This window comes from Glutamicibacter uratoxydans (assembly GCF_050753455.1).
Lineage (GTDB): Bacteria > Actinomycetota > Actinomycetes > Actinomycetales > Micrococcaceae > Glutamicibacter > Glutamicibacter uratoxydans_A.
The window spans coordinates 2,352,962-2,410,632 of the sequence record NZ_CP192736.1; the positions used below are offsets into that span (position 1 = coordinate 2,352,962).

Genomic DNA, 57,671 nt, shown 5'->3' on the forward strand with positions numbered 1-57,671 from the left:
GCGTTCGGCGAGCGTGGTTCCAGCGGCGTCATCAAAGACAGCCACTGAGGTGTTCGCGGAGGTGTCGATCACTAGGTAATTACTCATGCTCGGTCTCCAGAGCGTCGATTCGTTCAAGTGCTTCGTTGATCTTCTGAAGGGTCAGGTTCCAGCGTTCTTCGCTCCAAGCCGGCCCTATTCCGGCTAAGCGCATGGTCCGGCGCTCATCCCCCTCATCCTCATCATCGAATTCCCAGGAGGCCGCGGTGTGGTTCGCTGGCAGGCTGGCGCGTTCCAACTCGATTTCGAGACGTGAGTCGGCAAGGTGTTCCACCTTGTCCTTGCCCCATTCCACCACGGTGACCGACTCTGCTGCGGTGGATTCCAAATCTAGGGTGTCGACTTCGTGCGGGTCGGCCAATCGGTAGGCGTCCACATGCACGAGTGCGGGACCGCCAATTTCGCTCGGGTGGATCCGGGAGAGCACAAAGGTCGGGGAGATGATCCCCGCACGTACGTGCATCCCTTCACCCAGTCCTTGGGTGAAGGTGGTCTTCCCTGCCCCCAACTGGCCGGTGAGGATGAGTAGGTCTCCGCCGCGCAGCTGTTCCCCGAGGGCGTGACCTACGGCTTGAGTTTGAGCGACCGAGGAGAGTTGAAGCTGGATACTGCGCTCACTCACCGTTAGTGTCTTCTTCCTCAAGGGCGGACTCTCCCCAGCTGCCTTCGAGGTAGACCCGGGGAACGCGCGGTGAGATGCGGGTGACCACCTCGTAGTTGATCGTTCCTGCGGCGTTCGCCCATTCGGTCACCGAGGGGCCTTCCTCACCGAAAATAATTGCGGTAGCCCCCAAGAAATGCTCGGGATCAATATCAGGGCCGAGATCAACCACGCACTGGTCCATGGCGATGCGGCCACGGACCGGGTAGTCCTTGCCGTGAATAGTCACCGGGGCTCCGGTGGCGATGCGGGGTAACCCGTCGGCGTACCCCAGAGGGATCAAGCCGAGGTAAGTCTGCTCGCTGGTGCGGTAGTTCAGGCCGTAGGAGACGCCCTGATCCTTATTGACCTTCTTGACGTTCGCTACCCGGGCTTGCAAGGTCATGGCCGGGCGTAACCCAAAGCTATCTGGCTCGTCACCTTCGAAAGGGCTTAGTCCATAGAGTCCTAGGCCAAGGCGCACCATGTCATGATGAGCATCCGGGCGGGAGAGGATGGCCGGGGTGTTAGCAATGTGGCGGACTTCCAGTCCGAAACCGGCAGCTTCGACCTTGCTGATCGCCAGATCGAAGGCTTCAAGTTGTTCATCGGTTTCCACGCGTTGTGGTTCATCGGCCACGGCCAAATGGGAGAAGACTCCTACAACTCGCAGCAGGCCTTCGCTTTGGTAGTCCTTGGCCTGTTCAAGCAGTTCATCCAGCGCGTCTAGGGTGGCCCCATTACGTCCTAGGCCGGTGTCGAGTTTGAGGTGAATGCGGGCCGGGGTTTCGACCTTGCGGGCTGCGGCGGCGATGCACCCCAGTTCCCCGAGCGAAGAAACACCCAGATCAATATCCGCGGCAATCGCATCTTCAAAGGGGGTATCGGTGGTGTGCAGCCAGGCCAGCATCGGGGATTCAATGCCGCGTTCGCGCAGTGCCAATGCTTCGGAGACGTGTGCGCAACCGATCCAGCGAACACCGGCTTCCAAAGCCGCGCGAGCCACCCGGTAAGCGCCATGACCGTAGCCGTCGGCTTTGACCACAGCCATCACCTTGGCCGGGGCGACCAGCTCGGTCACCTGTCGCACATTATTTCGAATGGCTGAGAGGTCGATCAGGGCCCGTCGCTCCCAGGGATTGTGAGCCACTCCAGGTGCTTCGAGATTCCGCTGCTGTTCCACTTCATAATTCACATCTGCCATCTTCCCACTTTTTCACTTTTCATGCGTAGGCGAGCCGATACGTCACGGGGCGGGTCGCTCACCAAATACCTGGTGAACAACCCGCCCCGGGCGGAGGGTGGATGGAAATAAATCTTATTTAGCGCAGTTTGGCGAGCTCATCGCGAATTTGAGTGAGCAGCTCAATCTGTGGATCGGCTTCAGGCTCTTCTTCGACGATCCCACGGCGACGAGCCACGGCCTCATTGACCTTGTTCATCGGCATGACAACGACGAAGTACACGGCGGCAGCAATCAACAGGAAGTTAACCAACGCGGTGAGGAACACCCCGATCTGGATCAAGTTACCGTTGATATTGATGACCAAGAAGTCGTCAAAGCTCGGTGCACCGACCAGAGCTGAAATCAATGGCATGAGCACGCTGTCTACCAATGCGGTGACAACGGCCCCGAACGCGGCACCGATAACGACGGCAACGGCCAGATCAACCACATTGCCTTTTAAAATGAATTCGCGGAATCCCTTAATCATGGCTTGATCATACACAGCAATAACAATGAAAAGGGCACAGTATTGAGTAGGAATTCCAGTTTTTCTACTAAGAGACCGCGCCAATAGGGAACCACTGAATCTTAAGGCTTTCGATTAGGCCGTGAATCCCACCGATGCGTCACCCACGCTTCTCGGATCAGCCTACGGATCACAATAATGCTGTTCGCCAGGCTGATCATGGCATCAATGACCTTCGCTTTGCGTTCGGTGCAGATCGCTAATTTCTTGAACCCACGGTTATGCCACGAGTTCGTACGTTCCACGACCCAACGGACCCCGGCCTGCAAAGGTTCGCCCTTGGTACTGATCTCCCAATCGCACCCTAACTCGGTGAGCAGGTCCCGAGTCTTGCGGCTGTCGTAGCCGGCATCCAAATGGACTTTGATCCGTTCTGGCAGCTGGTAACCGAAACGGGAAAGTCGTTCCAGCGTCGGGCGCAGCAGCGGGGAATCATGCCGGTTGGCGCCGGCGATGACGCATCCTACCGGGATGCCTTTTCCATCGGTCATCACGGAGCGTTTGGTGCCTTGCTTGCCCCGGTCTACCGGGGATTTGCCGGAAGCTTCACCGCCGCAGGGCGCTTTGACCAGGCAACCGTCGATGACCAGGTTCTCCAGATCCAGTCCGACGATCCGGTCGTAGGACTCAAGGCAGATCTGTTCCAGATCGCTGAAGATGCCGGCGGTGATCCATTCATCTCGGCGGCGTCGGATGGTGGTCGCCGAGCAGGTGGTGTCGCTGATCTTCTCGTAGGCTGCGCCCAGGACGAGGATTTGGATGAGCTTGTCGAAGACGATCCGGTCGCCGATTCTGGGCTTGTGGCAGCCCAACGGGTGGGTGCTATGGCGTTCGGGGAGCAATGCCTCGAATTGGTGCCAGAGGGGGTCAATGATGGAAGATGGTAGGGCAGGCACGTGACTTCCTGTGTCAAACGTTTTCTTGGTCGAAATATGTTTAACACTGTCCGTGCCTGCTTTACTGCTTAATGACGTGCCTGACTTGGTTAATTACGCTGGCATTAATACTTATCCTGGGTGGGGGGTCACCTATTGGCGCGATCTCTAAACCACACCCGTGGTTCATATTGAGATCAAATTTTACGCAGCAACATCCGGTTCACCGAATGATCTCCACTCTTACGCAGGACCAACTGAGCGCGGCCCCGGGTTGGTAGAACGTTCTCGCGCAGATTCGGTTCGTTGATCCGATCCCAAATTCCCTTGGCGGTCTCCCGGGCTTCGCTATCGCTGAGCTGCGCGTAGCGGTGGAAGTAGCTGGCAGGGTTGGAGAATGCACCCGAACGCAGCTTCATGAAGCGCTGGATGTACCACTCTTCAATGTCGCTGGTGCGGGCATCGACGTAAACGGAGAAGTCGAAGAAGTCACTGAGCGCCAGGCCCACGGTTCCATCGGAGCGGATCCGTGCCGGTTGCAGAACGTTGAGCCCTTCGACAATGAGAACTTGTGGTGAGCGAATCACATTGCGTTCACCGGGCAGGATGTCGTACGTCAGGTGCGAATAGATCGGGGCGCTGACTTCGGGGGCTCCAGATTTCACGGCTGAGACAAAACGCAGCAAGGCGCGGCGGTCATAGGATTCGGGGAACCCTTTGCGCTCCATTAGCCCGCGGCGGGTGAGTTCTTCGTTGGGATACAGGAATCCGTCGGTGGTGATCAGTTGAACGTCAGGTGTTTGCGGCCAGCGGCGTAGCATTTCGCGCAATACACGGGCGGTGGTGGATTTACCGACAGCAACTGAACCGGCTACCCCGATCACGAACGGGGTTTGCCGCGTCTGCTCACCCAAAAAAGTGGTGGTGGCCTGATGTGTTGCCCCGGCCCCACGCACGTATAAATAGAGCAACCGGCTCAAAGGTAGGTACACATCACGAACTTCGTTGAGGTCCAACCCGTCGCCAAGACCACGCAACCGGACAATGTCTTCTTCATTGAGCGGCTGCTCCATCCGGTTCGAGAGTCTCGCCCAAGTTTGTCGGTCTAATTCGACATACGGGGAGATCGAAATGTCTTGAAGCTTCGTTGGTTCCACGAAAGAAAATTGTGCCAAGGATTGCTCCCACACCCAAACCTAAGACCATTCGGTGACTCAAGACACAATTTTTTCTGGTTTCCACACCGAAAATTTTCTGTCTGCAATGCACCATAGCCGGTAGTCTTTTTGGCATGTGCGGAATTGTTGGATATGTAGGTACAGCGACCAAAGCTGGCAATCATGGTGCGATCGAGGTTCTCATCGAGGGTCTGCGCCGACTCGAATACCGAGGATATGACTCGGCCGGTGTGGCGGTAGTAGCCGACGGTGCGATCCATGCCCGGAAGAAGGCTGGCAAGTTAGCCAACCTCGAAAATGAGATCGCCGAGGACCCCTTACCCGGCTCATTCACCGGTATCGGTCACACCCGTTGGGCCACACACGGTGGACCGAGCGATGTTAACGCCCACCCCCATCTAGCCGATAACGGAAATCTCGCCGTCATCCACAACGGCATTATCGAAAACTTTGCCGAAATCAAGGCACTACTGGTGAAGGACGGGTTCGAGTTCCTTTCCGAAACCGACACCGAAGTCGCTGCCGCGCTTTTAGGTAAGACCTATCGTGAGCAGGAAACCAAGGACCTCACCGAAGCACTGCGGTCCACCGTAAACCAGCTAGAGGGTGCTTTTACCCTGCTGGCCACCCACAAGGATCACCCGGGCGTGGTGGTGGCAGCCCGCCGCAACTCGCCACTGGTGTTGGGCTTGGGCGAAGGCGAGAACTTCCTCGGTTCGGACGTTTCGGGATTTATCGACTTCACCCGTCGCGCCGTGGAACTGGGTCAGGACCAGATCGTGACCATTACCCCGGATACTCATTCGATTATCGGTTTTGACGGCAACGCCGCCGAGGGCAAAGAGTTCACCGTGGATTGGGATGCGGCGAGCGCCGAAAAGGGCGGTTTCCCTTCCTTTATGGAAAAGGAAATCTATGATCAGCCCGCCGCGGTGGCTGACACCCTGCTGGGTCGCTCCGATGCCGAAGGCCGGATGACTCTGGATGAGCTGCGCATCGATGCAGAGGAGCTGGCCAGTGTAAGCAAGATCGTGGTGTTGGCCTGCGGTACCAGCGCCTACGCCGGTTCGGTTGCTAAGTACGCGATTGAAAAGTGGTGCCGAATCCCGGTAGAGGTCGAGCTCTCCCACGAGTTCCGTTACCGCGAACCGATTGTGGATGCGCAGACGCTGATCGTGTCGATCTCGCAGTCTGGTGAAACCATGGACACGCTGATGGCCGTGCGTTATGCCAAGGAACAGGGCGCGAAGACCTTGTCGATCTGTAACACTAACGGCTCCACCATCCCCCGTGAGTCCGATGCGGTGCTTTACACTCACGCCGGCCCGGAAATCGCGGTGGCTTCCACCAAGGCCTTCCTGGCACAGATCACCGCCACCTACATTCTGGGTCTTTACTTGGCTCAGTTGCGCGGGAACTTGTTCACCGGTCAGATCAAGGACATCATGGCTGACCTGGGTAAGATTCCGGCCAAGATTCAAGACATTCTGGACCGCTCGGATTCCATCCGCGAATTGGCTCGCTCCATGTCCGAGGCATCCTCGGTGCTGTTCCTGGGACGCCACGTGGGCTACCCGGTGGCCATGGAAGGTGCGCTGAAGCTGAAGGAAATCGCCTACATCCACGCCGAAGGATTTGCTGCCGGCGAGTTGAAGCACGGCCCGATCGCACTGATCGATGACGGTCAGCCGGTATTCGTGGTGGTTCCATCTCCACGTGGCCGCGATTCGCTGCACTCAAAGGTGGTGTCGAACATTCAGGAAGTCCGTGCACGCGGTGCCAAGACCCTGGTGATCGCCGAAGATGGCGATGAAGCGGTTCAGGCCTACGGCGAGTTCGTCTTCTACGTGCCAGAAACCCCCACCCTGCTGATGCCGCTGCTGGCCACCGTGCCACTGCAGCTATTCGCGTGCGAACTGGCTACCGCCAAGGGCTATGACGTGGATCAGCCACGTAACCTAGCCAAGTCGGTCACCGTGGAATAAGAATTCCTGCTCCACCACGGTCGGTACCTTCTGTTGAAGGTACCGACCGTTTTTTATGTCTGGAACTAATCGCTTAGGCTGGAAATCATGATCGCAGGAATAGGTGTCGACATCGTTGACGTTCCCCGCTTTGGGCGCCAACTAGAGCGCACCCCAGCTCTTCACACCCGGCTATTCACCGAACACGAACGGGATCTACCGTTGCGCTCCCTGGCAGCACGTTTCGCCGCGAAAGAAGCCATTGCTAAAGCCTTGGGCGCTCCGGCCGGCATGAATTGGCAGGACTGTTCGATCATTAAGGACGCCGCCGGGGATCCGCAGGTGCATGTCACCGGTACCGTGGCAGCCACCGCGGCGCTGAAGGGAATTACTTGCTGGCACCTGTCACTATCTCACGATGGGGATATGGCCATCGCCATGGTAGTAGCCGAGCGCTAGAGCGCTAACTTCATCTCGTCGAGTAATTCGTGTCCGGTAGCGACACGTTGGGCCTTATTCCGCACACTACCCAGTTAGGGTGAGTATTCTGAAGCTATGATCCCCGTCTACAGTGTTGCTCAAGTCCGTGCAGTCGAGTCGAGTGAGATTGCCCGCCATGGTTCTACCCCGCTCATGCTGCAGGCAGCGAAGGCCGTGAGTGACGTAGCCAGTGACATGCTTCGGGATGCTCAGAGCAGCGTGGTGGGTCTGATCGGTCCAGGCAATAACGGTGGGGATGGGCTCTTCGCCCTAGCAAACCTCACGGCACAGGGGTATTCGACCACGGCTGTACTGATGCAAACGCAGGTTCATCATGAAGCTTTGCAGGCTTATCGTGAGGCTGGTGGCACCGTCACTAGCTTCGGTGATTCCGCCTCACTTTTCGGTTCGGCCGACTTGATCATTGATGCCATCTACGGAATTGGCTACCGCTTAGGGGCCGAGCTGCCAGCGCTCCCCCGCGGTGCTCGGGTGCTTGCTGTGGATGTCCCCTCAGGGCTGGATGCGGTAACCGGTATCGCGGATGATCGAGCACTTCCAGCCGAACGCACGGTGACTTTCGGAGCCCTGAAAACTGGTTTGGTCACCGTGGACGGTCCGCTGCTGACCGGCCAGCTCGACGTGGTCACTCTAGATTTTGATTTTTCCGCACAGAGCCCAAACTTTCACTTGGTGGATGGCGATACTGCCACCGAGTTATTGGATCGTCACCGTTCCTGGCGGGATGCCGGACGGCACAAATACCAGCGCGGAGTATTGGGTTTGATCGCTGGCTCGGAAAAGTACCCGGGTGCAGCACAACTCACCGCGCGCTCCGCGGTCGAGGCCGGAGTGGGTCTGCTTCGCACCTACGTCCCCGAAGCCATTGGCGGCTATCTGGCTCACAGCGTGCCGGAGGCGGTACCGCTGACCGATACGCAGGTGGCCGAGGCACTCTCTCAGGCTCGTCGGCACCTGCATGGGCGGGGCGCAAAGATTTCGGCGTGGGCCATTGGCCCCGGGATCGATTCCTCACATCAGCCCTCCGCGGTGATCGCCAAGGTGTTCACCTCTCGGCAACCGGCGGTGATCGATGCCAGCGGTCTAGAAATCGTTCCCACCGGCCCCAGCGAGCAGCCGCGGGTATTGACACCGCATGCCAAGGAGCTACGGATGCTGCTTGGGCGGGCCGGGATTACCGTGACCGCCCAGGAAATTGCCGAGGAACCTCAAAAGTGGACGCGGTGGGCGGCGCTGGCCTATAACGCGGTGGTGATGCTCAAGGGTCCCACCACCTACATTGTTGAGCCGGGCGGCCGCACCCTAATTGTCTGCAACGCGGTGCCGCAGCTGGCCACCGCTGGCAGCGGGGATGTGCTCACCGGGATTCTTGGCACGCTGCTCAGCGACTCATCACTCACGGGGGTGCAGGGTACTGCTGCGGTCACTAACCAGCGGTTACTGGAACTCAGTGCCTGTGCCGCGGTAATCCACGGCGAGCTTGGACGTGTCGTGGCAGAGAACTCCACGGTGAGCGCTTCACGCCTTGTAGCCCATGTCCCCGAAGTGATGTCCAGCTTCGGGTTCTAGAACTCGAAAGCCTAAGCTCTAGCGTCTGCTGGGGACTAGATGTACCAGCTCCCAGTTAGGTCGTTGGCTCGCTGCCTCGTGAAAGATGCGCGGGCCAAGAGGCTGCTTCTTTCGTGTTCGGTCTGGCCATGTGCAAACTCACGTGCGCGGGTTGAGGCAATACGCGGCCACCTAAGCGGACAGGCTTGTGTCTGATCGGTCGCTAGGTCTCCGGTTTCGCCCAAAATACGTGGTGCAACCGCAGCAAAGCCATTCGGTGACGTGGCGCATCGGGTTCTACCTGTATTGGGCGCACCGCTTCGTTGTGAAGCTGATCGCTCGACTCGTCGACCATCCGATCCGCGGAGTACGCAAACGGGGCCATCCGCTGGGTGGATGAAACTCATGAACAGGAACTGTTCTGGGCGGTTCGCGGCGGAGCCACCCAGGTAGGCATCGCCACCGAGTTGGAATTCCAGGCCACCGAGCTTGGCACGGTCACGGGTAACGCACGAATCCTGCATCAGCAGATCACCTATGTGAGCCAAGATCTGGCCAGTTTCACCAGCCAGTGGGGTCAGTGGATGCGTGAGGCGCCGCAGCAGATGGAAAGTTTTCTGATGATTCAGGCACTGGGCGACGGGCAGCACGCTATCCAGGCACGGAACGTGTGGGCCGGGGACGACGTGGTGGCGGCTCGACCCACGCTGCAGGCCGCGCTTGAAATCGCTCAGGTCTATGATGAGCAAACACAGGCGGTGTCCTACCCACTGATCGTTCCCACACCTAATTCGCCGCATGTCGGGCAGCAGCGCATTGTGATGCGTGATGTGTTCGTGGATCGGGCCGATGAGCAGTTGGGCGCCGCGCTGACCGAATCACTGCGGCAGCGTGGGACATTATTGGGTGAGCTGCGGGGGCTGGGCGGTGCGCTGGCTGAGGTCTCCAGCGACGCCACCGCATGGGGCAACCGGCATCAAGAGGTGCTAGCGGGGACCTGGATTCATCCATTGTCGCTGGCCGAGCAGGACGCGTCCTTCGCTGCGATCGGGACCTTGGGTACCGGAGCTTACGGTGCTTACTCCTCCGATACCCGCAGCGAGGCAGCGGCACTAGCCTGGCCAGGTAACACCGGACGCAAGCTCAGCAATATTGCCGAGCGAGTGGACCCGCAGCTGCTCTTTGATCGCGGGTTAACGCTACGCCGCCCTTAGAGGTATCCCGTCCCTCCGCCTGAGGCTGACCTAGGTCTGCGCGCCCGGAACCTGCAGGATTCCTAAAGTCCGGGTGTCTAAATCAGGGCTGGGTACCTCGAACCGTTCCCCCGGTCCGGTGATCTTCCAGCCAGCTTCCCGCCACAAAGATCGGCTCAACACGTTACGTCCATCGATGAGTTGTTGTTGTCTCACCAGCGGAGCGAGATCATGGGGTTCAAGTACCCGGAACTCATCCCATTCGGTGAGCAGCAGCACCACGTCAGCCTCGGCGGCCGCTTCGCGCCAGGAACCCACGTAGTTCAGGCGAGGGAAGCGTCGGCGAGCGTTCTCGTTGCCCTGTGGATCATAGACCGAAACATCCGCGCCGGAGTTGTACAGCCTAACCGCAATATCTAGGGCTGGTGAATCACGCACGTCATCGCTGTTGGGTTTGAAGGTCACCCCGAGCACACAGACCTTTTTACCTTCCACCGAATAATCCAGCATGGTTTCGGTCAGGGAGACCACCCGGTCGCGACGGCGAAGGTTAATTTGATCGACTTCGGCCAAGAATCCCATGGTGTGGCTCAGTCCCAGTTCTGAGACCCTGGCCTGCAACGCACGGATGTCCTTGGGCAAGCAGCCTCCGCCGAAGCCAACGCCAGCGTTGAGGAAACGGCGTCCGATCCGGTCGTCGTAGCCGATCGCGTCGGCCAGGGTGGCGATATCCCCACCTACGGTCTCGGTGACCTCCGCGAAGGCGTTAATGAAGGAGATCTTGGTGGCCAAGAACGCGTTGGCAGCTACCTTTACCAGTTCGGAGGTCTCCAGATCGGTCACGACTTCCGGAGTCTTACGAGCCAGAATGCTGGCGTATACCTGGCGGATCAGGGCTAAGTCTTCGTCGTTTTGGACCCCATAGACCAGCCGGTCAGGGGTGAGTGTGTCCTTGACCGCGAAGCCTTCGCGGAGGAACTCGGGGTTCCACGCTAAGGAAATCTTCGAGCCGGGCAGTGCTTTCTCGGCGATCCGTTCGCTCAGCCGGCGGGCGGTACCCACCGGGACCGTGGATTTTCCGACAATCAAGGCCTGACCGGTGATATGTTCCAGCAGGCTATCCACCGAGCCATCCACGTAGCTCATATCCGCGGAGGTGGAGTCGGTGCGCTGTGGAGTGCCCACGGTAATGAAGTGAATGTCCGCCGCCTGAGCGACTTCGGCATAAGAGTCGGTGAAACGTAGCTGCCCACTGGCCACATGCTTCTTCAACAGTTCGGGTAAACCCGGTTCATGGAAGGGCAGGATGCCTTCAGCGAGGGCCTCAAGTTTTTCTCGATCCACGTCCAAGCCGATCACCTGGAAACCGAGTTCGGCCATACAAGCCGCATGGGTGGCACCCAGATAACCGGTGCCGATGACGCTAACGCGTAGGCTCACGCAGTACTCCCGACTAGATATTAAACTCAACAATTGTGAGTGTACGACTCACCCCCGGCCGCCACCTATCTGACGGGGCGGTCCGGGGGTGAATACTTCACGAACTTTCAGGTGTTTCTCAGAGGGCCAGATACTCCGAGACCTTGGTGGCCAGCAATTCGGCCTCGGCCTGCGCCTGTTCCTGAGTGGCGGCTTCCACCATCACACGCACTACTGGTTCGGTACCCGAGGGGCGCAGGAGCACCCGTCCGGTGGAACCCAAACGTTCTTCGGATTCAGAAATCGCCAGCTGGAGCGGCTCGCACTCGGGCGCTGCGGCCTTATCCACGCCGCGCACATTGATCAATACCTGAGGCAGCACGGTGAGCACCGCAGCCAATTCCTTCAGCGACTTGCCAGTGGCCCTCACTCGGGCGGCCAGCTGCAGGCCGGTCAGCACACCGTCGCCGGTGGTGGCGTGGTCGGCGAAGATCACGTGGCCGGATTGTTCACCGCCCAAGGAATAGCCGTTGGCGTTCATGGATTCCAGGACGTAACGGTCCCCCACCCCGGTCTGGGTGACGGTGATCCCGTTGGCTTCCATGGCCAGAGTTAGGCCCAGGTTGCTCATCACCGTGGCAACGAGGGTGTCATCTTTCAGTTTGCCTTGGTCCTTCAGGGCCAGGGCCATAATCGCCATGATCTGGTCCCCGTCCACGACATTACCTTCGTGGTCTACCGCTAGGCAGCGGTCGGCATCCCCGTCATGGGCAATTCCCAAATCAGCGTGATTAGCCAGCACTGCGGCTTGCAGTTGCTCGAGATGAGTGGAGCCGTAACCATCATTAATATTAACCCCATCGGGTTCTGCACCAATGACGATCACTTCGGCGCCAGCGGCGTTGAATACCTCTGGGGAGCAGCCCGAGGCGGCACCGTGGGCACAGTCCAGTACAACTTTGAGCCCGTCTAGACGGTTGGGCAGAGTCTGCAAAAGGTGAATGATGTAGCGGTCTTCGGCATCGGCGAAGCGTGAGACGCGACCTACCGCGCCACCGGTGGGCCGTGGTGGATCCATCTGCAGGCAGGCCTCAATGGCGTCCTCCAGTGCATCATCCAGTTTCTTGCCACCGCGGGCTAAGAACTTAATGCCATTATCCGGGGCAGCGTTGTGCGAGGCGGAAATCATCACACCAAAGTCCGCACCGAGATCCCCGACGAGGAACGCTGCGGCCGGGGTGGGCAGGGTGCCAGCGTCCTTGACGTCAACACCAGATGCCGCGAGTCCTGCCTCAATTGCCGCAGAGAGGAAGTCACCGCTAATTCGCGGATCCTTCGCCACTACAGCTACTGGGCGACGACCGTCCTCGGACTGACTGAGCCCCAGCACCACCGAGGCAGCCTGCGACAGACGCATCGCCAGCTCCGGTGTCAATAATTCATTTGCTTTTCCACGGACCCCATCGGTCCCAAATAACCTTGCCATCACCCACTATCATAAATGGTCAGTGTAGGAATCCGGGCGCAATTGCACGCGAAGTCCCGATGCGATCGGCAAAAGACGTTCACGTATCGCACCAATGGTGGGTGAAGTGTTGAAAAGAGTGTGATAAATGGGACAAACCCCACACCCGTATGTACGGGTATGGGGTTTGTGTGAAGCGGTAAAGCTTAGCGCTTCGAGAACTGCGAGGCCTTGCGAGCCTTCTTCAGACCAGCCTTCTTGCGCTCGATAACGCGAGCGTCGCGGGTCAGGTAACCGGCCTTCTTCAGAGCTGGACGGTTAGCGTCGCGATCGATCTCGTTCAGTGCACGAGCGATGCCCAGACGCAGTGCACCGGCCTGACCGGAGTCACCGCCGCCGTGGATGCGTGCGAAAACGTCGTAAGCACCTTCCAGGCCCAAGACCTTGAATGGCTCGTTGACGTCCTGCTGGTGCAGCTTGTTCGGGAAGTAGTCCGACAGCTCGCGACCGTTCAGCAGCCACTTGCCGGTGCCTGGAACCAGGCGAACACGGGCGATAGCCTGCTTGCGACGTCCCACGGCACCGCCGGAGACGGTCAGTGGAGCGCGCTCAACCTCGGTGCCAGCAGCAGCCGAGGCAGTGGTCTCGGTGGTGTACGACGCTGGTGCGTCGCCTTCAAATTCGTTAATCTCTTCAGCGTTCTGAGCCACGATTATCTCCTAATAAGTTTTCTACTCGGGGCCAGGACTACTGAGCGACCTGGGTGATTTCGAATGGCTTCGGAGCCTGGGCAGCGTGTGGGTGCTCAGCGCCGCGGTAAACCTTCAGCTTGCTCAGCTGGGCGCCCGACAGCTTGTTCTTTGGAAGCATGCCCTTGATGGCCTTCTCCACGGCCAGAACTGGGTTCTTCTCCAGCAGTTCGGCGTAGTTCGAGCTGCGCAGACCGCCCGGGAAACCGGAGTGACGGTAGGCGCGCTTCTGCACGAGCTTGTTGCCGGTCAGGGCAACCTTCTCGGCGTTGATGATGATGACGTGGTCGCCCATATCCATGTGGGAGGCGAAAGTTGCCTTGTGCTTGCCGCGCAGCAGGGTAGCTGCTTCGACAGCCAGACGGCCGAGAACTACATCGGTCGCGTCAATGATGTGCCACTGACGGGTCTGGTCAGCAGGCTTCGGGGTGTACGTACGCACAGTAATTGCCTTACGTTGATTCGTTTCTGGTCAAACAGCTACTTGTGTCATGGCGTGAGATCCATCAGGGACGAGCACTGTCGTGTTTATTTGTGTTTGGACCAGTACGTCAGGTGAGGACTGATTTAACCGGCTGTCCAGAGGTGTTCGCGTACCGAGCAGACCAGCGGCTATGCAACTAAGCCGTCACGCCATGGTACGTAGTGTCGAACGTGGACACACACAACTTAGAAGAGTTTAGCCGATTGAATGGGTAACTACCAATTCCTTGTGCCTTACTCCACCTGCAATATCCGGCGGATTGTGGGTAGTTTTAGTCACATCCGGCAGCGTTTCGCGGATTCACGCGCAATGTGCGGGAGAAAGATTCTCCCGCACATTGGGCGTCGGTGGTATCCACCGGTTAGTTCGACTTCGCGCGCAGTTCCCCCCAAATAAATGCGAACTGCGAAGCTGGTCGCGCAAATGCTCAAGCTAACGCTCCGGTTCCCCGAGGTGGGTTCGGCGCTCTTCGCGCAGACGAACCCTTGCGGTGTTCGAGAAACTCGGTGCGTTCGATCCGGTGTTTAGTGTTGATTCACTTTCCTGCAACCCCCATCGCAGGATCCACCGGCTCGTGCTTGTCATTGACTACAGTCAGCTTATTTCCTTCTCACATTAAGCGCATTACGCAGTGACTACTTGTTTTTCCTTTTCCACTACGTAGTTCGCGCAGGCGCTGAGATCGGTAGTGCGGCGGGAACGGGTACGTTACTTAGTAAGAGGCGGCTGCTGAGCGCGTATTTATCGAGAATCGCGGCAATATGCCCCTCCACCGTACGAATGGAGACGGTCAACTTCCGGGCAATGGTGCGGTTACTTTCACCGGCACGTACCAACGCAAAAATCTCTTCCTCACGCTGGGTCAGTTTGCGTTTCTTGGCCTCGGACGCGGCGAAAGGTAACACTGCAAGGCTTTGTTCGCTAGCGGTGTGCAAGATCTGCACCAGTTCTGCCGGCGGTGGTTCGAGTTCCAGTTCCGCGCACCGACGGATCAACTCGGTGGTGAAAGCAAACAGATCTTCGATTCTGCGGCTTTGCGGCATGGGTAGATCCCCACGGTGCGCGAGCATGCCCCGCAGCACAATCCCATCAATGACCCAAAGGCAGAGGAACTCTTGGCCCAACCCATGCAAGATTTGCGCCACGCGGCGCGGGTCTTCAAAGCCTAATTCAGCATGAACGCTGAGTCGGATGGCTCGTCCACGTGGGTCTTGGAGTTTTTCGGTCAGTGGCAGCAGCGCTTCAAGGGCATCATGTTCCCTGATGAGCGCCTGATTTAGTGCGGCTTCCAGGGTGCTACGGCCAAAACCAAGGAGTTCGTTCAACGGCAAGTCAAGTTGTCTGCTTGTAGCTTCGTCCGCCAGTTGCTGGGCATCGAGCCACACCTGAAAGGCGTGCCCGGCTTCCCACACATCGTCATGGTTAACTAAGCGCGCGCACTGTGCTGCGTCGATGAGGCTACGACGGCCATCGTCCAGGGCTCCACGTTGATATTGCAGCACCCCCAGACTTGCCTGCCACCCGGCCGCGATCTGTGTGTGCCAGGGTTGCCAGTGCTGATGCAGATACCGCCGCAATTCTTCCCATTGCTCGCAATACCCGCCCAATGCTAGTGCGTAGGCGGCATAGGAGAGGAAGGTAGTGCGAAGGGTGCGCGCATTGCCGCGGTCAGGATTTTTTTGAGCTTTACGTAGTCCGGCCACAAAGTGCACTGCTGCGGCACGCAGATTGGCGTTCGATGCGGCGCTCAGTCCGCGTCGCAGGTGTTCGCGCAGCTCATCTTCTGGCAGCAGTTGCCAGAAACTTGGGTCCGCGGTGCTGTTCGGCGCGGGGATCCCCAATGATTGCGCAATGCGCTGGATCGTCGGGAGAAGTCTGCCGGTTTGTAGATAGATCTCCACGATCAACTCGCGGCTTGCCGGATCCTGCCAGTTATGTGGATATGTATTGCTGGTGCGGGTAAGCATCCGCAGGGCCTGATACGGGCCTTCGGCCAGTGCCGTGTACCGGGCTACAGTATTGAGGATCCCTTGAAAATCCTGAGGATTCTGCACCGTGGCCAGGTGTTCTTTGAGTTGCTCAGCCAGGACTTTAGCGACCGCCAGATTTCCCTGCTCACAAGATAGCTCCAGCCGCCACTGTAGCTCCTGCGCCGATAACTCACTCGTCGTAGCCCCTGCGGTGAGGTGTGAGTAAATTTCTCGAATCCCACAGCAACCCTGATTGCTGATAAGTCCAGTGCGTAGCTCCTGATGCTCATAGGCGGAAAGCAGCCCCACCCAATGCAGCCCAATCAGACTGCCTGCCAAACCCAGTACGGGGTGCCCCGCACAGGAATGCACACTCAGTAATCCCCAGCCGATTAGCTGGTCCACCACCGGCCGGTCAGCTAACGCACGCAGCTCTTCGAGCGGCAGATGACCGGCTACCGCACATATATCAAGTACTCGCCGGATCTGCGGCGAAAGACGTACCCGGCATAAACGCAGTCGGTGAGTTAGCTGTTCCAGCGGGGCTATGGCCCCAAATGTTCCGGTAGCTAGAACCCTGCGCAGCTGCGATGTCTCGACATCATTGAGCAGGGTCCACAGGACCGGCAGCTCACCGCCGGTAACTTGGTAGGCAGAAATGGCGCTCAGTTCTGGCACCACGACGTCGTCCCGAATTTGTTGACATATTTCGGGTATTTCCTGCGCTGTGACACGCAGGACCGGGCAGCTGATCAGCTGGCCGTTCCGTGCCAGTTTCTGCCAGCGTGCCGAAAGTGCGTTGCCAGCAGATAGGTGAAGCACCAGCCGCAAGGTTCCTTCCAGTGCCAGCGCACCGAGAATCCTTTGGCTAAAGTCATCAAGCTGGGCTGGTTGGTGGATCACGACCAGCGGCATCGCCTGTTCGCTACGCAGCAGCGATCTCAGGTGTTCTAAGACCTCAAAATGGCTGGCGGCCAGATCCTGGCTGTCGATACGAGGTAACTGACCATTACCGAATTTTGCGGCCAACGGTTGCAGGTCGATTCCGGGAACCGCCGGTGCTCCCAAGGAAGCTAGTTTGATGATCGGACCTAAGTACGGGTGTTGTGTGAGAAAGTGATCCCAGATATCAAGGCTGTCGATAAAGCCGTCAGAGATGACCCACCCAGCACGGTTGGGTTTACAACCGTCGTTCACCACCGCGGCACAGTAGCTGCGCAGCCTCTCCGGGAGGGGTACACCCACTAGCCCACCGCCTGTGAGCTAAACAGCGCACTGAGCTCATGTCGGCTACTAATAGCCAGTTTCCGGTAGGCGTTACGGAGGTGCGTTTCCACGGTCCGTACCGAAACATCCAATTCAACGGCAATGTCGTGACTGCGTAGCCCCGTCGCGGCGAGTTCGGACACTTGATACTCCCGTTTGCTGAGCTGGTTGAGCAGTATTTCTGTCTCACCACTCTGAGCCGTCGGCGCTTCAGGGAACCAGTCCAACATGCCGGCCCGTTTGGCCTGTTCAACGGCACTGTGTGCCAACTGTGGGTTGGTTTCGAGGTGTGAACGCGCGTAAAGCAATAGCACTTGTGACAACCTACTACTGGTTTGCGCGGCAATTTCCCGTAAGGTCCCCAGCAGTGTCAGATCCACTTGTTGTGAGTCCAAGTACGAGAGTCTGGCCATCCAGGCCCAGTAGATTAATCGAACAGCCCTGGGCAGGGTTTTCTCGTGTGACTGGGCTAGTTCCATGATCCGGGCACAACTCGTGGCCGGGTCTTTCTCCGCGTCATTGACGATCTTGGCCAATTCACGAAGCTGAACGCAGCCAAGTGGCGAAGGGGTGCCGTATTCAATGGGCATCAGGGGTACCCCGGACGGTTGGTTCATCAGGACCGCCAATTCCGTACTGAACCCCGAACGGTCATTGACCGCGTGAAGTGAATACCCTTCGGTGATTCGGTGCTTAAGATCGCTCCAGCGGCCGGTGAGGAACAGCACCACGCGCAACGCATCGGCGACGTTTTGTTGGGTAATGGCCGAGGCATCTAACCGAACCTGCCCAATACTTTCAAAGCGTTCTAGGGCCGCGTTCCCGTCTCCCAACATCGCTTCGGCAACGGCCGTCAGTGCCAGCACATTCTGCCGCATCTGCCGCTCCGCGTCTGGGGGCAGCTGTGAGCCAAGATTGACCACCTGTTGGTATTCACCAAGCATCCCCAGATGGACCACCGTTGCACACAGTTCTAGCCCGGGGACGCTAGCACACCGTGTGGCTTGTTCGGGCCATAGCCCGGTGGCTACGCAAACCAGTGCTTCGGTGGCATTCAAGGGGATTTCCGGATCCGCAAGTTCTAGGGCTCGATCGGCTTCAGCCCGCGCCTGCTGCGCATTACCCTGTAAGACATGCCCCTCGGCGCGTAGCCAAGACGCCGCCGCCGTGGTGCTCTGTTCCAGAATCAGGTGTGTGATGTGTGGATGTCCTTGGGCTAGTGCCCCACGAGCTGCCGTCAGCAAGACCTGTTCTGGAAGACTGATCCCGGAATGTTTCCACCACAGCACGTGCGCTGCCGGTGGTTGGTAGCCAGGGTAATCCAGATGTTCGTCGATGACCTGGCGCAACTCACTGATTTTCACCCCGTCAAGAAGATCGATTCGCAAGCTCAAGTCCAGCAAACTATTGGACAGTTGCACCTGCGCACCCTGCTGCGAATTATCGATGAATCCCAGATTCTGTAGCTGCTCCAAAGCCATGGCACCGACGAGCTGAACCGCTTGGGACACACTGCAGGGCCCAATCATGGCCATACGTTGGGCTGCGTCCATCAGCTGCGGATCATAAGCCTGCTGCAAATGTTCCAAAAATTCACGCAAACTGGCATGGATGTCATCGAAGGGGTAGAGGAAATGTTCTTGCCAGACGGCCGGGCCCGTGGCGTCTGGCATATTCTGGCTCACAAATCTGGCCAGTGTTTCCACCGCGAGCAAGTTCGCATCGCTATACCGGGCCGCCGCAACAACCTGCCAGGGCAACGGTTGATATCCCCAAACTTGGTGGAGCACCAGCGCGATCTGTTCGCTGGTCAGTGGTGGCAGTGCGACATGATGCACGTTAGGTTGCGAGAGCAACTCGACCAATTCTTGGTGCGAATCGCTGCGGTGACAGCAGATCACTATTGAAATGGCCCGGTGTTCTTGGGCCCAGAACAGTAGCCGACGCGAGGCAAGATCCAGTAGCTCGAAGTCATCGATCATGATCACCGGATTCTGCGCGGCATCAAGGGCGGCTAACACATCCGCGTAGGCGGTGTCAGCAGAACCAATCACATGGGAAAAAGCGGCAAAAGGAAGCTGATGATCTTGCTGATCTGTCAGAATCATCAGGCACTCGCGCTGTGGCTCCCAGTGCTGACGTAGCGCGTTGAGCAGCGAACTCTTTCCGGAACCGAAGGCACCTTCAACAATGAAGATCTGCCCGTCAACGGGACCAGCAACGATTTCTTCCACTAGCTGATGGCGCACGTTCACTAGCTCTGCTCCTGAATTTTACCGTGCGCGCCCAAGGGTTTGACCCAGAAACCACTACGCAATCATGGATATAACTTACCGCTATGAGTTATCTTCGCCCCAGGCAGGCTCTGCTGTCAAACGTTGACTTGTAGTTATTCTCCCTGATCAAGTAATACATTGACCTCGTCAACGCGTCGCTTGGCGCGGGTGAGCGAGGCGCGCAGCGCCAGTTCGCTGGCTGGTGGGTAGCTGACTTCTTCTAAGACCAGGGCGCGGGGGTGTGCCAGCTTGGTTTTTGAATCTCGCACCATGGCCACTAATCGTTGACGCAGGAACCCGGGTTGTTCCCGTCCATCGCCCACCATCAACGCGGCGCCAATCAGCGCGCGGACCATATTATGGCAGAAGGCATCGGCGACCAGGTGCGCCACCACGATGCCCTCTTCGTTCCGGATAAACGTGAATTCTTTGAGGGTGCGGATCGTGGTGGCATCCGGACGCGGTTTGCAGTAGGACAGAAAATCATGTCGCCCCAAGACGCTGTGGGCCTCAGCGTTTAGCAGCGCCACATCTAAGGGATTGCGGTGCCACATGGTCAGTTGCCGGGTTAACGGGTCCCAGCGTTCTAGTCCGTCAGCGATCCGGTAGGAGTAGCGTCGTTGCAGGGCGGAGAATCGGGCATCAAAACCCGGTTCGGCACGCTGGGCATCAAGTACCAGTACCGCGCCTTCCTGCGCTCCAAGTACCCCGTTTAGTCGGCGCACTAACGCCGCCGGTGGCTCCAGCTCGGCACGCCGCGGTAATTGCGCATACTCGGTTTCGGTCAGATCAAAGTGCACTACTTGGGCGCGGGCGTGTACCCCGGCGTCAGTACGCCCAGCCACGGTGACGCGCACCGGACGGCGGATCAGTGTGAACAGTGCTTCTTCAACGACCTGTTGTACGCCCACAACATTGGGTTGCCGTGCCCAACCGTGGAAGGCCGATCCGTCGTAGCCGATCCGCATGCGCACCCGGATAGTGGCAGGTTCCGCCGGTCCGTCGCTGACGACGGCACCCAAGGGGTGCGGGATTTGGGCGCTGCTACTGATGGACATCATTTTGCTCCGTGGAATCTGTTCGAGATCAGCCGTTAGGTTCAGATGCTGCCGGCCAAAAGCAAAGACCCCGGAATGATCTTCCGGGGTCTTTGGCTGACCGACTAACGGTCGAGGTGAATTACCTCAAGAGGTTCTTTAGGCCTCTTCGGTTACCTCTGGGGCAGCCTTTTCGGCGGCCTTCTCGGCTTCCTTCACCACGGCCTGCTTAGGCGATACTGGCTCCATGACCAGCTCGATGACAGCCATTGGAGCGTTGTCGCCCTTACGGTTGCCGATCTTGGTGATGCGGGTGTAACCACCTTCGCGGTTAGCCATTACCGGTGCGATGTTTTCGAACAATTCGTAAACAACGGACTTGTTGGTGCGGCTACGCGAGGCGATAACCGACTGAACGCGGCGGCGCGAGGCCAGATCCCCGCGCTTGGCGAAGGTGATCAGGCGCTCTGCGTGTGGACGCAGACGCTTGGCGCGGTTCAGGGTGGTGGTGATCTGCTTGTTCTCGAACAGCTGTGCAGACAGGTTAGCGAGGATCAGTCGCTCGTGTGCTGCGCTGCCTCCGAGACGCGGACCCTTTGATGGGGTTGGCATTGGTGTTCTCCTAGATGAATAATCCGGTGTGGCCGGGGTGAACCGGCCTCACGGATGAAGTAGTTTGTCGCCAGACGCGGTGCCTAGAGGCTGCCGTCTCCGTAGACATCGTCGCCATCTTCCATGGCGGCACGGGAACCGAGATCGAAACCTGGAGGGGAATCCTTCAGGGCCAATCCGAGTTCAACAAGCTTTGCCTTGACTTCGTCAATGGACTTCGCACCGAAGTTACGGATGTCCATCAGGTCGGCTTCCGAGCGGGTGACCAATTCACCCACCGAGTGGATGCCTTCGCGCTTGAGGCAGTTGTACGAACGTACGGTCAGTTCCAGATCCTCGATCGGCAACGCCATGTCAGCAGCCAGAGCTGCGTCGGTTGGCGATGGGCCAATCTCGATACCTTCGGCGGTGGTGTTCAGCTCGCGGAACAAGCCAAACAGTTCTACCAGGGTGGTACCGGCCGATGCGACGGCGTCGCGTGGCGAGATCGATTCCTTGGTCTCCACATCAACGATCAGGCGATCGAAGTCGGTGCGCTGCTCCACACGGGTGGCTTCCACGCGGAAGGTCACCTTCAGAACTGGCGAGTAGATCGAGTCAACCGGAATCCGGCCGATCTCGGCGTCAGCGCTCTTGTTCTGGGCAGCAGACACGTAGCCACGGCCACGCTCAATGGTCAGTTCCATATCGAACTTGCCGTTGGCGTTCAAGGTAGCAATGTGCAGTTCCGGGTTGTGGAACTCGACACCGGCTGGCGGGGTGATGTCCGCTGCGGTGACGACGCCTGGGCCCTGCTTGCGCAGGTAGGCGACAACCGGTTCGTCGTGCTCGGAGGACACGGACAGGTTCTTGATGTTCAGAACCAGTTCGGTGACGTCTTCCTTCACACCAGCTACGGTGGAGAACTCGTGCAGTACACCGTCAATTCGAACACTGGTTACCGAGGCACCAGGGATCGAGGAGAGCAGGGTACGGCGAAGCGAGTTACCTAGGGTGTAGCCAAAGCCCGGCTCCAACGGTTCGATAACGAACCGGGAGCGATTCTCGGAAACAACTTCTTCGGTCAGGGTTGGGCGCTGCGTAATGAGCACTAACATTTCCTTTCGGCGAGCGTCCGCTATATGACGCAACACGGGGGTGGAAACGACGGTAGCCTCGGCGGCGTACGTCTGTTGCAGGCTTTAGGCCCAGAATGTCACCGACGCGGATGTGTCGGTGACTTCTGAACCGGCCCAGCGGTTGAATTAGACGCGGCGACGCTTTGGCGGGCGGCAACCGTTGTGGGCGCTTGGGGAAACGTCCTGGATGGACCCAACCTCAAGGCCAGCAGCCTGCAGCGAACGGATCGCGGTTTCGCGTCCCGAACCTGGGCCCTTGACGAAAACGTCAACCTTGCGCATGCCGTGCTCCTGAGCGCGCTTTGCAGCGGACTCGGCAGCCATCTGGGCAGCGTATGGGGTCGACTTACGCGAACCCTTCATGCCAACCTCGCCGGCCGAAGCCCACGAAATCACAGCACCGGTCGGATCGGTGATCGATACGATGGTGTTGTTGAAGGTGCTTTTGATATGCGCCTGTCCTAGCGCGATATTCTTTTTGTCCTTGCGACGCGGCTTACGCACCGCTCCACGAGTCTTAGGGGGCATTTCTTCTCCTACGAAAAAGTTTTTGGATCTAGATCGCTAAGGTTTAGCGAGTCTTCTTCTTACCGGCGACGGTGCGCTTCGGGCCCTTACGGGTACGAGCATTGGTCTTGGTGCGCTGACCGCGAACCGGCAGACCCTTACGGTGACGAAGACCTTCGTAGGAACCGATTTCTACCTTGCGGCGGATGTCAGCCTGAACCTCGCGGCGCAGGTCACCTTCCACCTTGTAGGTGCCTTCAATGAAGTCACGCAGCTGAACCAGTTCAGCGTCGGCGAGATCCTTAACGCGGGTGTTCGGGTCAATCCCGGTGGCCGCGATGGTCTCTTCCGCACGGGTCTTACCCACGCCGTAGATGTAAGTCAGCGCGATGATTACGCGCTTCTCGCGTGGAATGTCCACGCCTGCTAAACGAGCCATATGTGGCTACCTTTCAACGTTCGAAGGTCTGTAACAGTGCCAATCCACTTCAGTAGTGGTCCCCAGCCTCCGAACCGGGGGTATGCATCGCGCGTTGATTCGACGCGGCACTGCCTATTTCATTACTACGCGTAGGTAAAATCCCGAAACGGGACTTTAGCCCTGACGCTGCTTGTGGCGTGGGTTCTCGCAGATCACCATGACACGACCATTGCGGCGGATAACCTTGCAATTGTCGCAGATCGGCTTCACGCTAGGGTTAACCTTCAAGGGTTTACTCCTCTTGCGGTTGCAGTTATTTGTTGGAGCGGTAAACAAGCCCGTCAGAAGACAATGTTCAAGCGGCCGTCGCGGGAAGTAATTCCTTGGACGTCCGCCGGATCACAATCTAAAAACTACTGATTTACTTGTAGCGGTAAACGATACGACCTCGGTTGAGATCGTATGGGCTCATTTCAACCTGCACCCGGTCCTCTGGGAGGATTCGAATGTAGTGCTGGCGCATCTTACCCGAGATAGTTGCAAGCACAACGTGCTTGTTTGGCAACTCAACGCGGAACATTGCGTTTGGCAATGCTTCGGTTACCGTGCCCTCTACCTGGATGACACCTTCCTTCTTGGCCATTTTCCCCGCTAACTTTGGTAGTTGCTGCCTTATGACAGCAACAAGTAATTGGTTCTGGCTGACTTTTTGCCCGGCCGCATCACCTGTTAGGGGTTTTGGGCTCAGTTAAATAGACAACCAACAGTCAAGAATACGCTATGCATACCCTTGGTCACAAATTTTTGGACCGCTTTAAAATGTAAGATCCGGCACGCCGGTGCCGGATCTTAGGATCTATTAGGCCTTGATCGGAGCCGGGGTGACACCAAAGGGTGCCAAACCTGCTTCTCCGCCATCTGCTGCGGTCAACACCCAGATGCCACCTAGATGAACCGCGACGGTGTGCTCCCACTGCGAGGCGTTCTGCCCATCATTGGTGATGACCGTCCAGTCATCTTCCAGCACGCTGGTATCCAGTTTGCCGCGCACCAACATCGGTTCGATAGCTAATGCCATTCCTGGCTTAACGCGGGGCCCGCGGTGTCCACTGTTGTAGTTCAACACATCCGGGGCCATGTGCATGGCCGACCCGATGCCGTGACCACAGTACTCTTCCAGAATCCCAAGCCGTGGCCCGGGTTGGGCGTGAACATACTTTTCTATGGCTTGGCCGATCTGGCCGATAAAGCGTGCCCCATCCAATGCTGCGATGCCGGCCCACATGGCCTGTTCGGTAATGTCGCTCAGGCGTTGATCTGCTTCATCCACGGTGCCCAGCAGCACGGTGCGGGCCGAGTCTGCATGCCAGCCATCAACAATGGCTCCACCGTCAATCTTGAGCACGTCCCCGTCTTTGAGCACATAGTCTCCCGGGATGCCGTGAACTACCTCGTGGTTAACCGAGGCGCAGATGCTGGCTGGGAAGCCGTGATAGCCAAGGAAGTTACTGGTGGCTCCGTGGCGCGCGAGGACGGATGCGAAGACCGCGTCCACTTCTTTGGTGGCCACCCCTGGCTTGGATGCGGCAACTGCTTCGTCCAAGGCTTCGGCGAGCACCAGTCCGGCTTCACGCATTTTCAGGATCTGCGCGTTGGACTTATATTCGATTTTTGGTTGTCCCAATGCCATGGGCTCCCCCTTAGCTTGTCCGCAACATCGAGTGTTGCGGCGTAGTTCTCTATAAATGGCTCAAGGACCGTACCGGTACCCGTACGGGATGTTCGGTACGATCCTTGGCCTGTGCCTGTTCTGGACTAGGCGTTGACGTTCAGTGCGGCCATGACGCGGTCGGTGACCTCGTCGATTCCGCCGATGCCGTCTACCTGACGCACGATCCCGCGCTCTTGGTAACGGTCCACCACAACCTGGGTTTCCGCGTGGTAGAGGGACAAGCGGTGACGGATGACTTCTTCGGTGTCATCTGCGCGGCCTTCGATTTCCGCACGCTTGAGCAGACGCTCAACCAGCTCGTTGTCATCGGCGGTCAACTGCAGCACGGCATCCAGTTTCTGGTTCTGTGCGGCCAGCATCTCATCCAGGGCATCAACCTGGGCGCTGGTGCGTGGGTAGCCATCGAGCAGGAAGCCTTCGGCGACATCCTCCTGGACCAGACGATCCTGCACCATGTTGTTGGTGACCGAGTCCGGAACGAAGTTGCCGGCGTCGATGTACTTCTTGGCTTCCACACCCAGTGGGGTTCCGCCCTTGACGTTGGCGCGGAAGATGTCACCGGTGGAGATCGCCACGATCTCTAGGCGCTCGGAGATCTTCACGGCTTGGGTGCCTTTGCCGGCCCCGGGTGGTCCGATAATCAACAGTCGAGTCATCGTAGAAGCCCTTCGTAGTTTCGTTGCTGCATTTGTGCGTTAATCTGCTTGACGGTTTCCAGACCCACACCAACCATGATGAGGATCGAGGTACCGCCGAATGGGAAGTTTTGGTCGGCATTGAACAAAACGAACGCGATCAGCGGAATCAGCGCAACAATTGCGAGGTAAAGCGAACCTGGCAGCGTGACTCGGGAGATCACGTAACTCAGGTAATCGGAGGTTGGTTTGCCGGCACGGATGCCGGGGATAAACCCACCGTATTTCTTCATGTTGTCGGCCACCTCAACAGGGTTGAAAGTGATCGCCACGTAGAAGTAAGTGAAGCCGATAATCATCAGGCTATAGACAGCCATGTAGTACGGCGAGGATGTAGCAGAGTGGGTCTGCAACCACAGCGCCCAGTCTGGCAGAGTTCCATCATCACGGATGTTGAACTGCACAATCATCTGCGGTAGCGCCAAGATCGAACTGGCGAAGATTACCGGGATCACACCGGCCATGTTGACCTTGATCGGGATGTAGGTCGAGGTACCACCCACGGTGCGGCGACCAATGGTGCGCTTGGCATACTGAACCGGGACACGGCGCTGCGACTGCTCCACGAAGACTACCAGTGCGATCACCAGGAAACCTACGAGCATGACGCCGGTGAAGACGCCCCAGCCCTGGGAGCGGCCGATGGCGCCCATGGCAGAGGGGAAGCCCGAAGCGATCGAGATGAAGATCAGCATGGACATGCCGTTGCCGATACCCTTCTCGGTAATAAGTTCGCCCATCCACATGATCAGACCGGTGCCCGCTGTCAGGGTGATAATCATCAGCAGGATGATCATCAGCGAGTCATTTGGAACCAGTGGCAGCTGACAGGCCGGGAACAGGGTTCCGGTGCGTGCCAGGGTGACCAGGGTGGTGGCTTGCAACAAGCCCAAAGCAATAGTCAGGTAGCGGGTGTACTGGGTCATCTTGGCCTGACCGGCCTGACCCTCCTTGTGCAGGGCTTCGAAGTGTGGAATCACCACACGCAGCAGCTGCACAATAATCGCGGCGGTAATGTACGGCATAATACCCATCGCGAAAATGGAGACCTGCAGTAGGGCTCCCCCGCTGAAGAGGTTGACGAACTGATAAATGCCGTCGGTGGTTTCACCCATTGCCAGACACTGCTGAACGTTGCTGTAATTTACACCCGGAGCCGGGATAAAAACGCCCACACGATAGATCGCAATAATAGCGAGCGTGAACAGCAACTTGTTGCGCAGGTCAGGCGTCCGAAAGACTCGGGCTATGGCGCTGAACAAGCGTCCTCCTGACGTATTAGCTTGAGCCCGTGATTGTGGCTCTTGCATTGACTTTAAGAATTCTAGCGGTTCGAAGTACCGGCGCGCCAAATATGCCGCAGTTCATGTACCGTGAACAACCCCAAATATCTACAGTACCCGAAGTCGGGTAGCCGATTTAGCATTCTTTGACGGTTAGACAAAGTTAACTCAAAAGTCCCGCCGAAGCTGCCTTGCGACAGATTCGGCGGGACATTTAGCTATTGATCAACCCTGGTTTAGAGGGTGGTGACCGAACCGCCAGCAGCGGCGATCTTCGACTCAGCGGAAGCCGAGAAGGCGTCAACCTTCACGTCAACCTTGACCGAGATCTCGCCGGTGCCCAGCACCTTGACAGGCTGGTTCTTGCGGACGGCGCCCTTGGCAACCAGTGCCTCGACGGTGACTTCGCCACCTTCTGGGAACAGTTCGTTGATCTTGTCCAGGTTTACAACCTGGTACTCGACGCGGAACGGATTCTTGAAGCCGCGCAGCTTCGGCAGACGCATGTGCAGCGGCAGCTGCCCGCCTGCGAAACCGGCCTTGACCTGGTAGCGAGCCTTGGTGCCCTTGGTACCACGGCCTGCGGTCTTACCCTTGGATGCCTCACCACGACCCACACGGGTCTTAGCGGTCTTGGCACCTTCGGCTGGACGCAGGTGGTGTACCTTGAGTGCGTTTTCCTTTTCAGACATGTTACTTAGCCTCCTCAACCTTCACCAGGTGTGGGACCTTATTGAGCATGCCTACGGTCACCGGATCAGCGGTGCGGACCACAGTGTGGCCAACGCGCTTCAAACCGAGCGAACGCAGGGAGTCGCGGTGGCCCTGCTTTGCACCAATGACGGACTTGGTCTGGGTGATCTCCAGCTTGGCGTCGCTTGGGACAATGTTCTTTGCCATTGCCTATGCACCTGCCTTCTGGGTCTGGATGTGGTGGAGCATTGCGGCCGGGGCAACCTCGTCCAGAGGCAGACCGCGGCGGGCAGCCACAGCCTGAGGCTCTTCCAGAGCCTTCAGTGCTGCAACGGTGCCGTGCACAATGTTGATCTGGTTCTGCGAACCCATCGACTTGGACAGCACGTCATGGATGCCGGCGCACTCCAGTACCGCACGCACCGGACCGCCGGCGATAACGCCGGTACCCGGAGCAGCTGGGCGAAGCAAAACGACGCCAGCGGCGTCCTCTCCCTTGACCAGGTGCGGGATGGTGGTGCCAACGCGTGGTACGCGGAAGAAGTTCTTCTTGGCTTCTTCAACGCCCTTGGCGATAGCGGCCGGAACTTCCTTAGCCTTGCCGTAACCAACGCCAACGGTACCGTTGCCATCGCCCACCACAACGAGTGCGGTGAAGCTGAAACGACGGCCACCCTTGACAACCTTGGAAACGCGGTTGATGGTTACAACGCGCTCAAGGAACTTGTCCTTGTCTTCGTTGCGGTTATCGCGGTTCTCGCGGCCACGACCACGGCCACCCTCGTTACGACGGCCACGGCCTTCGTTGCGACGAGAGTTGTTGTCGTTAGCCGCTGCAGTCTCGACTGCCTCGGTAGCTTCAGACACCTGAGTTTCCTTCTCGTTAGTTGATTCGCTCACAGTGCCAGCCCACCTTCACGAGCGCCGTCAGCCACGGCTGCAACGCGACCGTGGTACTTGTTGCCGCCGCGGTCGAACACAACAGCCTCAACACCAGCAGCCTTGGCGCGCTCGGCTACGAGCTCACCAACGCGCTTGGACTTTGCGGTTTTGTCGCCTTCGAAAGCACGCAGATCGGCTTCCATGGTCGAAGCGCTTGCCAGGGTGATGCCCTGCGAGTCGTCCACAATCTGTACAAAGATGTGGCGAGCCGAGCGGTTGACAACCAAACGTGGGCGTACCGAGGTACCAACGATGCGCTTGCGCACGCGCAGGTGACGACGGCCACGAGCTGCAGACTTGCTCTTGCCCTTGATTCCGATAGCCATAATTACTTACCAGCCTTTCCGACCTTGCGGCGGATGATCTCGCCAGCGTAGCGAATGCCCTTGCCCTTGTAAGGCTCGGTCTTACGCAGCTTGCGGATGTTAGCGGCAACCTCGCCGACCTGCTGCTTGTCGATACCAGCAACGGTGATTTTGTTGTTGCCCTCAACGGTCAAAGTGATGCCCGCTGGTGCTTCAACGTTGACCGGGTGGGAGAAGCCCAGAGCAAGCTCTAGACCTGCACCCTTGGCCTGCACACGGTAACCGGTGCCGTGGATTTCGAGCTTCTTCTCGTAACCCTGGGTGACACCGATGATCATGTTTTCGATCAGGCTGCGGGTCAAGCCGTGCAGCGAACGCGATTCGCGCTCATCGTTTGGGCGAGACACGGTCAGGGTGTTCTCTTCCAAGGCAACGGTGATTGGTGCTGCAACGTTAAGCGACAGCTCACCCTTAGGACCCTTGGCGGAGACGGCCTGACCGTCGATCTTCAGCTCAACGCCGGCAGGAACGGTAATTGGTAGACGTCCAATACGTGACATTGTGTATTCCCTACCTTTCCGTTACCAGACGTAGGCGAGGACTTCCCCACCCACGCCCTTCTTGGCTGCCTGACGGTCGGTAAGCAGACCGGAGGAGGTGGACAGGATTGCAATACCCAAGCCGCCCAGCACGTGTGGCAGGTTGGTGGACTTTGCGTAAACGCGCAGACCTGGCTTGGAGATGCGACGGACACCGGCGATCGAACGCTCGCGCAGTGGGCCGTACTTCAAAGTGATGGTCAGCTTCTTGCCGACTTCAGCTGCTTCTTCCTCGAAGGAGGCGATGTAGCCCTGTTCCTTCAGGATGTTGGCAATGCGAACCTTCAGCTTGCTCGACGGCATCGAAACGCTGTCGTGGTATGCCGAGTTGGCATTGCGCAGACGAGTCAGCATATCTGCGACTGGATCTGTCATAGACATGTGGGCTTCAGCCCTTCCTCGTTACGGTTTCCTTTGTATCGGACCTGTAACGTAGTGAGTTTAGTTTTCGGTCTTGAATGGGAAGCCCAGAGCCTTAAGCAAGGCGCGGCCTTCGTCATCATTCTTGGCGGTGGTCACCACGGTGATGTCCATACCACGAACGCGATCGATCTTGTCCTGATCGACTTCGTGGAACATCGACTGTTCGGTCAGACCGAAGGTGTAGTTACCGTTGCCATCAAACTGGCGATCGCTCAACCCGCGGAAGTCGCGGATACGAGGCAGTGCCAGGGTGATCAGGCGGTCAACGAATTCCCACATACGGTCGTTACGCAGGGTGGCGTGGGTACCAATTGGCATGCCTTCGCGCAGCTTGAACTGTGCGATCGACTTGCGGGCCTTGGTGACCACTGGCTTCTGACCGGTAATAGCGGTCAGATCGCGTACGGCGCCTTCGATGATCTTCGAGTCCTTGGCGGCCTCGCCGACACCCATGTTCACAACAACCTTGGTCAGGGTTGGGACCTGCATTGGGTTCTTGTAGTTGAACTGCTCCTGCAGGGCAGGGCGGATGTCTGCGGTGTACTTAGCCTTCAGACGTGGCTGGATCTTGGTGGCTGCTTCAGTCATTACAGATCCTTTCCGGAAGCCTTGGCGTAACGAACGCGAACAGTCTTGCTCACGCCGTCCTTTTCAACGGTTTCCTCGCGGAAACCAACGCGGGTAGGCTTCTTGGTCTCTGGATCCACCACTGCAACGTTCGAAACGTGCATTGGGGCTTCGACAACCTCGATACCGCCGGTGGTCGAACCGGATTCGGTCTGGCCTGCCTTGGTGTGCTTGGTGACGCGGTTAACGCCTTCAACCAGAACGCGCTGAGCTTCTGGGAAGACCTTCAGGACCTTGCCCTGCTTACCGCGGTCGCCGCCTGCGATGACCTGAACCAGGTCACCCTTCTTGATCTTTGCACCCATGCTTACAGCACCTCCGGAGCCAAGGAAACGATCTTCATGAACTTCTTATCGCGAAGTTCACGACCTACTGGACCGAAAATACGGGTACCGCGAGGCTCGGCCTCGTTCTTCAAGATCACCGCAGCGTTCTCGTCGAACTTGATGTAGGAGCCGTCGACACGACGGATTTCCTTCTTGGTGCGAACGATGACAGCCTTGACGACGTCACCCTTCTTTACGTTGCCGCCAGGAATGGCATCCTTGACGGTTGCGACAATAGTGTCGCCAATGCTTGCGTAGCGACGCTTCGAGCCACCGAGCACGTTGATGGTAAGGATTTCCTTAGCACCGGTGTTATCAGCAACCTTGAGTCGCGACTCTTTCTGAATCACTTCTTACTCCTGTCGTCTCGCTGGTTCTCATAAATGAGCCTTGCGGAACGGATATGGTCTCCTTGATACGATCGCTTACCCCCACCGGCGTGGGCGCACCGAATGCTGATCCCGAATGGCGGCAGGGCCGAGGCGTAAAATATCAAGGTTGCGCTGCGCGTTTGAACGATTTCACCCGCACTGCATCATGCCGAAGGTGGATAGTCCTCGGACAGAATGCGCACAAGTATCAATCCTAGCCCAAATTCGCATGGTTTAGAAACAGTGTGGTAGAGGCTAATCACGCGTTGTTGGTCACATCGATGGCCCAGCATGTTGCGCGGCATTTTGCTGGAATCCCCACTGACTAGCTGTCCTCAGGTGACTTTAGAATTCGGGGCACTGAAATATACCGCTATGGCAGTGGTCGAATACTTGACCATAGTTCCAACCAAGGAACCTATATCGGAGGTCAAACGCCAATTAGGTGCAGAGTTCCCATGAACGCAACCTGCCCCATATCATCAAGCTGGCCGGTCTGGCAGAGACTGCGCTAATAGCATCGATGCCCGTCAATGATCGGTTTTAGGCCACTATTAGGGTTTGTGGTGCACCAGATACATAAGCATCGCAATCACTTTATGTACGACCACTAGCCCGAGAATTCCGGCGGTAACGAATAGCAGTGCGCTGACCATTTGGAGCATAACCAGGGTTTCAAGGTTCAACCCCAATACTCTTGCACCCAGCGATGGAATCAGTGCTCCCAAGGTTCCAAGAACAACGGCCGTCCAGAAGAAGACAAGGGTATCGCGGCCCGGCTTCTTACGCGTAGACTTTTTCTTGCTGTTCCTCCTGTTAGGGTCCAGTACCGATTACGAAGCACTGTGAATGTTGCTGCCAAATTCCCCGGTTCAGTGGGGTTGGTACCAGTATCTGCGCGCTGGGTCCACCCGGCTATCCGAGATGGCTCAGCTCCGTGCTGCGGCAGGTGCGTATGGCGTGTTTCATTCGGCCTTTGCGTCACTATATCCCGGGCGTCGCTGTGTGTCCCGCAGACCTGCATTTCGAGCCATTGAAACGTTCCGATGAACCTCGTTTCCAGGTCTAAATCGCATTGGATTGAGATGTCACACGCTTCAACGAATTTCATGCGCAGTCCGAAATCCACGGTCTAAGCGTCTTCCCACTCGAGCCCGGCTGCCGTTTATACGAAAAATCTCAACGGGATCAGGCGATTCCCGCCAATTGGCAGTTTTACCAAGTCCGCCCATGAAGCAGCGCACTTCAATTCACAATACCCCCTGGAACCAAAACCTCAATCGCCTAACTACCGCTCCGTGAAGTTAGAGTGTTACCGCGAAAGGTGGACGGTTGCAGGACACCGGAACGACCGGCGGGTAGCTTCCGGTTGGGCTAGCTCCTATCTGTTCCGATGGATATAAAGGTTATCTCCTAGTCTCGAAATACTGGAACAGTTGCACATCGGTGAAGCTCTCCTCTAGGAAGCAAACAACGGCGGTATAGCCTCACACCGTTCCGCATCGGCGGTACGAATCTACCTGGCCGAACCCCGCCGGAATGAAATAAACGGCGCCCCGGTCCTAACCATCCGGACTGATCACGTGAATCTTTCAGGATCGTCCTCGAATCACCGAGAAGTGGAAAAAGATTCCAGCCAGCGGCGAGTCTGCATCTGCTGATCGACCCAACTCAATTTTAGTCAGCGCGAACCAACAGTTTCAGCGGAACTTCACACACCCAGCGAACCCCGACGAAATACCTCTACTTTGTCAGCTCTTGGTTTCAGAGGATTGTCTTCTCTGATCATTTTGACTTCACTCAACGCCCAAAGTGGCACTGATTGCCAGATGGTCGGAGCCCTCGACTTTGTGAACAGAGAATTCTGCCACTGCTAGGTCCCGAACCAGAATATGATCGATGCCAATCAGGGAAGAGATTTTCCGGTCTGCTGGCCACGTTGCGGCCGGAAGGAAACCGTCGGCATCGACGAATCCTGTTTTCATGTCACGGAATCCCGGATGGGCCCGCACCGCATTAAAATCACCGGCCAAAATGACTGGAGTGTTGGTCTCTTGGCGGGCCCACGTACCTACTGCTTCGAGGCCCTGCTTCCACCGCTTCGCATCTCCGACTGGCGGATAAATATGAATGCCAGCAACATTGATCAACCCTTGGGGTGTCTGTACTTGCGCTACTGGCAGGGAATACCATCCGGTCTGAGTGGAATCCAGTTCTCGAGTTTTTTCCTTTAGCGAATATTTGGAGAAGATGACGGTATCCCGCTCTCCCCCGTCCACCACTTCTTCGGTCCGATACCCGAAGGCCCCCAGCGCTCCACGTGACTCCAGCTTCCGGTGCAGTTGTTCGCTGCTTTCCACCAGGATCAGTAGATCAGGATCCGCTTTCCCGATCAGCTCAGCCAACGCGGTTGGATCAGCACTAGCCTTCAAGGAATTAAAGGCTAAAACGTTCATACCGTTCTGGCTCGCTTCCGGGTGCACCCCAGCCGGGTTCGTTTGGATTATCGGCATAGTGCCTAGTACTAAGGACAACGCCACGAATCCACTGAATATCCAGTGTCTACGCACTATACCCAGCACCAGCGCCAACACTGGAAGGAGCAAGAGAAACGGCTGGAAGGCTTGTAGCTTGGGTAGCCACCCGCCGGCCAGGAAATCCACGTATGGAAGCAATCCGATGCCCAAACATCCGCTGAGTATGACTCCCCAAGCAAGGCGTGACAACTGTTTACGGGTAGCCGGATGCATTCCCTGAGCTTAGCGGATATAGGCAGATCACCAAGAGCGAAGCGGGTTCGATAGCCAGGGCGCTTTCCCTCTTCGCTAGATCAAATACCCACATCCCCAGCACCGGGTGCAGTATTGACCATACCGTACGTGAGTGCCCAGTAGGCATCTGTTATACCTAAGACTGCTGTTCAGCGGCCCAACGTGCTACCCGTTCTGCACTCTCAGCTTCCGAGAGATCCGCCACCCGGCTCATGATTGACCAGCGCACTCCGTATGGGTCAATAATCGAGGCGAAACGGTCACCTGAAACAAAGTTCGTGACCGGTTCCCGGATTGTGGCCCCTTGGGCTTCGGCACGTGCGAGGATGTCATCGACCTGCGCACAGTACAGGCCCAGGGAATAGCAGGCCTGAGGTGGTGTCGGTGGGGCCACTAGTCCATAGTCCGGGTTTGGCTCGCCCAGCTGCAGTCGTCCCTGACCGAAGTCGAGTTCCGCGTGGACCAAGATGCCACCCATGACGGTGGTGTCCACGATGCGTGCACCGAAGACGTCACGGTAAAACTCGAGCGCGGCGGTCGCGTTCGGGATGGCAAGGAAAGGTGTCAGGCTGGTCGAGCCGTGTGGGATGCCTTTCTCGGTGTGCGTCCCCGTGACACCCTGAGTGGATTCGTTGAGATCTTCCATGCCCCTAACGTAGCCAGTTGTGGCACTCTGAATCTTGTAGATTCACGACAGCTTTTGGGGATGACATTCATGATGGAGATAGGCGATGGTCGAGGGGTGCTGTATCCGGCACGTTTACCGCGCTTTCTGCGCTTGCCTCCACCGAAGTCGCTGGCCGAACAAGTGGGCTGGTTTTGGGTGGTGCGTTGGCAGATCGCTTCTGGGAAAACCTCCCGGCAAGAGCTCTTGCCTTTTCCAATGATGAATCTGGTGATTCAATCCAATGGAGTCAGTCTGTCCGGCCCCACTACCGGGGCTTCGCACCGAGAACTGCGTGAATCTGGGTGGGCGGTGGCCGCACTTGTGTTGCCGGCAGCGGCGCGAGCGTTCGTGCATGAGCCTCGTGACTTATTAGACCGCGAGGTGGACATGGATATGCCACAGTTGCACGGGCACATCTCCAGTCTGATGGATTCGACCGGCCACAATCCCGAAATGGCGGCTACGCAGGTGTTAAGCCTCGGGTTACGTCGGATACTCCCCCAGCCCGAGGAGCAAGGGTTGCTGGCCAATCGCCTGCTTGAGACGATCAACGAATCCCGGGACCTAGTTCGTGTGGAGGATTTGGCTGCCGCCTTGAATCTATCGGTCCGCAGCGTTCAGCGGTTGGCGTTGAAGTACCTTGGGCTGTCACCTTTGACATTGATACGCCGGTATCGGTTGCTGGAAGCAGCTCAGCGGCTGCGTGAAGCCCTTTCGCTAAGCATCGTGCAGCTTGCCGCCGAGCTACAGTACACCGATCAGGCCCACCTTTCCGCGGATTTCCGCAAGGTTTTGGGATTCACTCCGAGCTGCTATCGGCGGCAGTCGAGTGCGGTTCATCCGCCGATTGGTGATTGAGTTGCTCGAATTCAAGCATCTCAGCTACCCCTTGCGAAGGTTCCAAGGCGTGATCTGCAGCTGAGCACATCCACGGAAACACTGCGAAGAACAATCCGATGCACACCTATTCGGAAATCGATGAACCCAGGTGTAGGCGTCCCGGTCAGATGGAAAGGTCTGGGCACGCTAGGGAAATACCTACAATCCATCGCTCCAAGCTTCGGGGTTCTTCTCGGCTAGCGTAGCGAGGATCTGAATACTCCGATCATTTTCTTGTCCCAACCGCCAGTTCAACCCCTGAACAGTCTGAGCTTGGCTAACCATTTCGCGGAACTTTCGGATGGGAATCGGCTTCGTCAGCGGCTCTCCGGCAACCTGTTGGATGATGATGTTGTCGCCGTCGCGCACCAGCTCCATCTCCTCAAGCTGCAGCTCGGAGATCTTGAATCTTTTCACGTTGACCCACCTTGCCCTTCGCTGCCATTATCTCTTAGATCCACAGTCGGCCGGAGGTATGCTGCCAGTTCATCTGAAACGTCTCTAGTAAGCAACCCGGCGACGAACTGGGCTTCAACCCGCCGCACCCGCCACCTGCTCCGATTCCGATACCAGCGCGCGATGTGGTCGCCTAGCGCTTCGTCACCGGTAGGCATTTCCGGCTGGAGCATCTCCAGAATCCGATTACTAATAATAAGGTCATTTGGATCTTTGCTGCGGCGTAGATCCAGTCCATACTGAACCCGCTTCCACCATTGATCTGCTTGATCGACCCGGGAGCGCAAAATATAGGTGGCGACGGCAGCCACCACGCCGACGGCGACCACCAGGTCGGAATAATCCAATAACGTCAGTAGCCAGTTCTTTTCCCCGGCCGTTGCGGTGGTTGCGGCCGCGGCCAGAAAGCCTACTTGCGTGTCCATGTCACCATCATGACATCAGAAGCATCCCCGTGGGGCGGTAAATTCTTCAATGAATTCAAGCGATGCCTCAGCGCCCGGCTGGCTCCAGCCGGGTTAAGGAAATGAGCATAGAAAAACGCCCCGGTGCTCCTAGTGGAGCTATCCGGGGCGTTTTCAGCAATTCACGTTATCCGTGGAATCACCAAGAGGGCTTACTTAGCCTTCTCGACGATCTCCACCAGACGCCAGCGCTTGTCGGCAGACAGCGGGCGAGTCTCCGAGATGATAACCAAGTCGCCAATGCCGGCTTCGTTATTCTCGTCGTGAGCCTTCACGTTCTTGTTGCGACGCATCACCTTGCCGTACAGGGCGTGCTTTACACGGTCCTCTACGTCCACGACGATGGTCTTCTGCATCTTGTCGGAAACCACGTAACCACGGAGGGTCTTGCGGTCGTTACGCTCGGTAGCGTTATCCACACCGTTCTCCTTCTCGCTCATTACTTGGATTCCTTGCCCTTCTTGGTTTCTTCAACCGGGACAACGACTTCCTGACGAATGCCCAGCTCGCGTTCGCGCAGCACAGTGTAGATGCGTGCGATGTCGCGCTTGACAGCCTTCAGATTACCGTGAGTCTCCAGCTGGCCGGTGGCCGACTGGAAGCGTAGGTTGAACAGCTCAGCCTTGGCCTTCTTCAATTCCTCGTTCAGACGAGCATTGTCGTAGCCATCCAAAGCTTCAATGGTTAGGTCCTTTGAACCGATAGCCATTCCTATTCACCACCCTCACGACGCACGATGCGTGCCTTCAATGGCAGCTTGTGGATCGCCAGGCGCAGGGCCTCGCGAGCTACCTCTTCACTAACACCGGAGAGTTCGAACAGAACTCGTCCCGGCTTGACGTTCGCGACCCACCATTCAGGTGAACCCTTACCGGAACCCATGCGGGTTTCGGCAGGCTTCTTGGTCAACGGACGGTCTGGGTAAATGTTGATCCAGACCTTACCGCCACGCTTGATGTGACGGGTCATGGCGATACGAGCGGCTTCAATCTGACGGTTGGTCACGTAGGCCGGAGTCAGCGCCTGAATGCCGTATTCACCAAAGGTTACGGTGGTTCCGCCCTTAGCAGCGCCCGAGCGACCCGGGTGGTGCTGCTTGCGGTACTTCACACGACGTGGGATAAGCATTTAAGCCTCTCCTCCTTCCGCAGCAGCCTTGTTGCGGTCGTTGCGACGACGACGGTCGCCACCACGTGGACGGTCGTTGCCACCGCGGCCACCGCGTGCCGGAGCGGCAGCGGCCTGCTGTGCAGCGAGTTCCTTGGCGGTTACGTCACCCTTGTAGATCCAAACCTTCACACCGATACGGCCGAAAGTGGTCTTGGCTTCGAACTTACCGAAGTCGATGTTCGCGCGCAGGGTGTGCAGTGGCACACGACCTTCGCGGTAGAACTCCTTGCGCGACATTTCGGCGCCACCGAGGCGACCGGAGCACTGCACGCGGATGCCCTTGGCACCTGCACGCATAGCCGACTGCATGGCCTTCTTCATTGCGCGGCGGAAAGCCACACGCGAAGCAAGCTGCTCGGCGATGCCCTGGGCAACCAGCTGGGCTTCGATGTCAGGGTTCTTGACCTCGAGGATGTTCAGCTGAACCTGCTTCTTGGTGAGCTTTTCCAGCTCGCCACGAATGCGGTCGGCTTCTGCACCACGGCGACCGATGACGATACCTGGACGAGCGGTGTGGATGTCCACACGCACACGGTCACGGGTACGTTCGATCTCAACGCGGGCGATGCCAGCGCGGTCCATACCGGTGGACAGCAGCTCGCGGATCTTGACATCTTCCTTCACGTAGTCAGCGTAGCGCTGACCTGGCTTGCTGGAATCAGCGAACCAGTGCGACACGTGATCGGTGGTGATGCCCAGACGGAAACCGTTCGGGTTGATCTTCTGTCCCATTTAGTTCTCCCCACCCTTCTCAGGGGTTGAAACAACCACGGTGACGTGGCTGGTGCGCTTCTTGATCTGGAACGCGCGACCCTGAGCTCGCGGCTGGAACCGCTTCATGGTCGGTCCCTCGTCAACAAACGCTTCGCTGATGTACAGCTCGTCCTCATTGAATGCTTCACCTGCGCGGTCCGCGGCGACACGGGCGTTAGCCACTGCCGATGCGACAACCTTGTACACGGGCTCCGAAGCTGCCTGTGGGGCAAACTTCAGAATTGCCAGTGCCTCGTTGGTCTGCAGACCACGAACAAGGTTGACGACGCGCCGGGCCTTCATAGGCGTAACGCGCAGATGACGCGCGATTGCCTTGGCTTCCATTGCTTTCCTTCTCTCGTCTATCGAAGAAGTGCTAAGCGACACTAGATCCCTCGCGGGGCCTAGCGGCGCTTGCCCTTCTTGTCGTCCTTCACGTGGCCACGGAACGTACGGGTTGGAGCAAACTCGCCGAGCTTGTGACCAACCATTGATTCGGTGACAAACACTGGAATGTGCTTGCGTCCGTCGTGTACGGCGATGGTATGTCCCAACATGTTCGGGATAATCATCGAACGGCGGGACCACGTCTTGATGACGTTCTTGGTGCCCTTCTCGTTTTCAGCCTCGACCTTCAGGAAGAGGTGCTGATCGACGAAGGGGCCTTTCTTCAGGCTGCGTGGCATGTTTCCAGGCTCCTATCGCTTGTTCTTGCCGGTACGACGGCGACGCACAATAAGCTTGTCGCTTTCCTTGTTCGGACGGCGGGTGCGTCCTTCACGCTTACCGTTCGGGTTAACCGGGTGACGGCCACCGGAGGTCTTACCTTCACCACCACCGTGTGGGTGGTCGATTGGGTTCATAACCACACCACGCACGGTTGGGCGAACGCCCTTCCAGCGCATGCGGCCGGCCTTGCCCCAGTTGATGTTGATCTGCTCAGCGTTACCCACTTCGCCGATGGTTGCGCGGCAGCGCACATCAACGTTGCGGATTTCGCCCGAAGGCAAACGCAGCTGAGCGTAGCGACCCTCACGGGCCACCAGCTGGATCGATGCACCGGCCGAGCGAGCCATCTTGGCGCCGCCACCTGGGCGAAGCTCCACAGCGTGGATCACGGTACCAACCGGGATGTTACGCAGTGGCAGGTTGTTACCTGGCTTGATGTCCGCGTTCGGACCTGCCTCAACGGTGTCACCCTGGCCGAGGTGGTTCGGTGCGATGATGTAGCGCTTGGTGCCGTCCACGTAGTGGAGCAGAGCAATACGGGCGGTACGGTTCGGGTCGTACTCGATGTGAGCAACCTTTGCCGGTACGCCGTCCTTGTCGTGACGACGGAAGTCGATCAGACGGTAGGCGCGCTTGTGTCCGCCACCCTTGTGTCGGGTGGTGATCTTACCGGAGTTGTTACGGCCACCAGTCTTGGTAAGTGGACGAACCAACGACTTTTCCGGAGTCGATCGGGTGATTTCTGCGAAGTCGGCTACCGACGAGCCACGAAGGCCCGGGGTAGTCGGCTTGTACTTACGAATTCCCATTTATTCTTATTCCTCGTTAAAGTGGTCTCCGCTTAGGAAAGCGGACCGCCGAAGATGTCGATCGAGCCATCCTTCAGGGTGATGACCGCACGCTTGGTAGCCTTGCGGGATCCCCATCCGAACTTGGTGCGCTTGCGCTTACCTGGCCGATTGATGGTGTTTACGGAATCAACCTTCACGTTGAAGATGGCTTCAACAGCGTTCTTGATTTCCGACTTGTTCGAACGTGGGTCAACCAAGAAGGTGTACTTACCTTCGTCGATCAGACCGTAGCTCTTTTCCGAAACGACTGGTGCGATGACCACATCGTGCGGAGCCTTTGAGAATGCGCTCACTTGGCTTCCTCCTTCTGAACCAGGGCGTCGAATGCAGCCTTGGTGAAGACCACGTCGTCCGAGACCAGAACATCGTAGGTGTTCAGCTGGTCAACGTACAGGGCGTGAACCTCAACGAGGTTACGAACTGACAGTGCGGCAACGTCGTTAGCGCGATCGATCACCAGCAAGATGTTCTTACGCTCGGTCAACGAACGCAGAGTAGCCAGTGCATCCTTGGTCGAAGGCTTTTCGCCGGAGACCAAGTTTTCGATAACGTGAACGCGATCGTAGCGTGCGCGATCAGACAGAGCGCCGCGCAGTGCAGCAGCCTTCATCTTCTTCGGGGTACGCTGCGAGTAATCACGTGGGGTCGGACCGTGGACAATGCCACCGCCGGTCATCTGTGGTTCGCGGATCGAGCCCTGACGAGCACGACCGGTGCCCTTCTGCTTGAATGGCTTGCGACCGGCACCGGAAACTTCGGCGCGGGACTTAACCTTGTGAGTACCCTGACGCGCAGCGGCCAACTGTGCAACAACAACCTGGTGCAACAGTGGAACGTTGGTCTGGACGTCGAAGATCTCTGCAGGCAGTTCTACATTAAGCTTAGACATTTACTTATGCTCCCTTCACGGCGGTGCGTACCAAAACGACGCGGCCGCGGGCGCCTGGAACGGCACCCTTGATCAACAGGAGGTTCTTCTCAGCGTCGATAGCGTGAATGGTCAGGTTCTGCGTGGTAACACGCTCTGCACCCATGCGACCGGCCATCTTCTGTCCACGGAAAACGCGACCTGGGGTCGATGCGCCGCCGATGGAACCTGGCTTGCGGTGGTTCTTGTGAGCACCGTGGGAAGCGGAAGCGCCAGCGAAGTTGTGACGCTTCATGACGCCGGCGAAGCCCTTACCCTTAGAGGTACCAACGACGTCGACCTTCTGGCCGGCTTCGAAGATCTCTACGGACAGTTCCTGGCCTGCAGCGTAATCGGCTGCATCCTCGGTGCGCAGTTCTACCAGGTGGCGACGGGGAGTTACACCAGCAGCTTCGAAGTGACCAGCCAATGGCTTGGTTACCTTGCGTGGGTCGATCTGGCCGTAGCCGATCTGAACCGCTGCGTAGCCATCACGGTCAGCGTTGCGCAGCTGGGTGACAACGTTGCTGTCAGCCTGAACTACGGTCACTGGGATCAGGTTATTGTTCTCGTCCCAAACCTGGGTCATGCCGAGCTTCGTGCCCAGCAGGCCCTTGACATTACGGGTTGCGGTCATAGTTCTCTCAGCACCTCCCCTAAAGCTTGATTTCGATGTTGACATCCGCTGGCAAGTCAAGACGCATCAGCGAGTCAACGGCCTTCGGGGTCGGATCGACGATGTCGATCAGACGCTTGTGCGTGCGCATTTCGAAGTGCTCACGGCTGTCCTTGTACTTGTGTGGCGAACGGATAACGCAGTACACGTTCTTTTCCGTTGGCAGCGGCACTGGGCCGACCACGGTTGCGCCTGCGCGCGTTACCGTCTCAACGATTTTCCGTGCTGAAACGTCAATGACCTCGTGGTCATACGACTTCAGCCGGATGCGGATCTTCTGTCCCGCCATGGCGTCACGCCTCTTTCTGATAGCACTATCTACATTTACTGTGCCTATACGGGCCCTTACGGACCGGCACGCCTAACACTGCGACTGAATCCGGATCAGATCCGGGTTCCTCACCCGCAGGCGGCTCCGACCCCCGCGGTCGGGCGTGTCGTACAAATTTTTGTCACGACCGTCCCCTCGACGTTCACACGAAGTGCGGGAATCCAAAGTCATTCGATCCAGTTGTATCGTTCCCGAACCCCAGGCATTATCCTGAGTGAGTGCCGATCCCGGTCGTTTCGAAATCAATTTTCTGCTCTTTCGAGCAGCTGGCTGCAATGAAGCAACTTATCTAGTGTGACAGGTGCACCCCCACCCGCGCAAATCTTTTGGACCCCCAAACCCAGGTGATCTTCGACTCAGCACGTTAGCTGTGATGCCGATAACCCGCGGTGCTCGGCTATTTGGGGGTCTTCTCCACCTTCATCAACTTGAATATGGCCAACGCAATCAATCCTGCGGCCAGCAGCGCCAGGAGTAGGAAGGCATAGTTGCGCAGGAACCAGATCACCGCCGCGGTGATCGCGATGGCCGCCCACCAAATGAAAATTTTCTCTTCGCGGATCAACCCAAAGACTAGCAGCGCGACGAAGAACAGCAGGATCAGCATTTGCACCAGAGTACTCGTGCCAGTCAGGCTCAGCACTTCAGAGAATGTGGCTAACCCGGCGGCCGCGATCAGCCACCCTGTGCTCAGCTGCGCACGGATGCGCAGGTGACGCAGGCCAATTCCGGCACAAACTGTCGCGAAAACCAACACGATAGCCACCAGATCGAGCGGCCCTAAAAGTACCTGATAACTGCGGGCAGCAAGGGCAACGCTCAACAAGATGATTCCATCGGTTCCATGATGACCCCAGCGCTGCGGTAGTTCATGTAAGCGAACCAAGGTGGCTATCAGCAAGATCAACACCCCACCACCCAGGACCGCGAGAGATCCCTCGGAGCGTTGCTGAGCGTTGACCAGCAAATGCGCGTTGAGGCCGGCGACTGTCCCGGCGCTGAGCATGGCGGCATAGTAGATCCGCGAGGCCGCACCGACCGCACCGGGTTCGCTTCGCACAGTCACTGGATAGGCCGGTACCGGATCAGTAAAGCGTCCGTGTAAGAGCGCGGTGATCAACAGCAGCAAGGCCGCAGCGAACATGGCCCAGCTCAGATCCAGTGCGTGCGCTTGCCCCATGCTGGGGCGCGCTGCCAAGGTAAGCCACCCGGTGTAGGAAGCTGCTATGCCGCTTACCGCTGCCGGCAGGGCGAACCACGCAGTGTGTCGAGTATGCACCAGCAGTCCCAGACACAACGCCCCGAGGATCAACGCCGTGGCCAGCCACCCGGTCGTGTGCTGAGAAGCGAGCAATGTGAACCAAGGAACGGCCAGAGCCACGAGTCGCAGCTGCGAGTGGCTAGTATTTGCCCGTTGCCGATATTCGTTGAGCGCAGCTATCACTACCAACGCGACCAGGATCCATTGCACTGTGCCTTCATTCCACAGTGTGCTGCGGATCCATCCGGTGAATGGGTTCATGGCTGTCGCGCCGACCAGAGCTAATGCCACCTTGCCCAGAATCTCGGGGAGCAACAACCATTGCCGGTAGGTTTTGGTCTTCAACCCCTGGTGCGCCAGTAACGCGTAGCCGATCCAGGCGACTAGCCCCAAGATCAGAGTTCCGCGGTCCGCGCGTGCTAAGTCCAGCGCATAGCCGCCGAGGATCAGTGGAACCATCACCAACAATCCCAGAGTGATGATTTCCAGCTCTCGACTAAGCCCGTTAGCACGGCGGATCCGCAGCGCAAGTCGCATGCCTTGTGGCAACAGCACGCTGAGCAACAGGACGGCGAGCTGGCCGTGATAATCCACTTCGAAGTACCACAGCATCCACCACGTCGCTGCGGTGAAGTGCAGTTGCGCTAATGCTGCATAGGCGATCTTCCACAGCGAATCCGTCATACGCAGTAGTACGCTGCCAAGGAATAGCAGGTGGGCCAGGGCGACTAGGGGCGCTAGCCACCAGAAGTCGGCCCGCAGCGACAGCCCAAATGTCAGGGCCAAGGCCAGGAGTGTGGCACCATGCAGCACCGCATCGGGTCGGGTGCTGGCAAATTTCTGCTGAACCCAACCGAAGGTCAGAAGCACCGGGACGGTGGCCAGTAACAAGATCACTGACCATGTCTGATATTCGAGGCTGAACAGGTTCTCGATACCGCTACTCCGGCGCTCCCCCATGAACCGGGTTTGGGCGATGATCAAAAGTAGCAGCCCGATACTGGTCAATGCGCGTGCCAGATAGTGGGTACGCTGTGCAGCCGAGCGCCATGCGTGACGCAGCACACGCAGGTTGCGTAAGAACAGCAGTGCACAGACGAGCCAGATTCCCACGAGAGCAGGCATGAGTTGCTCGAAGCGGGAGCCTCCGGTGAGCAAGTGCCCGGTCTGGGTGAGTTTTGCACCGACGAGCAGCAAGAGCAGCCAGCGTAGCTGAGCTGCAGCTCGGGCCAGTGCCACCGGCTTGCGTTTTGCGATGAGGCTAAAGCCAATCACCGCAATGGTCAGGGCGGGCAGTGGCCGCCACCACGACTGCACCTGTTCAAAAGCGGTCAGTGCCGCCAAGGCGAGCAACACACCAGGTTCGAGCCGGCCGCCCTGTCGCGATACCCAAATCACGAGCCCCATGGCCGCCGGGATCAACAACAAGGTCACCCACCAGGTGCCATCGGGTGCACCAGAGGCGGCCAGATAGAGCAGCAGGATGGAGCCTAATGCCAGGGCCCAGAGGATGAGCCGCTCGATCCGGAACCACAGGCCACTGATACCAAATGCGTGGCGATATGGCTCGGCAAATCTGGTGAGCAGAATGCCTTGTCCGACCAAGAGCAGGACGAGGGCGAGGAACAGCATTTCTAGCTCAGCGTCCAGATAGTCCAGAGCGGCCACCACACTGAGTAGGGCGAAGAGGCGTGCTACGGCAAAGTGCAGACCACGCCGTTCCTGGTTTAGCCGGGTGGTGAGCAGATAGTGCGCACTGAGCAGTAGGAATGTCCAGAACAGTTCGCGGGAGCTCAGGTCGAAAAGCATTACCAACGAGATCAAAAAGACCAGTGGCGGTAAAAGGTTAATACTGGTGGCAATGGCTTGATAGAAGAGTGACTCATGCAAGGTGCGGCTGCGCAGCATCACTAGTTGTAGTAGCACCGCGCAGGCGAGCAAGCTCACCAAGTAGCTGAACACGCCTTGTTGGATCATCGCCCCGGATGACATGGCAGTTGAGATCAGAATGAGTACTGCCAACCAAGCGAGGATCCGGGAGCGCAATTTGATGGTCGCGTAGCCGAAAGCCAGCGTACCTATGACTGACAAGATCAGCCAGGTAGCGGTAGCTGATACCGCCACGGTGTTGTACGTGGCGATCGCGCACAGTGGGAGCAATGCCAGCCCGGTTCCAGCAAAGGCGGCAGCCGCTGGTTGCAGGGTGGTTTTCACTCGGTGAACGATCAGCCCGCCGGCGTAGAAGGCTCCGGCGACCAAGCAGAGCCCCACGAGTTTGGCAACCGGTGGCAGCGCAAAGCTGAGGAATAATGCGCCGGCGGCCACCAAGAGCAGCGCCGCCACATAAAGCGTGATGTTAATGTTTCGAAGCGCCCGAGCTCGCGGATCGAGTTCGGCTTTGGCCTGTGGGAGCTGCGGTGCTGGCAGTTGCGGAGTTTGTCCCTGCAGTGCTCCGCGTTCGGCCAGCTGTGGCCGCATAAACGGCAGGCCACTACCAGTGTTGGCCGGTGGGGTGGCTACCGGTTCCGCGGCACTGCGGGTATCGGTTGCGCCTACCGTGGCGGCTGGCTCAGCAGGTTCTGTTGCCTGCGGCCTGCGGCTGGCTGGCGGTGCGTCAGTTCTCGGTCGGTCAGCGTAAAGCACTGGTCCATGCTCAGCCTGTGGCCCGGTCCGCGACTGAGTTTGCCGCTCAACCCGTTGCTGCCAGTACGCCGTGGCACTGTCATACCCTTTTTGCCAGGCTTCGCCCAATACTTGATCGCTGGGGGCTTTCTTCCGCCCCATGCGCAAACCCAGCGCAAAGGCGGCAACAATCAACAGCAAAGCCAGAATTACCTCGCCCACACAACCCCCTCATGTGCCACGTGTTCGTCCGTTTGTGGCCTCCACATCCCTAATTAAACCACTCTTTAGATTTATTAGGTGGGCTAAAACACTGGACGATGACAAAAATCCCCGCGGATTCCTAAGAATCCACGGGGATTTTTGACGCTTAGACCAAGTGGTCTAGATCAGTAAGTCGAGACTTACTTGTTGATCTTGGTGACGCGGCCCGAACCAACGGTGCGGCCGCCTTCACGGATAGCGAAGCCGAGGCCCTCTTCCATGGCGATTGGCTGGATCAGCTCAACCGACATTTCGGTGTTGTCGCCTGGCATAACCATCTCGGTGCCTTCTGGCAGAGTGATAACGCCGGTGACGTCGGTGGTGCGGAAGTAGAACTGTGGGCGGTAGTTCGAGTAGAACGGGTTGTGGCGGCCGCCTTCGTCCTTGGACAGGATGTAGACGTTAGCCTCGAAGTTGGTGTGCGGGGTGATCGAGCCTGGGGCTACGATAACCTGGCCGCGCTCAACATCTTCGCGCTTCAGACCGCGAAGCAGCAGACCACAGTTCTCGCCTGCCCATGCTTCGTCGAGCTGCTTGTGGAACATCTCGATACCGGTAACGGTGGTCTTCTGGATTGGGCGGATGCCAACAATCTCAACTTCCGAGTTGATGGCCAGGGTGCCACGCTCGGCGCGACCGGTTACAACGGTACCGCGGCCGGTGATGGTGAAGACGTCTTCAACTGGCATCAGGAATGGCTTGTCGCGGTCGCGAACTGGCTCTGGGATGTACTCGTCAACGGCATCCATCAGATCTTCGATGGCCTTGGTCCAAGTTGGATCGCCTTCCAGAGCCTTCAGGCCGGAAACGCGGACAACTGGAGCATCGTCACCGTCGAAGCCCTGCGAGGACAGAAGTTCACGAACTTCCATCTCCACGAGCTCCAGCAGTTCCTCGTCCTCAACTACATCGGACTTGTTCAGTGCGACCAGCAGGGTAGGAACGCCAACCTGGCGAGCCAGCAGAACGTGCTCGCGAGTCTGGGCCATAGGACCGTCGGTTGCTGCAACCACCAGGATAGCGCCGTCCATCTGGGCAGCACCGGTGATCATGTTCTTCACGTAGTCAGCGTGACCTGGGGCGTCAACGTGTGCGTAGTGACGCTTTTCGGTCTGGTATTCAACGTGGGAGATGTTGATGGTAATACCGCGCTGGCGCTCTTCCGGTGCCGAGTCCACCGAAGCGAAGTCGCGCTGCTCGTTCAGGTCCGGGTACTTGTCAGCAAGCACCTTGGAGATGGCGGCAGTCAACGTGGTCTTACCGTGGTCAACGTGACCGATGGTGCCGATGTTGACGTGCGGCTTAGTCCGCTCGAACTTTGCCTTTGCCACAGGTTCCTCCTAGAAACATTTACAGAAGACATTCTTCGTTTGCGCGTTTCGCAAACGAACTGGAATCAGTCTACTGGGGGCATGGATAAAAATGAAAATTTCGGTCCTCTGCGGGTCCCACATGTGATGGATCCCTCGTTGGCCGTTTGCGAGGCCAGTTTCAAAGGTTTTGAAGCTGGCCTCGCGATCGGCCACTCCCCCACACGGGCGGGGTCACGGCCAAGTGTTTGTGCCTGAAGCGATTACTCGCCGCGGGCCTTCTGAATGATCTCGTCGGCAACAACCTTCGGGACTTCAGCATAGGTCGAGAAGACCATCGAGTACACTGCACGGCCCTGGGTCTTCGAACGCAGGTCACCAATGTAACCGAACATCTCAGACAGTGGCACAGCAGCGCGGATGACCTTCACACCCGCAGCGTCGGACATTTCCTGGATCGCACCACGGCGCGAGTTCAGGTCGCCGATAACGTCGCCCATGTACTCTTCCGGGGTACGAACCTCAACGGCCATCACTGGTTCGAGTAGGATTGGGTTGGCGCGACGTGCACCTTCCTTGAATACCTGCGAACCGGCGATCTTGAACGCCATTTCCGAGGAGTCAACATCGTGGTAGGCACCGTCAATGAGGGTTGCCTTCACGCCGACCATTGGGTAGCCGGCCAGGATACCGAACTGCATGGCGTCCTGGATACCAGCGTCAACCGACGGGATGTATTCACGAGGCACACGACCGCCGGTGACGGCGTTCTTGAACTCGTAGATTACACCGTCGACAACTTCCAGAGGCTCGAAGGAGACCTGGACCTTTGCGAACTGGCCCGAACCACCGGTCTGCTTCTTGTGGGTGAAGTCAACCTTCTCCACGGCCTTCTTGATGGTTTCGCGGTAAGCAACCTGTGGCTTACCAACGTTTGCTTCCACGCGGAATTCGCGCTTCATGCGGTCCACCAGAATGTCCAAGTGAAGTTCGCCCATGCCGCCGATTTCGGTCTGGCCAGTTTCTTCGTTCAGGGACACGGTGAAGGTTGGGTCTTCTGCCGACAGCTTCTGGATAGCGGTCGACAGCTTCTCCTGGTCACCCTTGGTCTTTGGTTCGATGGCCACGAAGATCACTGGATCTGGGAAGGTCATCGACTCAAGAACGATTGGGTTCGCTGGGTCGCACAGGGTGTCACCGGTGGTGGTGTCCTTCAGGCCGATCACAGCGTAGATGTGACCTGCGTGAATTTCATCAACAGGGTTTTCCTTGTTGGCGTGCATCTGGAACAGCTTACCGATGCGCTCGCGCTTCTGCTTGGTGGAGTTCAGCAGCTGTGCACCGGAAGCAACCTTGCCGGAGTACACGCGGATGAAGTTCAGCTGACCAAAGAATGGGTGAGCGGCGATCTTGAAAGCCAGAGCCGAGAATGGTGCATCCTCGGTTGGTTCGCGAGTCAGCTCAACTTCTTCATTCTTTGGATCGTGACCGGTCATCGCGCCAACATCCAGTGGGTTTGGCAGGTAATCGATGACAGCGTCCAGCATTGGCTGCACACCGCGGTTCTTGAAAGCCGAACCACAGAAGACTGGGTAAGCTTCGCCGGCGATGGTCAGGGCGCGGATACCGGCCTTGATCTCGTCGATGGACAGCTCTTCACCTTCGAGGTACTTCTCCATGAGGTCTTCGGATGCCTCGGCGACATCTTCAACCAGCTTGGCACGGTACTCTTCGGCCTTTTCCTGCAGGTCTGCAGGAATTTCGCGAGTCTCGTAGTTTGCGCCCATGGTAACGTCGCCCTTGGCGTCGCCTTCCCAGACGAATGCCTTCATGGTCAACAGGTCAACCACGCCGACGAAGTCGGACTCGGCACCAATTGGCAGCTGCATAACCAGCGGCTTGGCGCCCAGGCGGTTGATGATGGTGTCTACGGTGAAGTAGAAGTCAGCGCCCAGCTTGTCCATCTTGTTGACGAAGCAAATGCGTGGAACGTTGTACTTGTCGGCCTGGCGCCATACAGTCTCGGACTGCGGCTCCACGCCTTCCTTGCCGTCGAACACAGCAACGGCGCCGTCAAGCACGCGAAGCGAGCGCTCCACCTCAACGGTGAAGTCAACGTGGCCGGGGGTGTCGATGATGTTGATCTGGTTGTTGTTCCAGAAGCAGGTCACGGCCGCGGAGGTAATGGTGATACCGCGTTCCTTTTCCTGTTCCATCCAGTCGGTGGTTGCGCCACCATCGTGGGTTTCACCGAGCTTGTGGTTCACACCCGTGTAGAAAAGGATGCGCTCAGTAGTAGTGGTCTTACCGGCATCAATGTGAGCCATAATGCCGATATTGCGGACCTTGTTCAGGTCAGTAAGCACGTCCTGTGCCACGTTGTCTCCCTAAAAGGTGAGGCAAGGTATCGCTGGGCGTCGGTTGACGCCCAGCGATGCCAAGCGTTTCTTACCAGCGGTAGTGGGCGAAGGCCTTGTTGGACTCGGCCATCTTGTGAGTGTCTTCGCGACGCTTCACAGCGGCACCCAGACCGTTCGAAGCGTCCAAGATCTCGTTCATCAGTCGCTCGATCATGGTCTTCTCGCGACGAGCCTTGGAGTAGCCAACCAACCAGCGCAGAGCCAGTGCGGTTGCACGACCTGGCTTGACCTCGACTGGAACCTGGTAAGTTGCGCCACCCACACGGCGGGAGCGAACCTCAAGTGCCGGACGAATGTTGTCCATGGCCTTCTTCAAGGTGGAAACGGCGTCGGTACCGGACTTTGCGGCAGCACCTTCCAGCGCGCCGTAAACGATACGCTCTGCGGTGGACTTCTTGCCACCAACCAGAACCTTGTTGATCAGCTGAGTGACCAACGGCGAATCGTATACCGGATCAGAAACCAGTGGGCGCTTTGGCGCCGGACCCTTACGCGGCATTACTTACCATCCTTCTTTGCGCCGTAGCGGGAACGAGCCTGCTTACGATCCTTAACACCCTGGGTATCCAGTGCACCACGAACAATCTTGTAGCGAACACCTGGCAAGTCCTTCACACGACCACCGCGCACCAGCACGATGGAGTGTTCCTGCAGGTTGTGACCTACACCTGGGATGTATGCGGTAACTTCGACACCACCGGAAAGGCGCACACGTGCAACCTTACGCAGAGCGGAGTTTGGCTTCTTCGGGGTGGTGGTGTACACACGGGTGCACACGCCACGACGCATTGGGTTGCCGCGCAGGGCAGGAGCCTTGCCCTTATTTACCTGCGGCGAGCGGCCCTTGCGGACCAGCTGCTGAATAGTAGGCACTTTCGTGTCCTTCCAATTTTCTAAAAATTCTTCGGCGCCGCCGCTCCATCCTCAGGACGGTGACTGCTGCGCTATCTGCTCGTTCTATCGCGCACTGAGCCAAAAAGTCCCTAGGCGTGCGAAAGTGTGGCATTCGTTGCGCAACTTACCCGCAACCCGGACCGCGTCCATTTTGCCACACATAAAACAATTGATCTGAGTCTAGCATTAATCCTGCCAGGCCCGAAAATTCAACGGTTTTCCGTTGCCTGACTACTAGATTAGTGCCATGCAGTGAACAATGATCGGCGATCATGCAGATAACTGTTGAACTTTCTTTCGTTTTATTTTTTCACGCCAACGGCCCATGCGCAACGCGAGCTAGCTCACTTACCTAGAGCCGCATCGGGCGCAAAAACACGACTAGTCGTAAATTCACGTAGTGTCTTGCCAATTAGATTACTGGTATTGAGCCGTCCGAGAGCTTAGATCTCATGCTAGTTAAAACACACGCAGCCCGTCGGGCAGAGAGCTGATGCTCCCTGTCTGACGGGCTGCGTGTTTAGCCTAGAACCCTAGGTGAGATCTACCGTTTAGCGGAAGTCCTGACCAGTGTCGTAGTCATCCATCGAGATGGCCTGGAACTCTGGGGACAGTCCCCCGTCCAAACCATCGTCGTACAGGCCCGAAGCGAAGGCCGAGGAACCGGTGAACAACGTGGCCTTGGCCTCGTCGGTTGGTTCCACGGTGACCTGGGTGTAGCGGTCCAGACCGGTACCGGCCGGGATCAGCTTACCGATGATCACGTTTTCCTTCAGACCCAACAGTGGATCGTCCTTGCCTTCCATGGCGGCCTGGGTCAGTACGCGGGTGGTCTCCTGGAAGGAGGCCGCAGACAGCCACGAGTCGGTCGCCAGCGAGGCCTTGGTGATACCCATCAGTTCGTCACGACCGGCTGCCGGACGCTTACCTTCGGCCACGGCCTTACGGTTTGCGGCGGTGAAGCGGGCACGGTCGGCCAGTACGCCTGGCAGCAGCTCGGTTTCACCGGACTCAATGACGGTGATGCGACGCAGCATCTGGCGAACGATGACTTCCACGTGCTTATCGTGGATGCCTACACCCTGGGACTGGTACACGTCCTGGACTTCGCGGACCAGGAAGCGCTGAGCCTCACGTGGACCAAGAACACGAAGAACCTGCTTCGGGTCCAAGGTACCGGCGGTCAGCTGAGTACCGGCAGTGACCTGCTGGCCGTCTTCCACCTCGAGGCGGGCACGACGCAGGATTGGGTATGCCTGCTTCTCGTCACCGTTATCCGGGGTGATCACCACGCGCAGCTGCTTCTCGTCATCCTCGATGGACACGCGACCGGCAACTTCCGCCATCGGTGCAACACCCTTCGGGGTACGAGCTTCGAAGAGCTCCTGAATACGTGGCAGACCCTGGGTGATGTCGTCGGCCGAAGCCACACCACCGGTGTGGAAGGTACGCATGGTCAGCTGAGTACCTGGTTCACCAATGGACTGTGCGGCGATAATACCTACGGCTTCACCGATGTCCACGGTTTTACCGGTGGCCAGCGAGCGACCGTAGCACAGTGCACAGGTACCCACGGCCGAGTCACAGGTCAGTACCGAGCGGACACGGATCTCATCCACGCCTGCTTCGTACAGTTTCGCGATCAGTACGTCGCCCACATCCGAACCGGCTGCGGCCAGCACATTGCCCTCGGCGTCCTTGACGTCGGTGGCAAGCGTACGGGTGTAAGCCGAGTTCTCCACGGTGTCGTGCAGCTTGCGGAAGCCGGCAATGTCTTCGGCGATCGGCACGTTCAAACCGCGGCGGGTGCCACAGTCTTCTTCGCGGACGATCACGTCCTGGGACACGTCGACCAGACGACGGGTGAGGTAACCGGAGTTAGCGGTCTTCAATGCGGTATCGGCCAGACCCTTACGGGCACCGTGAGTCGCGATGAAGTATTCCAGAACCGACAAGCCTTCACGGTAGGAAGACTTGATCGGGCGAGGAATGATTTCACCCTTCGGGTTGGACACCAGACCACGGATACCGGCAATCTGACGCAGTTGCAGGTAGTTACCGCGAGCCTTGGAGGTCACCATACGGTTAATGGTGTTCAGCTCTTCCATACCGTTCTTCATCGCCTCGGCAACCTCATCGGTGGCCTTGGTCCAGATGTCGATCAGGTCCTGGCGTCGTTCGGAGTCGGCAATCAGACCCTTATCGTAGGATGCCTGAACCTTGGCGGCACGCTCTTCGTATGGTGCAAGGATTTCGGCCTTGTTCATATTCGAGGTGATGTCCGAGATCGCCACGGTCACACCCGAGCGGGTAGCCCAGTGGAAACCGGCGTCCTTCAGGTTATCCAGAGTCTCTGCCACAACGACCTTCGGGTAACGCTCGGCCAGATCGTTAACGATCTCCGAAAGCGCATCCTTGCCGGTCACCTGAGCTACCCATGGGTAGTCAGCTGGCAGGGTGTCATTGAACAGAACCTGACCCAGCGAGGACTCGATCAGTGCTGCGGTACCTGGCTCCCAACCTTCCGGAGCTGGCTGCTCGTTGGAAGGAACGAAGTTCTCCACACGGATCTTGATCGGTGCGTTCAGGTGCAGTTCACGGCGGTCCATCGCCATGATGGCTTCGGCTACCGAGCTGAACACGCGGCCAGCGCCCATTTCGTCGGTACGCTTGGTGGTCAGGTGGTGCAGACCGATGATCATATCCTGCGAAGGCAGGGCAACCGGACGACCATCCGAAGGCTTCAAGATGTTGTGCGAGGACAGCATCAGGATGCGAGCTTCGGCCTGAGCCTCGGGGCTCAATGGCAGGTGAACTGCCATCTGGTCACCGTCAAAGTCGGCGTTGAACGCGGCACAAACCAGTGGGTGCAGCTGCAGAGCCTTACCTTCAACCAGCTGTGGTTCGAAGGCCTGGATACCCAAACGGTGCAGGGTTGGTGCACGGTTAAGCAGTACCGGGTGCTCGGTAATGATCTCTTCGAGAACATCCCACACCTGTGGGCGGTAACGCTCCACCATCCGCTTGGCACTCTTAATGTTCTGCGCGTGGTTGAGGTCAACCAGACGCTTCATCACGAAGGGCTTGAACAGCTCCAGGGCCATCTGCTTTGGCAGACCGCACTGGTGCAGCTTCAGCTGCGGACCAACCACGATGACCGAACGGCCGGAGTAGTCAACACGCTTACCGAGCAGGTTCTGACGGAAACGACCCTGCTTACCCTTGAGCATGTCGCTCAGGGACTTCAGCGGGCGGTTACCCGGTCCGGTGACCGGACGGCCACGACGGCCGTTGTCGAACAGCGAGTCAACGGCTTCCTGCAGCATGCGCTTTTCGTTGTTCACGATGATCTCGGGAGCACCCAGATCCAGCAGACGCTTCAGGCGGTTGTTGCGGTTGATCACGCGGCGGTACAGGTCGTTCAAGTCCGAGGTGGCGAAACGGCCACCATCGAGCTGAACCATGGGGCGCAACTCTGGTGGGATCACCGGTACGGCGTCCAGAACCATACCTTCAGGCGAGTTCTGGGTGGTCAAGAACGCGTTAACCACGTTCAGACGCTTAAGTGCACGGGTCTTCTTCTGGCCCTTACCGTTGTCGATAACCTGCTTCAGGTTCTCGGCTTCGGCAACCAGATCGAAGGTCTGCAGGCGCTTCTGAATGGCTTCAGCACCCATCGAGCCCTCGAAGTACAGTCCGTACTTCTCACGCATGATGCGGTACAGGCCTTCGTCACCTTCCAGATCAGCGACCTTCAGGTTCTTGAAACGCTCCCAGACCGCACGCAGGCGCTCGGATTCGTTCTTGGCGCGCTTGTCGATCTGCAGCACGGTCTTCTCGGCGTTAGTGCGAGCCTTGTTCAACTCGGCACCCTTGGCACCATCAGCTTCCAGACGCTCCAGTTCCGCTTCGAGGTCCTTGAGCACGGCACGCTTGTCAGCCTCGGCGTTGTTCGCCAGGTTGCGCAGCTCCAGGTCATGCTGAGCCTGCAGGTTCGGCATCTCGGCATGACGGCGCTCTTCGTTGACCGAAGTGATCATGTAGGCGGCGAAGTAGATGACCTTTTCTAGGTCCTTCGGTGCCAGATCCAACAGGTAACCCAAGCGCGAAGGAACGCCCTTGAAGTACCAGATGTGGGTGACCGGTGCGGCCAGCTCGATGTGGCCCATGCGCTCACGGCGCACGTTGGCGCGGGTTACTTCTACTCCACAGCGCTCACAGATGATGCCCTTGAAGCGCACCCGCTTGTACTTACCGCAGTAGCATTCCCAGTCGCGCGAGGGACCGAAGATCTTCTCGCAGAACAGTCCGTCCTTCTCGGGCTTCAGGGTGCGGTAGTTAATGGTTTCAGGCTTCTTGACCTCGCCGTAGCTCCAAGCGCGGATCTGGTCCGCGGTGGCAAGGGCAATGCGCATGAGTCCGAATGAGGAATCGCTGGACATATGGTCCTTTTCTCTCTTTTCTGGTGTCTGAAGTCAGTACGTGATGAGTGAATCTGGAATGATCCTGGCGGTGCCGGCACTCCCCTACCGGTTTGACCGGCACCGTGTTGATCAGGTTCTAGACTTCCTCGACGGAGTTTGGCTCCGACCGGGAAAGGTCGATGCCCAGCTCTTCAGCAGCGCGGAACGATTCTTCGTCCGATTCACGCCACTCAATGGTGTTGCCGTCGGTACCAAGTACTTCGACGTTCAGGCACAGCGATTGCATTTCCTTGATGAGCACCTTGAACGATTCTGGAACTCCTGGCTCCGGAATGTTCTCGCCCTTGACGATCGCCTCGTAGACCTTCACACGACCGTGAATGTCATCAGACTTGATGGTCAACAGTTCCTGCAGGGTGTAGGCGGCGCCGTAGGCCTCCAGGGCCCACACTTCCATCTCACCAAAGCGCTGGCCACCGAACTGTGCCTTACCACCCAATGGCTGCTGGGTGATCATGGAGTACGGGCCAGTGGAACGGGCGTGGATCTTGTCATCGACCAAGTGGTGCAACTTCAGGATGTACATGTAGCCCACGGAGATCGGATCTGGGAAAGGCTCACCGGAGCGGCCGTCGATCAGACGAGCCTTACCGGAGTTCTCCACCAGACGCTGACCATCGCTGGTTGGGTTTACCGAGTCCAGGATGCCGCGGATTTCTTCTTCCGAGGCACCGTCGAAGACCGGGGTGGCTACGGTGGTTGAACCGCTCTGGCGTGGCAGGTTCGGCAGATCGCGCAGCCAAGCTGGCTCACCTTCGATGTTCCAACCCTGCTTCGCGGCCCAGCCCAGGTGTAGCTCCATGACTTGTCCCACGTTCATACGACCTGGTACACCCAGTGGGTTCAGGACTACGTCGACCGGGGTTCCGTCTTCCAGGAATGGCATGTCCTCGACCGGGAGGATCTTGGAGATCACACCCTTGTTACCGTGACGGCCAGCGAGCTTGTCACCGTTGGTGATCTTACGCTTCTGTGCCACGTAGACGCGGACCAGCTGGTTCACACCAGGGGAAAGATCATCGTCATTGTCGCGGTCAAAGATGCGTACACCGATGACGGTGCCGGATTCGCCGTGTGGCACCTTCAGCGAGGTGTCACGTACTTCACGGGACTTCTCACCGAAGATGGCGCGCAGCAGGCGCTCTTCTGGGGTCAGCTCGGTTTCACCCTTCGGGGTGACACGGCCAACCAGGATGTCGCCGGCTTCAACCTCGGCACCGATGTACACGATGCCGCGATCATCGAGCTGCGAGAGGATGTCCTCGGAAACGTTCGGGATATCCCGAGTGATTTCCTCGGCACCCAGCTTGGTGTCACGGGCATCGACTTCGTGCTCTTCGATGTGAATCGAGGTCAGGACGTCATCGGAAACCATGCGCTGGGACAGGATGATCGCGTCTTCGAAGTTATGTCCTTCCCAGGACATGAAGGCGACCAGCAGGTTCTTACCCAGTGCCAATTCACCGGCGTCGGTGGATGGGCCGTCGGCGATGATGGCCTGGTACTCCACGCGGTCCCCTTCGGAGACCCGCACGCGCTGGTTGTAGGCGTTGCCCTGGTTCGAGCGAGCGAACTTCATGATCGGGTACATCGACTGGGTGCCATCGTCATTCATGACAACCACCAGGTCGGCGGACACCTCGGTGACCACGCCTGGCTTGGCGGCAACCACGGAGTCGCCGGCGTCAACCGCGGCGTACTTCTCCATGCCGGTACCCACCAGTGGGGACTCGCTAGCCAGCAGTGGCACGGCCTGACGCTGCATGTTCGCACCCATCAGTGCGCGGTTAGCATCGTCGTGCTCGAGGAATGGAATCAGCGCGGTTGCAACCGACACCATCTGGCGTGGCGAAACGTCCATGTAGGTGACCTCGGAAGGCTCAACCAACACCGGTTCACCGCCGCCGCCCTTTTCACGCACCAGCACGGTCTCTTCGGCGAAGCGGCCACCCTCGGCCAGTGGAGCGTTAGCCTGTGCAATGAAGTGCTGCAGCTCATCATCGGCGGTAAGGTACTCGACCTGCTGGGTCACCACACCGTCCACAACCTTGCGGTATGGGGTTTCGATGAAACCAAAGGAGTTGATGCGACCGTAGGTTGCCAACGAACCGATCAGACCAATGTTTGGACCTTCGGGAGTTTCAATGGGGCACATACGACCGTAGTGCGATGGGTGCACGTCTCGAACTTCCATGCCCGCACGGTCGCGGGACAGACCGCCTGGGCCCAGCGCCGACAAACGACGCTTGTGGGTCAGACCGGCCAGTGGGTTGTTCTGATCCATGAACTGCGACAGCTGCGAGGTTCCGAAGAACTCCTTGATCGCAGCAACCACCGGACGGATGTTGATCAGCGTCTGTGGGGTGATCGCTTCCACGTCCTGGGTGGTCATACGTTCGCGGACCACGCGTTCCATACGGGACAAACCAGTGCGGACCTGATTCTCGATCAGTTCGCCCACGGCGCGGATACGACGGTTACCGAAGTGATCGATGTCATCCACGTTGACCGGGACCTCAACGATTTCACCGTTGCGGGTGCCCTCGATGGTACGTTCACCGGCGTGCAAAGCTACCAGGTAACGGATCATGGCGACCACGTCGTCAATGCTCAGCACCAGTGCGCTCTCGGCGTTAACCGGGGTTTCCACACCAAGCTTGCGGTTCAGCTTGTGACGGCCAACCTTTGCCAGGTCATAGCGCTTTGGCTCGAAGTACATGTTGCGCAGCAGACCCTGAGCGGCTTCCACG

57 protein-coding genes and 1 pseudogene (2 of these 58 running past the window's edge) are annotated in these 57,671 nt (G+C 58.0%); 5 read left to right on the top strand and 53 right to left on the bottom strand.

The features are described 5' to 3' along the window. The 6 genes from tsaB to coaA all read right to left on the bottom strand — a co-directional run. Positions 1–87, bottom strand: the 5' portion of a protein-coding gene (gene tsaB / locus ACQQZ8_RS10810; RefSeq protein WP_431709818.1) for a tRNA (adenosine(37)-N6)-threonylcarbamoyltransferase complex dimerization subunit type 1 TsaB. It extends 588 nt beyond the left edge of the window; 87 of the gene's 675 nt are visible here — the first part of the coding sequence; its start codon is at positions 85–87; its stop codon lies off the left edge, out of view. After that, on the bottom strand, positions 80–661 hold the full coding sequence (tsaE, locus tag ACQQZ8_RS10815) for a tRNA (adenosine(37)-N6)-threonylcarbamoyltransferase complex ATPase subunit type 1 TsaE (protein ID WP_431709819.1): 582 nt from the start codon (positions 659–661) through the stop codon (positions 80–82). Before tsaE ends, tsaB begins: the two co-directional genes overlap by 8 nt. Continuing rightward, complete coding sequence (gene alr / locus ACQQZ8_RS10820) at positions 654–1,883, bottom strand: alanine racemase (protein WP_431709820.1); 1,230 nt, start codon at positions 1,881–1,883, stop codon at positions 654–656. The genes tsaE and alr overlap by 8 nt, the downstream gene beginning before the upstream one ends. A 118-nt stretch (positions 1,884–2,001) precedes the next feature. Further along, positions 2,002–2,394: a large conductance mechanosensitive channel protein MscL gene (gene mscL / locus ACQQZ8_RS10825; protein ID WP_431709821.1), complete on the bottom strand. Its 393-nt coding sequence runs from the start codon at positions 2,392–2,394 to the stop codon at positions 2,002–2,004. A 101-nt stretch (positions 2,395–2,495) separates the two neighbouring features. Next, complete coding sequence (locus tag ACQQZ8_RS10830; RefSeq protein WP_431709822.1) at positions 2,496–3,329, bottom strand: IS5 family transposase; 834 nt, start codon at positions 3,327–3,329, stop codon at positions 2,496–2,498. 176 nt (positions 3,330–3,505) lie between these two features. Next, a complete protein-coding gene (gene coaA / locus ACQQZ8_RS10835; RefSeq protein WP_431709823.1) occupies positions 3,506–4,483 on the bottom strand; it encodes a type I pantothenate kinase in 978 nt (325 codons plus the stop codon). A gap of 116 nt (positions 4,484–4,599) precedes the next feature. On the opposite strand from coaA, the gene glmS reads away from it, so the two are divergent. The 4 genes from glmS (at position 4,600) to ACQQZ8_RS10855 (ending at position 9,713) form a co-directional block, all read left to right on the top strand. Beyond that, entirely contained in the window at positions 4,600–6,471 is a 1,872-nt protein-coding gene (glmS, locus tag ACQQZ8_RS10840) for a glutamine--fructose-6-phosphate transaminase (isomerizing) (RefSeq protein WP_431709824.1), read from the top strand. 87 nt (positions 6,472–6,558) lie between these two features. Next, positions 6,559–6,909, top strand: a complete 351-nt coding sequence (locus tag ACQQZ8_RS10845; RefSeq protein WP_431709825.1) for a holo-ACP synthase — start codon at positions 6,559–6,561, stop codon at positions 6,907–6,909. Between the two features lie 96 nt (positions 6,910–7,005). Next, positions 7,006–8,520, top strand: coding sequence for an NAD(P)H-hydrate dehydratase (locus ACQQZ8_RS10850; RefSeq protein ID WP_431709826.1), 1,515 nt, complete (start codon positions 7,006–7,008; stop codon positions 8,518–8,520). A 371-nt stretch (positions 8,521–8,891) separates the two neighbouring features. Then, a complete protein-coding gene (locus ACQQZ8_RS10855; RefSeq protein WP_431709827.1) occupies positions 8,892–9,713 on the top strand; it encodes a hypothetical protein in 822 nt (273 codons plus the stop codon). A 30-nt stretch (positions 9,714–9,743) separates the two neighbouring features. Here ACQQZ8_RS10855 and ACQQZ8_RS10860 read toward each other — a convergent pair whose 3' ends face one another. The 27 genes and pseudogenes from ACQQZ8_RS10860 to ACQQZ8_RS10990 all read right to left on the bottom strand — a co-directional run bounded on the left by ACQQZ8_RS10860 (position 9,744) and on the right by ACQQZ8_RS10990 (position 34,429). Then, the gene (locus ACQQZ8_RS10860; protein ID WP_431709828.1) at positions 9,744–11,132 is read right to left on the bottom strand and encodes a UDP-glucose dehydrogenase family protein; all 1,389 of its coding nucleotides are present in this window, start codon (positions 11,130–11,132) and stop codon (positions 9,744–9,746) included. Between the two features lie 118 nt (positions 11,133–11,250). Beyond that, the gene (glmM, locus tag ACQQZ8_RS10865) at positions 11,251–12,597 is read right to left on the bottom strand and encodes a phosphoglucosamine mutase (protein ID WP_431709829.1); all 1,347 of its coding nucleotides are present in this window, start codon (positions 12,595–12,597) and stop codon (positions 11,251–11,253) included. Positions 12,598–12,782: 185 nt separating this feature from the next. Next, a complete protein-coding gene (gene rpsI / locus ACQQZ8_RS10870; protein WP_431709830.1) occupies positions 12,783–13,286 on the bottom strand; it encodes a 30S ribosomal protein S9 in 504 nt (167 codons plus the stop codon). 37 nt (positions 13,287–13,323) lie between these two features. After that, entirely contained in the window at positions 13,324–13,767 is a 444-nt protein-coding gene (gene rplM, locus ACQQZ8_RS10875) for a 50S ribosomal protein L13 (protein ID WP_431709831.1), read from the bottom strand. 698 nt (positions 13,768–14,465) lie between these two features. Further along, complete coding sequence (locus ACQQZ8_RS10880) at positions 14,466–17,024, bottom strand: response regulator transcription factor (protein WP_431709832.1); 2,559 nt, start codon at positions 17,022–17,024, stop codon at positions 14,466–14,468. Next, entirely contained in the window at positions 17,024–19,294 is a 2,271-nt protein-coding gene (locus ACQQZ8_RS10885; RefSeq protein ID WP_431709833.1) for a helix-turn-helix transcriptional regulator, read from the bottom strand. Before ACQQZ8_RS10885 ends, ACQQZ8_RS10880 begins: the two co-directional genes overlap by 1 nt. A 140-nt stretch (positions 19,295–19,434) precedes the next feature. Then, entirely contained in the window at positions 19,435–20,289 is an 855-nt protein-coding gene (gene truA / locus ACQQZ8_RS10890; RefSeq protein WP_431712182.1) for a tRNA pseudouridine(38-40) synthase TruA, read from the bottom strand. A 234-nt stretch (positions 20,290–20,523) separates the two neighbouring features. Then, positions 20,524–20,970: pseudogene (rplQ, locus tag ACQQZ8_RS10895) on the bottom strand (50S ribosomal protein L17); the annotation flags it as partial. An 83-nt stretch (positions 20,971–21,053) separates the two neighbouring features. Continuing rightward, positions 21,054–22,061 (bottom strand): DNA-directed RNA polymerase subunit alpha, encoded by a 1,008-nt coding sequence (locus ACQQZ8_RS10900; protein WP_431709834.1) that lies wholly within the window; start codon positions 22,059–22,061, stop codon positions 21,054–21,056. 153 nt (positions 22,062–22,214) lie between these two features. Continuing rightward, positions 22,215–22,616, bottom strand: coding sequence for a 30S ribosomal protein S11 (gene rpsK / locus ACQQZ8_RS10905; protein ID WP_265155560.1), 402 nt, complete (start codon positions 22,614–22,616; stop codon positions 22,215–22,217). Positions 22,617–22,659: 43 nt separating this feature from the next. Then, the gene (gene rpsM / locus ACQQZ8_RS10910) at positions 22,660–23,034 is read right to left on the bottom strand and encodes a 30S ribosomal protein S13 (protein WP_431709835.1); all 375 of its coding nucleotides are present in this window, start codon (positions 23,032–23,034) and stop codon (positions 22,660–22,662) included. 156 nt (positions 23,035–23,190) lie between these two features. Beyond that, positions 23,191–23,304 carry a 50S ribosomal protein L36 gene (gene rpmJ / locus ACQQZ8_RS10915; RefSeq protein ID WP_265155558.1) on the bottom strand — a complete coding sequence of 38 codons (114 nt, stop codon included), beginning with the start codon at positions 23,302–23,304 and terminating at the stop codon, positions 23,191–23,193. 133 nt (positions 23,305–23,437) lie between these two features. Further along, a complete protein-coding gene (gene infA, locus ACQQZ8_RS10920; protein ID WP_054821343.1) occupies positions 23,438–23,659 on the bottom strand; it encodes a translation initiation factor IF-1 in 222 nt (73 codons plus the stop codon). Positions 23,660–23,875: 216 nt separating this feature from the next. Beyond that, complete coding sequence (map, locus tag ACQQZ8_RS10925) at positions 23,876–24,706, bottom strand: type I methionyl aminopeptidase (protein WP_431709836.1); 831 nt, start codon at positions 24,704–24,706, stop codon at positions 23,876–23,878. 125 nt (positions 24,707–24,831) lie between these two features. Next, the gene (locus ACQQZ8_RS10930) at positions 24,832–25,404 is read right to left on the bottom strand and encodes an adenylate kinase (protein WP_431709837.1); all 573 of its coding nucleotides are present in this window, start codon (positions 25,402–25,404) and stop codon (positions 24,832–24,834) included. After that, positions 25,401–26,705, bottom strand: a complete 1,305-nt coding sequence (secY, locus tag ACQQZ8_RS10935) for a preprotein translocase subunit SecY (RefSeq protein ID WP_431709838.1) — start codon at positions 26,703–26,705, stop codon at positions 25,401–25,403. The genes ACQQZ8_RS10930 and secY overlap by 4 nt, the downstream gene beginning before the upstream one ends. 257 nt (positions 26,706–26,962) lie before the next feature. Beyond that, complete coding sequence (gene rplO / locus ACQQZ8_RS10940) at positions 26,963–27,418, bottom strand: 50S ribosomal protein L15 (RefSeq protein ID WP_431709839.1); 456 nt, start codon at positions 27,416–27,418, stop codon at positions 26,963–26,965. A 1-nt stretch (position 27,419) separates the two neighbouring features. After that, positions 27,420–27,626 (bottom strand): 50S ribosomal protein L30, encoded by a 207-nt coding sequence (rpmD, locus tag ACQQZ8_RS10945; protein WP_431709840.1) that lies wholly within the window; start codon positions 27,624–27,626, stop codon positions 27,420–27,422. Between the two features lie 3 nt (positions 27,627–27,629). Further along, the gene (gene rpsE, locus ACQQZ8_RS10950) at positions 27,630–28,319 is read right to left on the bottom strand and encodes a 30S ribosomal protein S5 (RefSeq protein WP_431709841.1); all 690 of its coding nucleotides are present in this window, start codon (positions 28,317–28,319) and stop codon (positions 27,630–27,632) included. Next, positions 28,316–28,687 carry a 50S ribosomal protein L18 gene (gene rplR, locus ACQQZ8_RS10955; RefSeq protein ID WP_431709842.1) on the bottom strand — a complete coding sequence of 124 codons (372 nt, stop codon included), beginning with the start codon at positions 28,685–28,687 and terminating at the stop codon, positions 28,316–28,318. The genes rpsE and rplR overlap by 4 nt, the downstream gene beginning before the upstream one ends. Before the next feature lie 2 nt (positions 28,688–28,689). Next, a complete protein-coding gene (gene rplF, locus ACQQZ8_RS10960) occupies positions 28,690–29,226 on the bottom strand; it encodes a 50S ribosomal protein L6 (RefSeq protein WP_431709843.1) in 537 nt (178 codons plus the stop codon). Between the two features lie 21 nt (positions 29,227–29,247). Beyond that, on the bottom strand, positions 29,248–29,646 hold the full coding sequence (rpsH, locus tag ACQQZ8_RS10965) for a 30S ribosomal protein S8 (RefSeq protein WP_431709844.1): 399 nt from the start codon (positions 29,644–29,646) through the stop codon (positions 29,248–29,250). 60 nt (positions 29,647–29,706) lie between these two features. Further along, positions 29,707–30,276: a 50S ribosomal protein L5 gene (gene rplE, locus ACQQZ8_RS10970; RefSeq protein ID WP_431709845.1), complete on the bottom strand. Its 570-nt coding sequence runs from the start codon at positions 30,274–30,276 to the stop codon at positions 29,707–29,709. Continuing rightward, the gene (rplX, locus tag ACQQZ8_RS10975) at positions 30,276–30,620 is read right to left on the bottom strand and encodes a 50S ribosomal protein L24 (protein WP_431709846.1); all 345 of its coding nucleotides are present in this window, start codon (positions 30,618–30,620) and stop codon (positions 30,276–30,278) included. Before rplX ends, rplE begins: the two co-directional genes overlap by 1 nt. Before the next feature lie 2 nt (positions 30,621–30,622). Beyond that, positions 30,623–30,991, bottom strand: coding sequence for a 50S ribosomal protein L14 (gene rplN, locus ACQQZ8_RS10980; protein WP_431709847.1), 369 nt, complete (start codon positions 30,989–30,991; stop codon positions 30,623–30,625). A 1,817-nt stretch (positions 30,992–32,808) separates the two neighbouring features. Beyond that, entirely contained in the window at positions 32,809–33,762 is a 954-nt protein-coding gene (locus ACQQZ8_RS10985; protein ID WP_431709848.1) for an endonuclease/exonuclease/phosphatase family protein, read from the bottom strand. A 157-nt stretch (positions 33,763–33,919) separates the two neighbouring features. After that, positions 33,920–34,429 (bottom strand): VOC family protein, encoded by a 510-nt coding sequence (locus ACQQZ8_RS10990; RefSeq protein ID WP_431709849.1) that lies wholly within the window; start codon positions 34,427–34,429, stop codon positions 33,920–33,922. Between the two features lie 69 nt (positions 34,430–34,498). On the opposite strand from ACQQZ8_RS10990, the gene ACQQZ8_RS10995 reads away from it, so the two are divergent. Further along, positions 34,499–35,308 (top strand): helix-turn-helix domain-containing protein, encoded by an 810-nt coding sequence (locus ACQQZ8_RS10995; protein ID WP_431709850.1) that lies wholly within the window; start codon positions 34,499–34,501, stop codon positions 35,306–35,308. Between the two features lie 180 nt (positions 35,309–35,488). On the opposite strand, the gene ACQQZ8_RS11000 is transcribed toward ACQQZ8_RS10995, so the two are convergent. The 20 genes from ACQQZ8_RS11000 to ACQQZ8_RS11095 all read right to left on the bottom strand — a co-directional run. Then, positions 35,489–35,746, bottom strand: coding sequence for a hypothetical protein (locus tag ACQQZ8_RS11000; RefSeq protein WP_431709851.1), 258 nt, complete (start codon positions 35,744–35,746; stop codon positions 35,489–35,491). After that, a complete protein-coding gene (locus ACQQZ8_RS11005; protein WP_431709852.1) occupies positions 35,743–36,210 on the bottom strand; it encodes a hypothetical protein in 468 nt (155 codons plus the stop codon). The genes ACQQZ8_RS11000 and ACQQZ8_RS11005 overlap by 4 nt, the downstream gene beginning before the upstream one ends. A 191-nt stretch (positions 36,211–36,401) precedes the next feature. Next, the gene (gene rpsQ, locus ACQQZ8_RS11010) at positions 36,402–36,689 is read right to left on the bottom strand and encodes a 30S ribosomal protein S17 (RefSeq protein WP_431709853.1); all 288 of its coding nucleotides are present in this window, start codon (positions 36,687–36,689) and stop codon (positions 36,402–36,404) included. Beyond that, entirely contained in the window at positions 36,689–36,958 is a 270-nt protein-coding gene (gene rpmC / locus ACQQZ8_RS11015; protein WP_431709854.1) for a 50S ribosomal protein L29, read from the bottom strand. Before rpmC ends, rpsQ begins: the two co-directional genes overlap by 1 nt. A 2-nt stretch (positions 36,959–36,960) precedes the next feature. Further along, positions 36,961–37,377 (bottom strand): 50S ribosomal protein L16, encoded by a 417-nt coding sequence (gene rplP / locus ACQQZ8_RS11020; RefSeq protein ID WP_431709855.1) that lies wholly within the window; start codon positions 37,375–37,377, stop codon positions 36,961–36,963. Beyond that, positions 37,378–38,151, bottom strand: a complete 774-nt coding sequence (gene rpsC / locus ACQQZ8_RS11025) for a 30S ribosomal protein S3 (protein ID WP_431709856.1) — start codon at positions 38,149–38,151, stop codon at positions 37,378–37,380. It lies immediately after the preceding gene. Further along, positions 38,152–38,517, bottom strand: a complete 366-nt coding sequence (gene rplV / locus ACQQZ8_RS11030) for a 50S ribosomal protein L22 (protein WP_431709857.1) — start codon at positions 38,515–38,517, stop codon at positions 38,152–38,154. Between the two features lie 59 nt (positions 38,518–38,576). Continuing rightward, on the bottom strand, positions 38,577–38,858 hold the full coding sequence (rpsS, locus tag ACQQZ8_RS11035) for a 30S ribosomal protein S19 (RefSeq protein ID WP_431709858.1): 282 nt from the start codon (positions 38,856–38,858) through the stop codon (positions 38,577–38,579). Between the two features lie 12 nt (positions 38,859–38,870). Next, entirely contained in the window at positions 38,871–39,710 is an 840-nt protein-coding gene (gene rplB / locus ACQQZ8_RS11040) for a 50S ribosomal protein L2 (RefSeq protein WP_431709859.1), read from the bottom strand. A gap of 32 nt (positions 39,711–39,742) precedes the next feature. Further along, positions 39,743–40,045: a 50S ribosomal protein L23 gene (gene rplW / locus ACQQZ8_RS11045; protein ID WP_431709860.1), complete on the bottom strand. Its 303-nt coding sequence runs from the start codon at positions 40,043–40,045 to the stop codon at positions 39,743–39,745. Further along, positions 40,042–40,641, bottom strand: a complete 600-nt coding sequence (rplD, locus tag ACQQZ8_RS11050) for a 50S ribosomal protein L4 (RefSeq protein ID WP_431709861.1) — start codon at positions 40,639–40,641, stop codon at positions 40,042–40,044. The genes rplW and rplD overlap by 4 nt, the downstream gene beginning before the upstream one ends. Before the next feature lie 4 nt (positions 40,642–40,645). Then, positions 40,646–41,296 carry a 50S ribosomal protein L3 gene (gene rplC / locus ACQQZ8_RS11055; RefSeq protein ID WP_431709862.1) on the bottom strand — a complete coding sequence of 217 codons (651 nt, stop codon included), beginning with the start codon at positions 41,294–41,296 and terminating at the stop codon, positions 40,646–40,648. Positions 41,297–41,315: 19 nt separating this feature from the next. Beyond that, entirely contained in the window at positions 41,316–41,624 is a 309-nt protein-coding gene (gene rpsJ, locus ACQQZ8_RS11060) for a 30S ribosomal protein S10 (RefSeq protein ID WP_013349689.1), read from the bottom strand. A 439-nt stretch (positions 41,625–42,063) separates the two neighbouring features. Then, positions 42,064–45,771 carry a hypothetical protein gene (locus ACQQZ8_RS11065; RefSeq protein WP_431709863.1) on the bottom strand — a complete coding sequence of 1,236 codons (3,708 nt, stop codon included), beginning with the start codon at positions 45,769–45,771 and terminating at the stop codon, positions 42,064–42,066. A 182-nt stretch (positions 45,772–45,953) separates the two neighbouring features. Further along, complete coding sequence (gene tuf / locus ACQQZ8_RS11070; RefSeq protein ID WP_431709864.1) at positions 45,954–47,144, bottom strand: elongation factor Tu; 1,191 nt, start codon at positions 47,142–47,144, stop codon at positions 45,954–45,956. A gap of 242 nt (positions 47,145–47,386) precedes the next feature. Beyond that, positions 47,387–49,501 carry an elongation factor G gene (gene fusA / locus ACQQZ8_RS11075; protein WP_431709865.1) on the bottom strand — a complete coding sequence of 705 codons (2,115 nt, stop codon included), beginning with the start codon at positions 49,499–49,501 and terminating at the stop codon, positions 47,387–47,389. Positions 49,502–49,571: 70 nt separating this feature from the next. Beyond that, positions 49,572–50,042, bottom strand: coding sequence for a 30S ribosomal protein S7 (rpsG, locus tag ACQQZ8_RS11080; RefSeq protein ID WP_265155527.1), 471 nt, complete (start codon positions 50,040–50,042; stop codon positions 49,572–49,574). Further along, positions 50,042–50,416: a 30S ribosomal protein S12 gene (gene rpsL / locus ACQQZ8_RS11085; RefSeq protein WP_431709866.1), complete on the bottom strand. Its 375-nt coding sequence runs from the start codon at positions 50,414–50,416 to the stop codon at positions 50,042–50,044. The genes rpsG and rpsL overlap by 1 nt, the downstream gene beginning before the upstream one ends. A 572-nt stretch (positions 50,417–50,988) precedes the next feature. Beyond that, positions 50,989–54,879 (bottom strand): DNA-directed RNA polymerase subunit beta', encoded by a 3,891-nt coding sequence (locus ACQQZ8_RS11090; protein ID WP_431709867.1) that lies wholly within the window; start codon positions 54,877–54,879, stop codon positions 50,989–50,991. A gap of 118 nt (positions 54,880–54,997) precedes the next feature. Further along, positions 54,998–57,671, bottom strand: the 3' portion of a protein-coding gene (locus ACQQZ8_RS11095; RefSeq protein ID WP_431709868.1) for a DNA-directed RNA polymerase subunit beta. The gene runs 833 nt beyond the window's last position; the window shows 2,674 of its 3,507 coding nt (coding positions 834–3,507); its start codon lies beyond the right edge, outside the window — the gene reads right to left on this strand; its stop codon occupies positions 54,998–55,000.

Coding starts and splice junctions, on each gene's coding strand:
- alr (WP_431709820.1), bottom strand. CDS start 1,883: ATGGCAGATGTGAATTATGAAGTGGAACAGCAGCGGAATCTCGAAGCA.
- mscL (WP_431709821.1), bottom strand. CDS start 2,394: ATGATTAAGGGATTCCGCGAATTCATTTTAAAAGGCAATGTGGTTGAT.
- glmS (WP_431709824.1), top strand. CDS start 4,600: ATGTGCGGAATTGTTGGATATGTAGGTACAGCGACCAAAGCTGGCAAT.
- ACQQZ8_RS10845 (WP_431709825.1), top strand. CDS start 6,559: ATGATCGCAGGAATAGGTGTCGACATCGTTGACGTTCCCCGCTTTGGG.
- ACQQZ8_RS10850 (WP_431709826.1), top strand. CDS start 7,006: ATGATCCCCGTCTACAGTGTTGCTCAAGTCCGTGCAGTCGAGTCGAGT.
- glmM (WP_431709829.1), bottom strand. CDS start 12,597: ATGGCAAGGTTATTTGGGACCGATGGGGTCCGTGGAAAAGCAAATGAA.
- truA (WP_431712182.1), bottom strand. CDS start 20,289: ATGCGGATCGGCTACGACGGATCGGCCTTCCACGGTTGGGCACGGCAA.
- rpsK (WP_265155560.1), bottom strand. CDS start 22,616: ATGCCCCCTAAGACTCGTGGAGCGGTGCGTAAGCCGCGTCGCAAGGAC.
- rpsM (WP_431709835.1), bottom strand. CDS start 23,034: ATGGCTCGTTTAGCAGGCGTGGACATTCCACGCGAGAAGCGCGTAATC.
- infA (WP_054821343.1), bottom strand. CDS start 23,659: ATGGCCAAGAAGGAAGGTGTCATCCAGGTAGAGGGCACGGTAACCGAA.
- map (WP_431709836.1), bottom strand. CDS start 24,706: ATGGCATTGGGACAACCAAAAATCGAATATAAGTCCAACGCGCAGATC.
- ACQQZ8_RS10930 (WP_431709837.1), bottom strand. CDS start 25,404: ATGACTCGACTGTTGATTATCGGACCACCCGGGGCCGGCAAAGGCACC.
- rplO (WP_431709839.1), bottom strand. CDS start 27,418: ATGTCTGAAAAGGAAAACGCACTCAAGGTACACCACCTGCGTCCAGCC.
- rpmD (WP_431709840.1), bottom strand. CDS start 27,626: ATGGCAAAGAACATTGTCCCAAGCGACGCCAAGCTGGAGATCACCCAG.
- rplR (WP_431709842.1), bottom strand. CDS start 28,687: ATGGCTATCGGAATCAAGGGCAAGAGCAAGTCTGCAGCTCGTGGCCGT.
- rplF (WP_431709843.1), bottom strand. CDS start 29,226: ATGTCACGTATTGGACGTCTACCAATTACCGTTCCTGCCGGCGTTGAG.
- rpsH (WP_431709844.1), bottom strand. CDS start 29,646: ATGTCTATGACAGATCCAGTCGCAGATATGCTGACTCGTCTGCGCAAT.
- rplE (WP_431709845.1), bottom strand. CDS start 30,276: ATGACTGAAGCAGCCACCAAGATCCAGCCACGTCTGAAGGCTAAGTAC.
- rplX (WP_431709846.1), bottom strand. CDS start 30,620: ATGGGTGCAAAGATCAAGAAGGGTGACCTGGTTCAGGTCATCGCAGGC.
- ACQQZ8_RS10985 (WP_431709848.1), bottom strand. CDS start 33,762: ATGCATCCGGCTACCCGTAAACAGTTGTCACGCCTTGCTTGGGGAGTC.
- ACQQZ8_RS10990 (WP_431709849.1), bottom strand. CDS start 34,429: ATGGAAGATCTCAACGAATCCACTCAGGGTGTCACGGGGACGCACACC.
- ACQQZ8_RS10995 (WP_431709850.1), top strand. CDS start 34,499: ATGATGGAGATAGGCGATGGTCGAGGGGTGCTGTATCCGGCACGTTTA.
- ACQQZ8_RS11005 (WP_431709852.1), bottom strand. CDS start 36,210: ATGGACACGCAAGTAGGCTTTCTGGCCGCGGCCGCAACCACCGCAACG.
- rpsQ (WP_431709853.1), bottom strand. CDS start 36,689: ATGAGCGAGAAGGAGAACGGTGTGGATAACGCTACCGAGCGTAACGAC.
- rpmC (WP_431709854.1), bottom strand. CDS start 36,958: ATGGCTATCGGTTCAAAGGACCTAACCATTGAAGCTTTGGATGGCTAC.
- rplP (WP_431709855.1), bottom strand. CDS start 37,377: ATGCTTATCCCACGTCGTGTGAAGTACCGCAAGCAGCACCACCCGGGT.
- rpsC (WP_431709856.1), bottom strand. CDS start 38,151: ATGGGACAGAAGATCAACCCGAACGGTTTCCGTCTGGGCATCACCACC.
- rplV (WP_431709857.1), bottom strand. CDS start 38,517: ATGGAAGCCAAGGCAATCGCGCGTCATCTGCGCGTTACGCCTATGAAG.
- rpsS (WP_431709858.1), bottom strand. CDS start 38,858: ATGCCACGCAGCCTGAAGAAAGGCCCCTTCGTCGATCAGCACCTCTTC.
- rplB (WP_431709859.1), bottom strand. CDS start 39,710: ATGGGAATTCGTAAGTACAAGCCGACTACCCCGGGCCTTCGTGGCTCG.
- rplD (WP_431709861.1), bottom strand. CDS start 40,641: ATGTCTAAGCTTAATGTAGAACTGCCTGCAGAGATCTTCGACGTCCAG.
- rplC (WP_431709862.1), bottom strand. CDS start 41,296: ATGACCGCAACCCGTAATGTCAAGGGCCTGCTGGGCACGAAGCTCGGC.
- rpsJ (WP_013349689.1), bottom strand. CDS start 41,624: ATGGCGGGACAGAAGATCCGCATCCGGCTGAAGTCGTATGACCACGAG.
- rpsG (WP_265155527.1), bottom strand. CDS start 50,042: ATGCCGCGTAAGGGTCCGGCGCCAAAGCGCCCACTGGTTTCTGATCCG.
- ACQQZ8_RS11090 (WP_431709867.1), bottom strand. CDS start 54,879: ATGTCCAGCGATTCCTCATTCGGACTCATGCGCATTGCCCTTGCCACC.